Origin of the sequence: Limimaricola sp. (assembly GCF_016125575.1) — a bacterium.
Lineage (GTDB): Bacteria > Pseudomonadota > Alphaproteobacteria > Rhodobacterales > Rhodobacteraceae > WGLM01.
The window spans coordinates 727,642-782,873 of sequence record NZ_WGLM01000005.1 but is presented as its reverse complement, the minus strand read 5'-3'; the positions used below and the strand labels follow the sequence as shown (position 1 = coordinate 782,873).

55 protein-coding genes (2 of these 55 only partly in view) are annotated in these 55,232 nt (G+C 66.5%); 27 read left to right on the top strand and 28 right to left on the bottom strand.

Going from position 1 to position 55,232, the window contains the following annotated elements; all coding sequences use genetic code 11:
• Positions 1-691, top strand: the 3' portion of a protein-coding gene (locus GC146_RS15335; protein WP_291840772.1) for an outer membrane protein assembly factor BamD. 164 nt of this gene lie to the left of the window's left edge; 691 of the gene's 855 nt are visible here — the last part of the coding sequence; the start codon falls outside the window, past its left edge; its stop codon occupies positions 689-691.
• A gap of 146 nt (positions 692-837) precedes the next feature.
• Positions 838-2,490, top strand: coding sequence for a DNA repair protein RecN (recN, locus tag GC146_RS15330; protein WP_291840557.1), 1,653 nt, complete (start codon positions 838-840; stop codon positions 2,488-2,490).
• 102 nt (positions 2,491-2,592) lie between these two features.
• On the opposite strand, the gene GC146_RS15325 is transcribed toward recN, so the two are convergent.
• Both GC146_RS15325 and GC146_RS15320 read right to left on the bottom strand, forming a co-directional pair.
• On the bottom strand, positions 2,593-3,972 hold the full coding sequence (locus tag GC146_RS15325) for an FAD-linked oxidase C-terminal domain-containing protein (RefSeq protein ID WP_291840555.1): 1,380 nt from the start codon (positions 3,970-3,972) through the stop codon (positions 2,593-2,595).
• Between the two features lie 4 nt (positions 3,973-3,976).
• Positions 3,977-4,555, bottom strand: a complete 579-nt coding sequence (locus GC146_RS15320; RefSeq protein ID WP_291840552.1) for a hypothetical protein — start codon at positions 4,553-4,555, stop codon at positions 3,977-3,979.
• Between the two features lie 153 nt (positions 4,556-4,708).
• Between GC146_RS15320 and GC146_RS15315 the strand changes: the two genes are divergently transcribed.
• Entirely contained in the window at positions 4,709-6,466 is a 1,758-nt protein-coding gene (locus GC146_RS15315) for a chloride channel protein (protein WP_291840549.1), read from the top strand.
• A gap of 3 nt (positions 6,467-6,469) precedes the next feature.
• Here GC146_RS15315 and GC146_RS15310 read toward each other — a convergent pair whose 3' ends face one another.
• The 4 genes from GC146_RS15310 to GC146_RS15295 form a co-directional block, all read right to left on the bottom strand.
• Positions 6,470-6,811 carry a DUF427 domain-containing protein gene (locus tag GC146_RS15310; protein WP_291840545.1) on the bottom strand — a complete coding sequence of 114 codons (342 nt, stop codon included), beginning with the start codon at positions 6,809-6,811 and terminating at the stop codon, positions 6,470-6,472.
• A gap of 105 nt (positions 6,812-6,916) precedes the next feature.
• Positions 6,917-8,710 carry an aminopeptidase P family protein gene (locus GC146_RS15305; protein WP_291840542.1) on the bottom strand — a complete coding sequence of 598 codons (1,794 nt, stop codon included), beginning with the start codon at positions 8,708-8,710 and terminating at the stop codon, positions 6,917-6,919.
• 69 nt (positions 8,711-8,779) lie between these two features.
• Positions 8,780-10,654 carry a cobaltochelatase subunit CobT gene (gene cobT / locus GC146_RS15300; RefSeq protein WP_291840539.1) on the bottom strand — a complete coding sequence of 625 codons (1,875 nt, stop codon included), beginning with the start codon at positions 10,652-10,654 and terminating at the stop codon, positions 8,780-8,782.
• On the bottom strand, positions 10,651-11,103 hold the full coding sequence (locus GC146_RS15295; RefSeq protein ID WP_291840536.1) for a VOC family protein: 453 nt from the start codon (positions 11,101-11,103) through the stop codon (positions 10,651-10,653). The genes cobT and GC146_RS15295 overlap by 4 nt, the downstream gene beginning before the upstream one ends.
• 155 nt (positions 11,104-11,258) lie before the next feature.
• Between GC146_RS15295 and GC146_RS15290 the strand changes: the two genes are divergently transcribed.
• Entirely contained in the window at positions 11,259-11,870 is a 612-nt protein-coding gene (locus GC146_RS15290) for an NAD(P)H-dependent oxidoreductase (protein ID WP_291840533.1), read from the top strand.
• A gap of 56 nt (positions 11,871-11,926) precedes the next feature.
• Here GC146_RS15290 and GC146_RS15285 read toward each other — a convergent pair whose 3' ends face one another.
• Complete coding sequence (locus GC146_RS15285; protein WP_291840530.1) at positions 11,927-12,859, bottom strand: serine/threonine dehydratase; 933 nt, start codon at positions 12,857-12,859, stop codon at positions 11,927-11,929.
• Entirely contained in the window at positions 12,856-13,842 is a 987-nt protein-coding gene (cobS, locus tag GC146_RS15280; RefSeq protein WP_291840528.1) for a cobaltochelatase subunit CobS, read from the bottom strand. Before cobS ends, GC146_RS15285 begins: the two co-directional genes overlap by 4 nt.
• A 192-nt stretch (positions 13,843-14,034) precedes the next feature.
• Here cobS and GC146_RS15275 point away from each other — a divergent pair, with 192 nt between their 5' ends.
• From GC146_RS15275 to GC146_RS15255, 5 genes are all read left to right on the top strand, one after another.
• Positions 14,035-14,577 carry a sigma-70 family RNA polymerase sigma factor gene (locus GC146_RS15275; RefSeq protein WP_291840769.1) on the top strand — a complete coding sequence of 181 codons (543 nt, stop codon included), beginning with the start codon at positions 14,035-14,037 and terminating at the stop codon, positions 14,575-14,577.
• Positions 14,574-15,284, top strand: coding sequence for an anti-sigma factor (locus GC146_RS15270; RefSeq protein WP_291840525.1), 711 nt, complete (start codon positions 14,574-14,576; stop codon positions 15,282-15,284). The genes GC146_RS15275 and GC146_RS15270 overlap by 4 nt, the downstream gene beginning before the upstream one ends.
• Positions 15,285-15,386: 102 nt before the next feature.
• Positions 15,387-15,947 (top strand): fasciclin domain-containing protein, encoded by a 561-nt coding sequence (locus GC146_RS15265; RefSeq protein WP_291840523.1) that lies wholly within the window; start codon positions 15,387-15,389, stop codon positions 15,945-15,947.
• Positions 15,948-16,053: 106 nt separating this feature from the next.
• Entirely contained in the window at positions 16,054-16,512 is a 459-nt protein-coding gene (msrB, locus tag GC146_RS15260; protein ID WP_291840521.1) for a peptide-methionine (R)-S-oxide reductase MsrB, read from the top strand.
• 104 nt (positions 16,513-16,616) lie between these two features.
• Positions 16,617-17,144, top strand: coding sequence for a hypothetical protein (locus GC146_RS15255; RefSeq protein ID WP_291840519.1), 528 nt, complete (start codon positions 16,617-16,619; stop codon positions 17,142-17,144).
• Here GC146_RS15255 and GC146_RS15250 read toward each other — a convergent pair.
• Entirely contained in the window at positions 17,119-17,754 is a 636-nt protein-coding gene (locus tag GC146_RS15250; protein ID WP_291840518.1) for a J domain-containing protein, read from the bottom strand. The genes GC146_RS15255 and GC146_RS15250 overlap by 26 nt on opposite strands.
• Positions 17,755-17,831: 77 nt before the next feature.
• On the opposite strand from GC146_RS15250, the gene GC146_RS15245 reads away from it, so the two are divergent.
• The gene (locus GC146_RS15245) at positions 17,832-18,086 is read left to right on the top strand and encodes a BolA family protein (RefSeq protein WP_291840515.1); all 255 of its coding nucleotides are present in this window, start codon (positions 17,832-17,834) and stop codon (positions 18,084-18,086) included.
• A gap of 4 nt (positions 18,087-18,090) precedes the next feature.
• On the opposite strand, the gene GC146_RS15240 is transcribed toward GC146_RS15245, so the two are convergent.
• Together GC146_RS15240 and gatB are read right to left on the bottom strand one after the other, a co-directional pair.
• Positions 18,091-18,513 (bottom strand): DUF4177 domain-containing protein, encoded by a 423-nt coding sequence (locus GC146_RS15240; protein ID WP_291840512.1) that lies wholly within the window; start codon positions 18,511-18,513, stop codon positions 18,091-18,093.
• An 87-nt stretch (positions 18,514-18,600) separates the two neighbouring features.
• Positions 18,601-20,112, bottom strand: coding sequence for an Asp-tRNA(Asn)/Glu-tRNA(Gln) amidotransferase subunit GatB (gene gatB / locus GC146_RS15235; RefSeq protein WP_291840509.1), 1,512 nt, complete (start codon positions 20,110-20,112; stop codon positions 18,601-18,603).
• A gap of 382 nt (positions 20,113-20,494) precedes the next feature.
• On the opposite strand from gatB, the gene GC146_RS15230 reads away from it, so the two are divergent.
• Positions 20,495-21,385 (top strand): transglycosylase SLT domain-containing protein, encoded by an 891-nt coding sequence (locus GC146_RS15230; protein ID WP_291840507.1) that lies wholly within the window; start codon positions 20,495-20,497, stop codon positions 21,383-21,385.
• A 3-nt stretch (positions 21,386-21,388) separates the two neighbouring features.
• Here the strand turns inward: GC146_RS15230 and GC146_RS15225 are convergent, their stop codons facing one another.
• The gene (locus tag GC146_RS15225) at positions 21,389-22,246 is read right to left on the bottom strand and encodes a 1-acyl-sn-glycerol-3-phosphate acyltransferase (protein WP_291840505.1); all 858 of its coding nucleotides are present in this window, start codon (positions 22,244-22,246) and stop codon (positions 21,389-21,391) included.
• Between the two features lie 36 nt (positions 22,247-22,282).
• Positions 22,283-24,829 carry an aminopeptidase N gene (gene pepN / locus GC146_RS15220; protein WP_291840502.1) on the bottom strand — a complete coding sequence of 849 codons (2,547 nt, stop codon included), beginning with the start codon at positions 24,827-24,829 and terminating at the stop codon, positions 22,283-22,285.
• Positions 24,830-24,929: 100 nt separating this feature from the next.
• Between pepN and GC146_RS15215 the strand changes: the two genes are divergently transcribed.
• Complete coding sequence (locus GC146_RS15215) at positions 24,930-25,073, top strand: DUF2256 domain-containing protein (protein WP_291840499.1); 144 nt, start codon at positions 24,930-24,932, stop codon at positions 25,071-25,073.
• Here the strand turns inward: GC146_RS15215 and GC146_RS15210 are convergent, their stop codons facing one another.
• The 3 genes from GC146_RS15210 to GC146_RS15200 are packed head-to-tail and all read right to left on the bottom strand — an operon-like array spanning position 25,074 to position 26,340.
• Complete coding sequence (locus GC146_RS15210; RefSeq protein WP_291840497.1) at positions 25,074-25,535, bottom strand: SRPBCC domain-containing protein; 462 nt, start codon at positions 25,533-25,535, stop codon at positions 25,074-25,076.
• Positions 25,535-26,002 carry an SRPBCC family protein gene (locus tag GC146_RS15205; RefSeq protein WP_291840495.1) on the bottom strand — a complete coding sequence of 156 codons (468 nt, stop codon included), beginning with the start codon at positions 26,000-26,002 and terminating at the stop codon, positions 25,535-25,537. The genes GC146_RS15210 and GC146_RS15205 overlap by 1 nt, the downstream gene beginning before the upstream one ends.
• Positions 25,999-26,340, bottom strand: coding sequence for a metalloregulator ArsR/SmtB family transcription factor (locus GC146_RS15200; protein ID WP_291840493.1), 342 nt, complete (start codon positions 26,338-26,340; stop codon positions 25,999-26,001). Before GC146_RS15200 ends, GC146_RS15205 begins: the two co-directional genes overlap by 4 nt.
• 133 nt (positions 26,341-26,473) lie before the next feature.
• Here GC146_RS15200 and GC146_RS15195 point away from each other — a divergent pair, with 133 nt between their 5' ends.
• The 5 genes from GC146_RS15195 to GC146_RS15175 all read left to right on the top strand — a co-directional run bounded on the left by GC146_RS15195 (position 26,474) and on the right by GC146_RS15175 (position 31,617).
• On the top strand, positions 26,474-28,624 hold the full coding sequence (locus GC146_RS15195; RefSeq protein ID WP_291840490.1) for a malate synthase G: 2,151 nt from the start codon (positions 26,474-26,476) through the stop codon (positions 28,622-28,624).
• Positions 28,625-28,807: 183 nt separating this feature from the next.
• The gene (locus GC146_RS15190; protein ID WP_291840488.1) at positions 28,808-29,581 is read left to right on the top strand and encodes a gamma-glutamyl-gamma-aminobutyrate hydrolase family protein; all 774 of its coding nucleotides are present in this window, start codon (positions 28,808-28,810) and stop codon (positions 29,579-29,581) included.
• 81 nt (positions 29,582-29,662) lie between these two features.
• Positions 29,663-30,205, top strand: a complete 543-nt coding sequence (locus GC146_RS15185) for a flavodoxin domain-containing protein (protein ID WP_291840485.1) — start codon at positions 29,663-29,665, stop codon at positions 30,203-30,205.
• A gap of 69 nt (positions 30,206-30,274) precedes the next feature.
• Positions 30,275-30,898 carry a TMEM175 family protein gene (locus GC146_RS15180; protein ID WP_291840482.1) on the top strand — a complete coding sequence of 208 codons (624 nt, stop codon included), beginning with the start codon at positions 30,275-30,277 and terminating at the stop codon, positions 30,896-30,898.
• The gene (locus GC146_RS15175) at positions 30,895-31,617 is read left to right on the top strand and encodes a CPBP family intramembrane glutamic endopeptidase (protein ID WP_291840479.1); all 723 of its coding nucleotides are present in this window, start codon (positions 30,895-30,897) and stop codon (positions 31,615-31,617) included. Before GC146_RS15180 ends, GC146_RS15175 begins: the two co-directional genes overlap by 4 nt.
• Here GC146_RS15175 and GC146_RS15170 read toward each other — a convergent pair.
• From GC146_RS15170 to GC146_RS15150, 5 genes are all read right to left on the bottom strand, one after another.
• On the bottom strand, positions 31,583-34,564 hold the full coding sequence (locus GC146_RS15170) for a Hint domain-containing protein (protein WP_291840476.1): 2,982 nt from the start codon (positions 34,562-34,564) through the stop codon (positions 31,583-31,585). The genes GC146_RS15175 and GC146_RS15170 overlap by 35 nt on opposite strands.
• A 227-nt stretch (positions 34,565-34,791) precedes the next feature.
• Positions 34,792-35,625, bottom strand: coding sequence for a tryptophan 2,3-dioxygenase (gene kynA, locus GC146_RS15165; protein WP_291840474.1), 834 nt, complete (start codon positions 35,623-35,625; stop codon positions 34,792-34,794).
• Positions 35,622-36,113 (bottom strand): GNAT family N-acetyltransferase, encoded by a 492-nt coding sequence (locus GC146_RS15160; RefSeq protein WP_291840472.1) that lies wholly within the window; start codon positions 36,111-36,113, stop codon positions 35,622-35,624. The genes kynA and GC146_RS15160 overlap by 4 nt, the downstream gene beginning before the upstream one ends.
• Entirely contained in the window at positions 36,110-37,318 is a 1,209-nt protein-coding gene (gene kynU / locus GC146_RS15155) for a kynureninase (RefSeq protein WP_291840471.1), read from the bottom strand. The genes GC146_RS15160 and kynU overlap by 4 nt, the downstream gene beginning before the upstream one ends.
• A 37-nt stretch (positions 37,319-37,355) precedes the next feature.
• Positions 37,356-38,117: an SDR family NAD(P)-dependent oxidoreductase gene (locus GC146_RS15150; protein ID WP_291840469.1), complete on the bottom strand. Its 762-nt coding sequence runs from the start codon at positions 38,115-38,117 to the stop codon at positions 37,356-37,358.
• Between the two features lie 202 nt (positions 38,118-38,319).
• Here GC146_RS15150 and GC146_RS15145 point away from each other — a divergent pair, with 202 nt between their 5' ends.
• From GC146_RS15145 to GC146_RS15105, 9 genes are all read left to right on the top strand, one after another.
• Positions 38,320-38,772 (top strand): isoprenylcysteine carboxylmethyltransferase family protein, encoded by a 453-nt coding sequence (locus GC146_RS15145; protein ID WP_291840467.1) that lies wholly within the window; start codon positions 38,320-38,322, stop codon positions 38,770-38,772.
• 82 nt (positions 38,773-38,854) lie between these two features.
• A complete protein-coding gene (locus GC146_RS15140) occupies positions 38,855-40,426 on the top strand; it encodes a Re/Si-specific NAD(P)(+) transhydrogenase subunit alpha (protein ID WP_291840464.1) in 1,572 nt (523 codons plus the stop codon).
• A 13-nt stretch (positions 40,427-40,439) separates the two neighbouring features.
• Complete coding sequence (locus GC146_RS15135) at positions 40,440-41,873, top strand: NAD(P)(+) transhydrogenase (Re/Si-specific) subunit beta (protein WP_291840461.1); 1,434 nt, start codon at positions 40,440-40,442, stop codon at positions 41,871-41,873.
• Positions 41,874-42,133: 260 nt separating this feature from the next.
• Positions 42,134-43,303: a type III PLP-dependent enzyme gene (locus GC146_RS15130; RefSeq protein WP_291840458.1), complete on the top strand. Its 1,170-nt coding sequence runs from the start codon at positions 42,134-42,136 to the stop codon at positions 43,301-43,303.
• A gap of 104 nt (positions 43,304-43,407) precedes the next feature.
• Positions 43,408-44,688, top strand: coding sequence for a DUF3422 domain-containing protein (locus GC146_RS15125; RefSeq protein WP_291840455.1), 1,281 nt, complete (start codon positions 43,408-43,410; stop codon positions 44,686-44,688).
• Between the two features lie 41 nt (positions 44,689-44,729).
• The gene (locus GC146_RS15120) at positions 44,730-46,079 is read left to right on the top strand and encodes an FAD-binding oxidoreductase (RefSeq protein ID WP_291840453.1); all 1,350 of its coding nucleotides are present in this window, start codon (positions 44,730-44,732) and stop codon (positions 46,077-46,079) included.
• A gap of 95 nt (positions 46,080-46,174) precedes the next feature.
• On the top strand, positions 46,175-46,459 hold the full coding sequence (locus GC146_RS15115; protein ID WP_291840450.1) for a hypothetical protein: 285 nt from the start codon (positions 46,175-46,177) through the stop codon (positions 46,457-46,459).
• Between the two features lie 87 nt (positions 46,460-46,546).
• Positions 46,547-47,710, top strand: a complete 1,164-nt coding sequence (locus GC146_RS15110) for a M20 aminoacylase family protein (RefSeq protein ID WP_291840447.1) — start codon at positions 46,547-46,549, stop codon at positions 47,708-47,710.
• Positions 47,711-47,758: 48 nt separating this feature from the next.
• Positions 47,759-49,207 (top strand): aldehyde dehydrogenase, encoded by a 1,449-nt coding sequence (locus GC146_RS15105; RefSeq protein ID WP_291840444.1) that lies wholly within the window; start codon positions 47,759-47,761, stop codon positions 49,205-49,207.
• A gap of 15 nt (positions 49,208-49,222) precedes the next feature.
• Here the strand turns inward: GC146_RS15105 and GC146_RS15100 are convergent, their stop codons facing one another.
• Together GC146_RS15100 and moaA are read right to left on the bottom strand one after the other, a co-directional pair.
• Positions 49,223-49,513, bottom strand: a complete 291-nt coding sequence (locus GC146_RS15100; protein ID WP_291840441.1) for a DUF2934 domain-containing protein — start codon at positions 49,511-49,513, stop codon at positions 49,223-49,225.
• A 57-nt stretch (positions 49,514-49,570) separates the two neighbouring features.
• Entirely contained in the window at positions 49,571-50,581 is a 1,011-nt protein-coding gene (gene moaA / locus GC146_RS15095) for a GTP 3',8-cyclase MoaA (protein WP_291840439.1), read from the bottom strand.
• A 147-nt stretch (positions 50,582-50,728) separates the two neighbouring features.
• Between moaA and GC146_RS15090 the strand changes: the two genes are divergently transcribed.
• On the top strand, positions 50,729-51,082 hold the full coding sequence (locus GC146_RS15090; protein ID WP_291840436.1) for a D-galactarate dehydratase: 354 nt from the start codon (positions 50,729-50,731) through the stop codon (positions 51,080-51,082).
• A gap of 9 nt (positions 51,083-51,091) precedes the next feature.
• Here GC146_RS15090 and aroQ read toward each other — a convergent pair whose 3' ends face one another.
• The 5 genes in view from aroQ to glmU are tightly spaced (at most 53 nt apart) and all read right to left on the bottom strand, a layout consistent with a single transcriptional unit that may run on beyond the window.
• Positions 51,092-51,541, bottom strand: coding sequence for a type II 3-dehydroquinate dehydratase (aroQ, locus tag GC146_RS15085; RefSeq protein ID WP_291840433.1), 450 nt, complete (start codon positions 51,539-51,541; stop codon positions 51,092-51,094).
• 53 nt (positions 51,542-51,594) lie between these two features.
• Positions 51,595-52,287: a DNA alkylation repair protein gene (locus GC146_RS15080; RefSeq protein ID WP_291840430.1), complete on the bottom strand. Its 693-nt coding sequence runs from the start codon at positions 52,285-52,287 to the stop codon at positions 51,595-51,597.
• On the bottom strand, positions 52,284-52,826 hold the full coding sequence (locus GC146_RS15075; RefSeq protein ID WP_291840427.1) for a pyridoxamine 5'-phosphate oxidase family protein: 543 nt from the start codon (positions 52,824-52,826) through the stop codon (positions 52,284-52,286). The genes GC146_RS15080 and GC146_RS15075 overlap by 4 nt, the downstream gene beginning before the upstream one ends.
• Before the next feature lie 12 nt (positions 52,827-52,838).
• Positions 52,839-54,659 (bottom strand): glutamine--fructose-6-phosphate transaminase (isomerizing), encoded by a 1,821-nt coding sequence (gene glmS / locus GC146_RS15070; protein WP_291840424.1) that lies wholly within the window; start codon positions 54,657-54,659, stop codon positions 52,839-52,841.
• Positions 54,660-54,661: 2 nt separating this feature from the next.
• Positions 54,662-55,232: the end of a bifunctional UDP-N-acetylglucosamine diphosphorylase/glucosamine-1-phosphate N-acetyltransferase GlmU gene (glmU, locus tag GC146_RS15065; RefSeq protein WP_291840421.1), read on the bottom strand. The gene runs 773 nt beyond the window's last position; the window shows 571 of its 1,344 coding nt (coding positions 774-1,344); its start codon lies beyond the right edge, outside the window — the gene reads right to left on this strand; it ends in the stop codon at positions 54,662-54,664.

Genomic DNA, 55,232 nt, shown 5'->3' with positions numbered 1-55,232 from the left:
GCACGGCAAGGCCAAGGATGCGGCGTTCTACTTCTCTGAAATCGAACGGCTTTATCCTTATTCCTCTTGGGCCGAGCGCGGTCTGATCATGGAGGCGTTCGCCTATCACAAGGCGGCCGATTACGATAACACGCGCGCCGCCGCGCAGCGCTATCTCGACAACTATCCCACCGGCAAGGACGCGGCCTATGCGCAGTATCTGCTGGCGCTGAGCTATTACGACCAGATTGACGAGGTTGGTCGTGACCAGGCGTTGACGAGGGACGCACTCAAGGCCTTCACCAAACTGATCGAGACTTACCCCGACAGCGAATATGCCCGCGCTGCCACATTGAAGTTCGATCTTGCGATGGACCATCTCGCCGCCAAGGAGATGGAGGTGGGCCGCTATTACCTCAAGCGCAGCATCTATGGCGCTGCCGCCGCGCGGTTCCGCATTGTGGTGGAACAGTTCCCGACCACGAGCCAGACGCCCGAGGCGCTTTACCGGTTGGTCGAGGCGTATATGGCGCTTGGCTTGACCGACGAGGCACAGACCGCGGGCGCGATTCTGGGCCACAATTTCCAATCGACCTCTTGGTATGACGATGCCTATGCGCTGCTGACTGGCCACGGGTTGCAGGCGCGGTCGCTTGGCAATAACTGGCTTTCGGCAATCTACCGTCAAACCGTGCGTGGGGCCTGGCTCTAGCGCAGATATTGTGATGGGGGGCGTGCGGGCCACCAAGGCTCGTGTCTGGCGTCACCTCTTGCCGTAATTGATGCTGGATTGCCCGCCTCGGGAATGCGATAACCGGCGCGCTCCTCCAGCGGGCAAGGACAGGGTGCAACGGACCGATGCTGCGCGGCCTCGACATTTCCGACATGCTGATCATCGACCGGCTGACGCTGACCTTCCAGCCGGGCCTGAACGTGCTGACGGGCGAGACCGGCGCGGGCAAGTCGATCCTGCTTGATGCGCTTGGTTTTGTCCTTGGCTGGCGCGGTCGGGCCGATCTGGTGCGCGCGGGCGCCGCGCAGGGTGAGGTCACAGCGGTCTTCGATCTGCCCTCCGGCCACCCGGCGCGTGCCGTGCTCGACGAGGCCGGGCTGGTGGCCGAGGACGAGTTGATCCTGCGCCGCGTCAACACTGCCGACGGGCGCAAGACCAGCTTTGTCAACGATCGCCGCGTCTCGGGCGAAGTGGTGCGCGCGCTGTCCGATACGCTGGTGGAATTGCATGGCCAGAATGACGACCGCGGTCTCTTGAACCCGCGCGGGCACCGCCAGTTGCTTGATGCCTTTGCCGGGACCGCTCCGTTGATCGAGGCGACGCGCGCGGCGTGGCGGGCACTGGCCGCGGCACGCAAGGATCTGACAGCAGCCGAGGCCGCGCTCGATGCGCTGCGCAGCGAGGAAGACTACCTGCGCCATGCCGTGGCCGAGCTGGACCGACTGGCCCCCGAACCGGGCGAGGAGGCGCGCCTCGATTCCGAGCGCCGGCTGATGCAGGCGGCTGAGAAGATCGGCACTGACATCGCCCGCGCCGCCGAGGCACTGGGCGAAGGCGCCGGGGCCGAGCGGATGTTGCTGGATGCCAGTCGCTGGCTGGAAGGCGCGGCCGCGCAGGCCGAAGGGCGGCTTGACGCGCCGCTTTCTGCGATCGAGCGGGCGCTGATCGAACTGGCCGAGGCCCAGACGGGCGTCGCGGACTGCCTCGACGCCCTGCGCTTTGATCCTGCCGCATTGGAAGAGACTGAAGAGCGGCTTTTCGCCATTCGTGCACTGGCACGAAAGCACGGCATCGCCCCGGACGATTTGGGCGGCTTTGCCGACGAGTTGCGTGCGCGTCTTGCGGCGCTGGATGGCGGCGCCCGCGATATCAAGGCGCTGCGTGACGCGGTCGTTGCCGCTGAAACTGCCTTTGATGCAGCGGCCAAGGCCCTCTCGGCGGCCCGCGCCAAGGCGGCCCGAGCGCTGGATACCGCGATGGCCGCAGAGCTGGCGCCACTGAAGATGGAGCGCGCGGTCTTTACCACCCAAGTCGCGCCGGGCGATGCCGGGCCCGAAGGGGCCGATGCCGTCACCTTCACTGTCGCCACCAATCCCGGCGCGCCGCCCGGCCCGCTCGACAAGATCGCTTCAGGCGGCGAACTCAGCCGGTTCCTGCTCGCGCTCAAGGTCTGCCTGACGCAGGGCGCCGAAGGGCTGACGCTGATCTTCGACGAGATCGACCGCGGCGTGGGCGGGGCCACCGCCGATGCCGTGGGCCGCAGGCTCGCCGCACTGGCCGCGTCGGGGCAGGTCCTTGTCGTCACCCATTCGCCGCAGGTCGCGGCGCGGGGCGGGCATCACTGGCGGGTCGAGAAACGCCAGGACCACACGGTCACTACCTCCACAGTCGTCCCGCTCGATCCGCCCGCGCGGGTGGACGAGATCGCGCGGATGCTCTCGGGCGACACCATCACCGACGCCGCCCGCGAAGCCGCCCGTGCGCTGATGCGCGCCTGACCCCTTCTTCTGGCCCAAAATACTCTCGGGGGGAGGTGGCCCGGCACGGGCCGCCCGGGGGGCAGACAGCCCCCAGCCACCGCCGCCGCGTGGGCCGGGCGCTCAGCCCTGCCGGACCACCTTGCCGGGGTTGAAGAGGTTGTCGGGGTCAAGTGCGGCCTTGATCTGCCCCATCACGTCCCAGCCCGCGCCATGCTCGGCGGCCATGTGGTCCAGCTTGCCCATCCCCACGCCGTGTTCCCCCGTCACCGTGCCGCCCAGCCGCAGCGCACGCTCGGCCATCCGGCCTGCCAGCGCCTTGGCCGCCTCGCGCTCGGCCGAGCTCTCCGGGTCGATCAGCAGCACCGCGTGGAAATTGCCGTCGCCGACATGGCCCAGGATCGGGCCGGGGATCGGTCCCGCGGCGATGTCGGCCTGGGTTTCGGCCACCGCCTCGGCCAGCCGCGACAGGGGCACGCAGACATCGGTGACGATGGCCTGCGCGCCGGGGCGCGAGCCGACGATCGCCCAGTAGGCTTCGTGCCGCATCTTCCACAGCTTCGCCCGGTCTTCGGCCCGCGCCGACCAGCGAAAGCCCTGCGCGCCATGCTCGGCCATGATCGCGCCGGCCATCTCGGCCTGTTCAGCCACGCCCGCCTCGGTCCCGTGAAACTCCAGCAGGAGGTGGGGCAGGGGCGGGAAATCCGCGCCGGAACGGGCATTGACGGCCATCGCGGTCGCGGCGTCGACGAACTCGATCCGCGCCATCGGCACGCCCATCTGGATCGTCTCGATCACCGCGGCCACCGCGCCGTCGATACTTTCGAAGGCGCAGACCGCGGCCGAGACCGCGGGCGGCTGGCCGCGCAGGCGCAGCGTCAGCTCCGTGATCAGCCCCAGCGTGCCTTCCGAGCCGACGAAGAGCCCGGTCAGGTCGTAGCCCGCCGATGATTTACGCGCGCGGCTGCCGGTGCGGATGACGCGCCCGTCGGCCAGCACCACCTCCAGTCCCATCACCGCGTCGCGCATCGTGCCGTAGCGCACCGCCGTGGTGCCGCTGGCCCGCGTCGCGGCCATGCCGCCGATGCTGGCATTGGCGCCGGGATCGACCGGGAAAAACAGGCCCGTCGCCCGCAACTCGGTATTGAGCGCCTCGCGCGTGATGCCCGGCTGCACCTGCGCGTCCATGTCCTCGGCGTTGACCGCCAGAACCCGGTCCATCCGGGTGAAGTCGACGCAGACACCGCCCCGCACGGCCAGCGCGTGCCCTTCCAGCGAGGTGCCGGCGCCCCAGCCCACCACGGGGCAGCGCGCCGCGGCGCAGGCCCGCACCAGTGCAGCGACCTCGGCGGTCGTCTCTGGCCAGATCACCGCCTCGGGCGGGGTCAGCGGGAAATGCGTCTCGGACCGGCCATGCGCCTCTCGCGGGGCCGCCGCGGCCGAAAATCGGGGGCCGAACATGGCCGAAAGTTCCGCGGCAAGCTCGGGTGTCAGGCTGCCCATGGTGTCAGTTCCCGCAAAGATAGGCGTAGGCCCGCGTGCCCTGTCCTGGCGGCACCAGTTCAAGATGGTCGATGCCGGCGGCATAGGCGACGATACCCACCTTGACGAGACCATAACCCACCGTGCTCAGCCAGATGTCATGGCCTGAGATCGAGTAGAGCGTGGTGATCTCCTGCCGCTTGTCGCCAGAGCCGATATCGACCTGTCCGTCCTGAAACGCGATGGGATTGGCGCAGTCGGGAAACACATAGCCAGGCGTGATCCGTTCCGGTTGCTTGCGCAGCGTCCAGCGCCCCAGAAGAAACGCCGGCGCCTTGGTCTGGAAATGTTCGTAGCCTTCCAGCAGGCGCAGTTTGTCGAGGTAGCTTGCAAACCCCTCGCGCTTGCGCACGTCGTCAAGGTAGCGGGCCGGGTCATCCTGGCGCAGCTTCTCGAAATAAAGCCGCGCCTCGTGGTTCTGCGCCGCGAGAAACCCCAGATAGACCACCGTCAATGCCACGGCGATGGCCGCCCCGCGCATCAGCCGCTTCAGCGCGATGCGACGGCGCGCGGCGTGGTGACGGGCTGAGGGCAGGAACGGCATCAGCGGTCCTTTTCGCGAAGCGATCAATTACATCAATGCAATAGGTGTTTGCATCGTGCTTTGCAAAAGGTTACGCCCAAGGCAACCGTCGCGTTGCGTATTTCGACGGAAGACGATTGAAACGCGGCGCGGCCCTGACCGACCGGACGAGCGATGAAAGCGATCAGCCGCACCGAGAACCGACAGGTGTCTCTTGTCTATCTGTCGGTGCTGTCCGTTGCGATTGGTGTCGTCGCTGGCCTTGGTGCGATCATCCTGCGCTTCCTGATCGGTCTGGTGCACAACGCGCTTTTCCTCGGGCAGGTCTCGATCTTCTACGACGCCAACCAGCCGACTGCGCCCAGCCCGTTTGGTCCTTTGGTCATTCTGGCACCGGTGATCGGTGGTCTGGTCGTGCTCTACCTCGTGCGCCGCTTTGCGCCCGAGGCCAAGGGCCACGGTGTGCCCGAAGTGATGGACGCAATCTATTATGGTGGCGGGCGCATTCGCCCCGCCGTGGTGATCATCAAGTCGCTGGCCTCCGCGCTGTCGATCGGTTCGGGCGCTTCGGTGGGGCGCGAGGGACCGATCATCCAGATCGGCAGTGGCATGGGATCGGTGCTGGGCCAGATGTTCCACCTGCGCCGCTGGCAGGTCATTACGCTGGTGGGCGCGGGCGCGGGGGCGGGGATCGCCGCCACGTTCAACACGCCGCTGGGCGCGGTGCTTTTCGCGATCGAGTTGATGTTGCCCGAGTTCTCGGCGCGCACGCTGCTGCCCGTTGTGCTGGCGACCGGCACGGCGACCTACGTGGGCCGCCTTGCCTTCGGGATCGAGCCTGCGTTCCTCGTCGGCGCCTACGAGCGGCCGGAAACCTTTGTGCCGCTCTCGCTCGACATGCTGCCGCTCTACATCATCTTCGGGTTGCTGGCGGGCGTCGGGGCGGCGGTTTTCGTGCGCGCGCTCTACGGGCTTGAGGACGTCTTCGACAACTGGAAGCTCAATCCCTACCTCAAGAACATCGCCGCGATGACCTCGCTCGGCGTAATGATGTACCTGCTGATGCTGACGACCGGGTCCTACCATACGGCGGGCGTGGGATATGACACGATCCAGGCGGTGCTGACCGGGCAGATCACCGCGCCGGGCTTTCTGCTTCTGCTTTTCGTGCTGAAGCTGGCCGCGACCACGCTCAGCCTTGCAGGTGGGGCCTCTGGCGGGGTGTTCTCGCCCTCGCTCTTTCTGGGTGCGACGCTTGGCGCGGCCTTCGGCGCGGTGTTGAATCTGGCTTTCCCCTATCTCGGGTTCAGCCCGATCACCTTTGCACTTGTCGGCATGGCGGCGATGGTCGGCGGCTCCACCGGCGCGACGATGACCTCGATCATGATGATCTTCGAGATGACGGGCGATTACTCCATCACCGTGGCCGCCATCGTCACCGTGGTCGTGGCGGTGGGCGTACGCACGGTGCTGTCGCCCGGGGACATCTATACGTCCAAGCTGATCCGCCGTGGTCACCCGATTCCGCGTGATCGTCGGTCTCACATGTTCCCGATCCGCGCGGTGGCCGAGGTGATGCACCCCGTCGCCGCCCGGCTGGAGGCCGACGCGTTGGCCGCGCCGGAACCCGTGCAAATCCGCCATGCCGGGCCGCGGCGCTTTGCCGTCGTCGTCAAGTCCGGTCGCCTGCACGGCGTTGTCGAGGTTGATCCCGAGGATACCGCCCGCAGCATTGGCCGGTTGATTCCCGGACCCTTCGCGGTGGTGCGCGAACGCAGTCTTTTGCAGACCGCGATGACCCACATGTCCAACCGCCACCGCTCCGTCGCCGTCGTCCTGCCCGAGGGCAAGTCGCTCCGTCCCGATCACATCATCGGCGTTCTGACCGAGGATGCGCTGGCCGCAACCGTCCTGAAAGATTTCAGCGAATAGGCCTCAGACCTGCTCGACCGTGACCTTGCTGGTATAGAAGGCAAGGTGGCCGGCGATCGCCTCCATCCCGGCCTTGGGCGTCTCATAGCTCCACGCCGCGTCGCGGATCGGCCCGCTTTTCGCGACGATCGTGTAATAGCTCGCCTGGCCCTTGTAGGGGCAGGTCGAGGTGGTATCGGACAAATCGAGGAACGCCATCGCGATGTCGTCGCGCGGGAAATAGATGACCGGCGGGTAATCGCCTTCGGTCAGTTCCAGTGCGCCGGAGCTTTCGCCAATTACCGCGCCGCCGGCCCGCACCACCCAGGTGCCAGTCGCGGGGGCGATCTTGATATGGTCGGTCATGACAGGTCCTTTCGGCATCGGGTGACACTTGTGCAGCATCGGGCGCACAAGCCTTGATCGCGGTCTGCGACAACGTGGTGACGGTCGACGGTCCCGCCAGGAAGTCTACAGCGGCGCGCAGGCGGCGATCAGCCAATCCTTCGCGGCACCGTCAACCAGCGGGCCGATCGCAGCCAGTGTAGCCGCGTGATAGGCGTCTATCCAGTCCCGTTCGGCACGCGCCAGCACGGCCTTGTCGATCAGGCGCCGGTCCAGCGGCACGAATGTCAGCGTCTCGAAATCCAGCATCTTGCGATCGTCGCCGCCGGGCAGGGCCGGGGCGTCGCGCACGACCAGCAGGTTCTCGATGCGGATGCCGAAGGCCCCGGCGCGGTAATAGCCCGGCTCGTTCGACAACATCATGCCCGCCTGCAGCGCCACATCCGAAGTCCGGCTGATCCGCTGCGGGCCTTCGTGAACCGAAAGATATGCGCCGATGCCGTGGCCGGTGCCGTGATCGTAATCCAATCCTGCCGTCCAGAGCGGGAACCGCGCCAGCGCGTCAAGATGCTGGCCACCCACGCCGCGCGGAAACCTTGCCCGGCTGACCGCGATCATCCCCTGCAAAACGCGGGTATAGCAGGCGATGTGGTCGGGCGCGGCATCGCCGACGATGACGGTGCGGGTGATGTCGGTCGTCCCGTCAAGGTACTGGCCGCCGGAATCGACAAGCAGCAGCTCACCGGGCTTCACCGGCCGGTCGGTGGCGGTGCTGACGCGGTAATGCACGATGGCGCCATGCGGACCCGCGCCGCAAATGGTTTCAAAGCTGATGTCCTGCAGCGCATTGGTGGCCCTGCGAAACCGTTCCAGTTCGGTCACGACCGCGATCTCTGTCAGCCCGCCTTTCGGCGCCTCGGCATCAAGCCAGGCGAGGAAGCGGACCATCGCTGCGCCGTCGCGCAGATGCGCCGCGCGGGCGCCGGCGATCTCGGTGGGGTTCTTCAGCGCTTTGGGCATAACGCAGGGATCTTCGCCCTTCACCAGCCTATCGCCCAGAATACCGGACAGGATCTGCGGCGCGCTCTTGGGGTCAACTCGGACCGGGCCCTCCAGCGCTGCCACGGCCTTTAGAAACCCGTCTTGACCGTGCAGCGTCACCTCGGGGCCGAGGTGAGCGGCCAGCCCCGCGGCCTTTTCCGGCGGCGCGAAAAGGGCGCAGCGCCCGTCATCGTGCAGGATGGCAAAGCTCTGCGGCACAGGGTTGTGCGGCAGGTCATGGCCACGGATGTTCAAGAGCCATGCGATGGAATCGGGCAGGGTCAACACTGCGGCGCGATGTCCGGCCGCCTTCAGATCCTCTGCCAGTCGCGCGCGCTTTGCGGTGGCCGTCTCGCCCGCCAGTTCCAGCGGATAGGCGGTGAAAGGCGCGGTGCCGGATGTCGGCCTGTCGGTCCAAAGCGGGTCGACAAGGTTCCCGACCTCGCGCAGGTTGATGCCTGCCGGCGTCAGCACTTTCGCCAGCGCCGCTACCTCGTCCAGCGTGTGCAGCCACGGGTCGATCCCCACCACCGCGCCCTTTTGCAGCCGCGCTGCCAGCCAGTCAGCCAGCTTTACCTCGGGCCAATCGACCGGGGTGAAGACACCGGGCGCGACCTGATCCTTCACTTGCAACCGGTAGCGCCCATCAACGAAAACACCCGCTTCCGACGCGGTGACCGCGCAGAACCCGGCAGAACCGGTAAAGCCCGTGAGCCAGGCCAGCCGCGCATCGCAAGGCGCAACGTATTCGCCCTGGTAGGCATCGGCGCGCGGCACGATGAAGGCATCAAGCCCTTCCGCCGCCATCGCCGCCCGCAGCGCCGCCAGCCGCGCCGGGCCCTGTCCCGGATCGGACGTCACCTCGAATGTCTGGAACATTGCCGGCCCCTTCATCTTGCCTGAAATACTCCCGCCGGAGGCCTTCGGATTTCCGCGGAAATCCGAAATCTAGCCTGCCTTGCGCATCCCCAGCACCCGGGCCCGCTTTCGCGGATCGGCCTCGAAGAGGCCCGCCAGTTGCTCGGTCATGGCGCCTGCCAGTTGGTCGACATCGGTGATCGTGACCGCCCTGTCATAGTAGCGGGTCACGTCATGGCCGATGCCGATGGCCAGAAGCTCCACCGCGCGCCGCCGCTCGACCATCGCGATCACGTCGCGCAGGTGCTTTTCAAGGTAGTTGGCCGGATTGACCGACAGCGTGCTGTCATCGACCGGCGCGCCATCGGAGATCACCATCAGGATCTTGCGTTGCTCGCGCCGCGCCAGCATGCGCCGGTGCGCCCATTCCAGCGCCTCGCCGTCGATGTTTTCCTTCAGCAACCCTTCCTTCATCATCAGGCCAAGGTTGGTGCGGGTGCGCCGCCAAGGGGCGTCGCCACTCTTGTAGATGATGTGGCGCAGGTCATTGAGGCGGCCGGGCTGCTGCGGGCGGCCCTCGGCCAGCCATTTTTCGCGGCTCATCCCGCCTTTCCATGCGCGCGTGGTAAAGCCGAGGATCTCGACCTTGACCGCGCAACGCTCCAGCGTACGGGCCAGCACGTCGGCACAGATCGCGGCGATGGAAATTGGCCGTCCGCGCATCGAGCCCGAGTTGTCCAGCAGCAGCGTCACGCAGGTATCGCGAAACTCGGTATCCTTTTCCACCTTGAACGACAGCGGCGTGGTGGGGTTGGCCACGACGCGCGCCAGCCGGCCCGCGTCAAGGATGCCTTCCTCGCGGTCAAACTCCCAGCTGCGGTTCTGTTGCGCCTGCAGCCGTCGCTGCAGCTTGTTGGCAAGCCGCCCGACCGCACCTTTGAGTGGCTCAAGTTGCTGGTCGAGATAAGCGCGCAACCGCTCCAGTTCTGCCGGCTCGGCCAGATCCTCGGCACCGATCTCTTCGTCGAAATCGGTGCGAAAGGCGGTGTAATTCGGATCGGCATCCGAGAAGGGGGCCGGCGGCGGCATCTCCATCGGCGCCTCGCCCTCGGGCATCTCGGTTTCTTCCGAAAGCTCGGCATCGGTCTGCTCGTCCATCGAGACCTGGGCCTGGCTTTCGTCCTGTTGGGCATCCTGGCTTTGCTCGGGGCTCGCTTCGGCCTCGTCGCTTTCGCTGTCCTCTTCGCCCTCGCTTTCCTGCTCGTCGGGCTCTTCGCTGCCGTCGTCGGCGGCGTCCTCTTCATCCTCGTCCGAATCCGGATCGTCGCCCAGCTGGTCGCCATAGCCGAGGTCGGAAATGATGCCACGGGCAAAGCGGGCGAAGGATTTCTGATCGCCAAGGGCTGCTTCCAGCCCTTCCAGCCGTCCACCCGCCTGCGCCTCGATGAAACCGCGCCAAAGCTCCATCACGTTATCGGCCCCCTGCGGCAAGGGCCGCCCGGTGGCGAGGTGACGGATCAGATAGCCCGCGGCGACCGCCAGTGGTGCGTCCGAAGCCTTGGTGATCTGGTCATAGCCCTTGCGCCGCGCCTCGCCGCCGATCTTGGCGTCGATATTGCCCGCGGTGCCGGGCATGTAGCGCGCGCCGACCGCCTCGATCCGGGCCGTCTCCATCGCGTCGTACAGGTCGCGCGCCATCTGCCCCTGCGGCATATAGCGCGCCTCGATGGCCGCGTCGTGGAAGCGGTGGCGCAGTGCGAAGGCATCCGCCGTGCCGCGCGCCAGCAGCACCTCGTCGCGGCTCATCCGGCGGCTGACCTGGGGCAGGCGCACGGAATCGGCGGTCTGGCCCGGTGGGTCGACCGAGTAGCTGACCGTCAGTTCGGGATCGTCGGCCATCACCTTGGTGGCTTCGGCCAACGCCTTCTTGAACGGATCGGCGGGGTTGTCGGAGGGTTTGCTCATGCCTGCCATTCCGCATTCTGCACCACGACGCGATAGCCGTCGGGATCTTGATAGGTCCGCCCGGCGCGGTCCCAGTAGGGGTTTGCCGAGGCAACTGGGCGGTGGCCCAATGCCTCGATCCGGTCGACCGCGGCCTGCCAGTCGGCCCGGCGCGGGTGGTAGAAGACCAGCAGCGCATCGTCATGCGGCGGCCCCGAAGGCGCGGGATGGGCCGCTGCCGCCGTGAATTCAAGATGCCACGGCAGGCCGGGATGGCCCAGCATCACGCCGTCGAACCCGTCATGGTCGGCAAAGCCGCCCAGCACAGTCATGCCAAGCGCGTCGCGGTAAAAAGCGACCACCGCGCCAAGCCGCGCGGTGGGGCGCGCAAAGCGCATCTGCGCCGGCGCGGCCGCCCGCGGCAGGGAGGTGGCGGCTGGCGTGGCAGGGGTTTGGACACTCGTCGTCATGCCCGAGATAAAGCACCGCCAGCGCCCCCCGGCAAGGGCCCCTGTCTCTGCGCACAGGCGCACAACCCTTGCGCCCGGGTGCCCATTGCCGCGTGAGCGCACAGACTCCATTTTAAGTACCAACGAACCCGCCATCCCCAATACCGGAGATTACCATGACCAAGACACCGAAAATCGCCCTCATCATCGGCTCGACCCGCAAGACCCGATTCGCTGATCAGCCCGCGCAATGGATGCTCAAGCAGGCCCAGGCCCGCACCGATATCGAGGTCGAACTGGTCGACCTTCGCGATTTCGACCTGCCGCTTTTTGACGAGATGGCCTCGAACGCCTGGGTGCCCAGCGCCGACCCCCGCGCGGTGGCCTGGCAGAACAAGATGGCCGAGTTCGACGGCTACATCTTTGTCGTGGCCGAGTATAACCACTCGATCACCGGCGCGCTGAAGAACGCGCTCGACCAAGCTTACAAGGAATGGGTGCGCAAGCCGATGGGCGCGATCGCCTATGGCTCGATGGGCGGTGCCCGGGCGCTGGAACACCTGCGCGCCATCGCTGTTGAACTGCAGATGGTCCCGGTGCGCAGCGCGGTCCATATCGGCGGCGTCGACATGTTCAAGGTTCACCCGATGGGCGGTGGCAACGGCGACATCACGCAGATCGAGGCCAATCTGACCGGTCCGGCCAAGTCGCTGCTGGATGACGTGGCATGGTGGGCCCGCGCCACGATGGCCGCCCGCGACGCGGACGCGCAATCCGAAGCCGCCTGATTTCGGCCGACAGGCTGACACGAAGGGCAGGGGGCCATGCGCCCGCTGCCCTTTTTCTATGCGAGGAACCAATCCGGCGCAGCGTTGCCACCACAGACCACGACGCCCACCTTCTCGTCCGGCGCGGGGGTGTAGGCACCAGAGGTGAGCGCGGCCAGCGCCGTAACGCCGCCGGGTTCGGCAACGACACGCGCCGCCGCCCAGAGGCGCCGCTGCGCCTCGATCACGTCGGCATCGCTGACAACTACGTTTTCTGCGACATGCGCACGGATGATTTCCATCGGCAGCACGCCGATGGACGAGGCGCCCAGCCCGCTGGCCGACAGGCCGGTGGCGCGGAAATTGGCCGGCAGCGTGCCCTTCAGCGTCAGGTCGAGGCAGGCCGTGCCCTCGGTCTCGACCGCGACAACCTTGGTGCGCCCGCCATACCATGCCGCGACGCCGCCGATCAGGCCGCCGCCGCCCACCGCGACAAGCACGGTATCGAGGTCGGGCGCGTCCTCTTCGAATTCCATCGCCGCGGTGCCCTGCCCGGTGATGGTGCCGGGCGCGTCATAGGGGTGAACCGCCAGCGCGCCGGTCTCCTCGGCGAAGGCGGCATAGGCGCGCACCGCGTCATCCACGGTGCCCGGCGCGATGATGACGGTCGCGCCGAAGCCTTCCATCCGGGCGATCTTGACCTTGTCGGCAATCTGGCCGGGGACAAAGACGGTGGCCTTCGCGCCCAGCTGCGTGGCCGCATAGGCGACCGCCGCACCGTGATTGCCGCCCGAAATGGCGACGACCCCCGCGGCGGGCAGGGTGACGCCGGTGAGGCTGGTGAAGGCGCCACGCACCTTGAAACTGCCGGTGACCTGCAGATGTTCAAGTTTCAGGGTCAGGCCGCCATCCACCCCTAGCGCGCCGGTTTCCAGCCGCAGGACGGGCGTGCGGCGGATATGCGGCGCGATGCGCGCCTGGGCGGTGGCGATCTCGACCCGGCCGATCACTTCATCGCCATGCTGGCGGCGCTTTCGGGCAGTTCCTCGTCAAAGCAGCGCTGGTAGAACTCGGCCACCGTCTGCCGCTCCAGCTCGTCGCACTTGTTGAGGAACGACAGGCGGAACGCATAGCCGACCGAGCGGAAGATCTCGGCGTTCTGCGCCCAGGTGATGACGGTGCGCGGGCTCATGACGGTGGACAGGTCGCCGTTCATGAAGGCGGTGCGCGTCAGGTCGGCGACGGTCACCATCTGGGAAATCGTCTTGCGGCCCTTGTCGGTGTTGTAATGCGGCACCTTTGCCAGCACGATCGCGCTTTCCGCGTCATGGCTGAGATAGTTCAGCGTGGCGACGAGGGACCAGCGGTCCATCTGCGCCTGGTTGATCTGCTGGGTGCCGTGGTAAAGGCCCGTCGTGTCGCCAAGGCCCACGGTGTTGGCAGTGGCAAACAGGCGGAAATAGGGGTTGGGCGTGATGATCTCGTTCTGATCCATCAGCGTCAGCTTGCCGTCATGCTCCAGCACGCGCTGGATCACGAACATAACGTCGGCGCGGCCGGCGTCGTATTCGTCGAACACGATGGCGACGGGGTTGCGCAGCGCCCAGGGCAGGATGCCTTCATGGAACTCGGTCACCTGCTTGCCGTCGCGCAGCTTGATCGCGTCCTTGCCGATCAGGTCGATCCGGCTGATGTGACTGTCGAGGTTGACCCGAACGGTGGGCCAGTTCAGCCGCGCGCCGACCTGTTCGATATGGGTGGATTTCCCGGTGCCGTGATAGCCCTGGATCATCACCCGGCGGTTATAGCCAAAGCCCGCGAGGATGGCCAAGGTCGTGTCCGGGTCGAACTTGTAGGTCGGGTCGATGTCGGGGACCCGGTCCGTCCGCTCGGCAAAGCCCTTGATCTTCATGTCGCTGTCGATGCCGAAGACATCGCGGACCGAAATCTCTTCGGTCGGTTTCGCGTTCGTGGAGGGGGTGCCGTCGGCCATCGGATCTGCCTTTGTCTTCGCATGTGACTTGACGCGCGGATGCCGTCGGGCGCGCGCGCTTGGGGATGCAACATATCGCGTGGCGCTGCAAGGGGAAGGGCTTGCGAACCGGTCACGCTTGCCGGCTTGGGTGTTGCGTTTGGCCGGGAATCGTCCATCGTAAGTGCAAACAGGATGGGTGAATCCGGGCAAATGACGACAACGGCCGATATCGAAGCGATGATTGCACGCATGGCGCTGGGAGACCGCGCTGCGTTTTCTTCGCTTTATGCCGCCACTTCGGCGAAACTTTTTGGACTCTGCCTGCGTGTCTTGAACAATCGGGCCGAAGCCGAGGACGCCTTGCAGGAAGTTTTCGTCAAGATATGGCGCAATGCTTCCCGCTATCAGGTTAACGGTCTCAGCCCGATGACGTGGTTGATCACGGTGACGCGGAATCACTGTATCGACCGGGTGCGTGCCCGAAAGGCCGCAACGGGCGATATGGAGGAAGCCGCCGATCTAGCGGATGCCGCGCCGGGCCCCGAAGCCCAGGCCATCGCCGCCTCTGAAAAAGGGCGGATCGACGATTGCCTGTCGCAGCTGGAGCCCGACAGGGCCGATGCCGTGCGCCGCGCCTATCTGGAGGGGGATACATATGACGAGTTGGCCACCCGTTACCGGGTGCCGCTCAACACCATTCGGACTTGGCTTCGCCGCAGTCTGATCAAACTGAGAGAGTGTTTGTCGTCATGACGGACCCCACTGATCTTACAGGCCCGGAAGAGGCCGAGGCGCTGGCCGCGGAATACGCGCTGGGGCTGTTGACCCCGCCCGAGGCGAGGGCCTTTGAGGACCTGCTTGCCGTCGACCCGTCCTTTCGCGAGGCCTATGCCCGCTGGACCGAGGATTTCGCGAGCCTTGCCGAAACCGTGCCGGAGGTGGCGCCACCGCGCGACCTGCAGGCCCGGATCGAGGCCGATCTGTTCCCTGCGGCCGCACCGGCGCGGCAGGGCTGGCTGCAACGGCTGGGTCTGCTGCCTGCGATGGCAGCGGGATTGGCTGCGGCGGTTGCGGTCCTCGTCGTGCTGAACCTCAATATCCTTGGGCCGCAGGCGCCATCCTTTGTTCCCGGATACCGGGCCGAAGTGGCTGCCGCCGACCGAAGCCTGATTGTCGCTGCGGCCTTTGACCCTGCCAGCGGTGCCTTGCGCATTGATCGGCAGGCCGGTGCCGCGCCGAGCGGTCGGGTGCTGCAGCTTTGGGTCATTGCGGGCGATCAGCCGCCGCAATCGCTGGGCGTGCTGCCCGACACTGCCAAGACCGATATCACCGTGCCGCAGGCCCTGCAGGCCGCCGTCAAGGACGGCACGCTGGCCATCAGCGAAGAGCCGCCGGGCGGCTCTCCTACCGGGCTGCCCACCGGCGCCGTGCTGGCCACGGGCAAGGTCACGGCTCTGTGATGTGATTTTTTCGGGGGCGGTGAAACTCGCCCCCGCTTCCTCTCGTGGGTTCAAGTGATCGGGGCAATCAGCACCGGTTCGAAAACAAACCAGGAGAGACCCATGAAACTCAATCGTCTTCTTGCCGCGACCGCGCTTGTCGCCGCCACCGCCACCGCGTCCTTCGCCGATGACATGAGCAACCCGGCCGTCGGCGGCGCGCCGATGTATGCCAACAAGAACATCATCGAGAACGCGGTCAACTCGCCCATCAACACCACGCTTGTTGCCGCCGTGAAGGCCGCGGGCCTGGTGGACACGCTGCAGGGCCCGGGCCCCTTCACCGTCTTCGCGCCGACCGACGACGCCTTCGCCGCCTTGCCGGCCGGTACTGTCGACAACCTGCTGAAGCCGGAAAACAAGGACATGCTGGTCAAGGTGCTGACCTGCCACGTGCTGGGCGCCGATGCGATGTCCTCGGACGTTGCCGCGATGATCAAAGCCGATGGCGGCAGCCATGAAGTGACCACGCTTGGCGGCTGCAAGCTGACGCTCGCGATGGACGGCGACACGCTGACCGTGACCGACGAAAATGGTAACGTGGCCCACGTGACGATCGCCGACGTCAAGCAATCGAACGGCGTCATCCATGTCATCGACAAGGTGCTTCTGCCGAAGATGTAACCTCCCCGCGCGCCTGACGCGCGCATTCCAAGACGCGCCGCGCCCCCGTCAGTCGACCCGGGGCGCGGCGCACCCCCCGGCTGTTACCCATGAAAGGAGAACCGCCATGAACCGCAGAAACTTCATCATGACCGGGGCCATTGCGGCCCTGATGCCCGCCACGCTGCGGGCCGAGACCTTCGAGGTCACCCATACCGAGGCTGAATGGCGCAGCATCCTCGGCCCCGATGCCTTCGCCGTGATGCGTCAGCACAAGACCGAAGCCGCCCATTCCAGCCCGCTCGACAAGAACTATGCGCCCGGCGTCTATCTTTGCCGCGGTTGCGAGCTGCCCCTTTACTCTTCGGCGGCCAAGTTCGACAGCGGCACGGGATGGCCCAGCTTCACCCGTCCGTTGCCCGATGCCGTGGGAACGATGCCGGACGATACATGGTTTACCCGCCGGACAGAGGTGCATTGCCGCCGCTGTGGCGGCCATCTGGGCCATGTTTTTGATGACGGGCCGCAGCCCACCGGCAAGCGCTACTGCATGAACGGTATCGCGCTGGTGTTTAAGCCGGCCTGATGCGGCTGCGCGGGAAACAGTGTTTTTCCCGCGCGCAGGCCGACGGCCCGGCCAAGGACGTGCTAAGGCACATCCATAATGACACATCTTGCACCGATAACCCTATGAAACTGCGCTGGCTCTGGCAGGCCGACCGGACCGCGGGCGAACGCCGTGCAGCTTTGGCTTGCGCGGTGGTCGCAATCTCGTCCGCTTCGGTCGCGGTTTTGGTCCGCACCCGCCTTGCACCGGGCGGTGAGGGGCTGTTTTCCCTTTGGGGTGCCGCAAGTGGTGCCGTCGGGGGCTGGGTTGCCTTGCGGCTATCGGCCCACCGGCTGGGCCATCCCGGGCTGCCCGGAACGCTGAGGGCGCTGGGCGGAATCATCACGATCAGTTTCATCGCAGCGCTGATCGCCGGCACGATGATCCTGCCGGGCTACGGCACCATGTTCGGACCGTTTTCTCTGGCCATGACGCTGATCGGCTCGCCGATCGTGGCGGTGCTTTGGCTTTTGGGACTGTGGCTGTCGCACAAGCTGATCGCCACTTGGCGCCACGAGCAGGAAAGCGTTCACCGTGCTCGTGCGCTTGCGCCCGGCTGGCGTACCAGACGGCGCAGCGCGCTGATCAATTATCGCGAAAGTTCCGACTGATCTTGATCTGGTCCCAAGCCCAGACAACCTCGGCCAGCTGTTCTTCCTGGCTGCGGTCGCCGCCGTTCATGTCAGGGTGCAGCACCTTGATCAACGCCTTGTAGGCCTTGCGGATTTCGGTCTTGCTCCAGCTATCCTGCGCGTCAAGGATATCGATCGCCCGCCGCTCTGTCGGCGGCAGGCGGCGGCTGCCGGAGGCGGCCTTGCCGGGGTTGCGGGTTGCATTGTCGCCCAGCACCTGATGGGGATCGTCCACCCCCAGCCGTGCCCAGGCCCGCTGTTCCTCGGACCGCTTGCCAAATGGTTTGGTCGGGCGTTCCCAGACGCGGTCCTTGTCGACCTGGTCAAGGTATTCCTGATCGCTGGCGCCGTCGAAGAAGTTCCACTTCAGGTTATACTCGCGCACATGCTCGCGGCAGAACCAGAAGTAGTCGTCCAGCACGTCGGGCGACTTGGGCGCACGGTACTTGCCGTCTTCCTGACAACCGGGATGGTCGCAGACCCGCGTCGAGGTTTCCGACGCGCCCGACATGCCCCGCCGTCCGCGCGGGTTCTTCTTTTTCGAGGCCGACACTGAAATGTCGAAACCGAAGGGATCGTTCTTGGCCATGCGCCGTCTCGCCTTTCCGACTCGGACGCGTGAGTTTAGACGTTGCGGCGCAGGTTTGAAGGGGCCGGAGGAAAATAATGGGGCTTGCAGGGCAGATCGAGGCGCGGCTTTCCGCCGCCTTCCGGCCGACTCGGCTGCAGGTGATCAATGAAAGTGCGCATCATGCAGGCCATTCCGGCGATGACGGAACGGGCGAAAGCCACTGGCGCGTTGTGATCGCCGCACCCGCGTTGGCCCCGATGAGCAGGCTGGAGCGGCACCGCGCCGTCCATGCCGCGCTGGGCCCCGAGATTATCGGGCGGATCCATGCGCTGGCGATCGAGGCGAGTTGAGGCGTTACTGGGCGACGTAGCGGTCGTTGTTGCGCGCGTCGTCATCTTCGTCGTCGGACGCGGTATCGCTCTCGTCGTCATCAGTCTCGGCCGCGCGGAATTGCGCGATCAGCGGTGGCGGCGATGGCGGTGTCAACTCGATGGCGGGCGGCGCAAGCTGGGCCGCGTCATCTGGCGCGGTCACGGGTTGAGCGGGCAGGGCGCGGCGGAAGACCAGCATGTTGTGAAACACGGTTGTTCGCCCGGTCAGTCCGCTTCTTTCGTCGGCGGGCAGGGTGTCGGAGCGCTGGTATTCCCAGCCCTCTGCGCCCAGCGTGTTCATCGTTGCTTGCAGGGCCTGCGCAAAGCGCTCCTCGACAGTGCGGGCGCCCTTGGCCTTGACCCCACGCCGCGGCGCCGGGACAACCTTGTATTCATATGACGGCATGGCAGCCCCCGTTTTAACCCTCGCCTTATAGCAAGGGCGCGGCACAACTCCAAGCCACGGCTTGGGTTTTCGCCAGAGTGGGACGGCCTAAAGCCCCAGCTTCTTCGTGACCAGTTCGTTGACCATCGCCGGATTGGCCTTGCCGCCGGTGGCCTTCATCACCTGGCCCACGAACCAGCCGGCAAGCTTGGGGTTCTGCTGGGCCTTTTCCACCTGCGCGGGGTTGGCGGCGATGATCTCGTCCACCGCGGCCTCGATTGCGCCGGTATCGGTGACCTGCGTCATGCCGCGGGCATCGACGATCTCTTCCGGGTCGCCGCCCTCGGTATAGACGATTTCGAACAGGTCCTTGGCGATCTTGCCGCTGATCGCACCCGAGCTGATCAGGCCCACGATCTTGCCCAGCTGCTCGGGCGAGACGGGGCTGTCCTCGATGCTCCGATCATCCTTTTTCAGGCGCCCGAACAGTTCGTTGATGACCCAGTTCGCAGCCAGCTTGCCATCGCGGCCCTCTGCTACCTGCTCGAAATACTCGGCATTGGCCAGTTCGGCGGTCAGCACGCTGGCGTCGTAGTCCGACAGGCCGAAGCTGTCCATGAAGCGGGCCTTCTTGGCGTCGGGCAGTTCGGGCAGGTTGGCGGCGATGCCATCGACCCATGCCGCGTCGATTTCCAGCGGCAGCAGGTCGGGGTCGGGGAAGTAGCGGTAATCATGCGCCTCTTCCTTGGAGCGCATGCTGCGCGTCTCGTTGCGGTCGGGATCGTAAAGGCGGGTTTCCTGAACCACCTCCTTGCCGTCCTCCAGCAGCGCGATCTGGCGACGCGCCTCGAAATCGATGGCCATCTGGATGAAGCGCATCGAGTTCATGTTCTTGATCTCGCAGCGGGTGCCGAGGTGGCTGAAATCCTGCGTTTCCTGGTATTTCTCGTAATCGCCGGGGCGGCAGACGCTGACGTTGACGTCGGCGCGCAGGTTGCCGTTCTGCATGTTGCCGTCGCAGGTGCCGAGGTAGCGCAGGATCTGGCGCAGCTTGCCGACATAGGCCGCGGCCTCTTCCGGTCCGCGGATGTCGGGGCGGCTGACGATTTCCATCAGCGCGACGCCGGTGCGGTTGAGATCGACGAAGGACATCGCCGGGTCCATGTCGTGAATGCTCTTGCCGGCGTCCTGTTCAAGGTGGATGCGTTCGATCCGCACCCGGCGGGCAATGCCGGGGCCCATTTCGACGATCACTTCGCCCTCGCCCACGATGGGGTGGTAAAGCTGCGAAATCTGGTAGCCCTGCGGCAGGTCGGGGTAGAAATAATTCTTGCGGTCGAAGGCCGACCAGAGGTTGATCTGCGCCTTCAGGCCAAGGCCGGTGCGCACCGCCTGCGCGACGCAGCCCTCGTTGATCACCGGCAGCATCCCGGGCATCCCGGCATCGACGAAGGCGACGTTGGAATTGGGCTCGGCCCCGAAACGGGTCGAGGCACCGGAAAACAGCTTGGCGGCCGTGGCGACTTGCGCGTGCACCTCGAGGCCGATCACAAGTTCCCAGTCGCCGGTGGCCCCGGCGATCACCTTCGGTGTCGGGGGCGCAAAGGTCAGATCGAGCATGGCAATGTTCCTGTTGGTCTCGATGAGCGGATTGATCCTTCTCTAGGCGCTTGGCGCAGGCCGGGCAAGGGCGGCACGGCGCTAGGACCGCGGGCCGAAATCGGCGGAAATCCGCCGACGCCGTCAGGCGAGGCGGCCAAGGCTGGACGGACGGGCCACGCGCCCGCCACACTTCCGCCCAATTCCTCTGGGGGGAAACAAGGAGATGACGGCGACCGGCAAGTCGGGGCGAAGGCCCGCGGCGCGCGCTTTCGGGCGTGCGGAGTCTTGTTTGTCGGCGCCAGCCATCGCGCCACGATATCCCGGAGTTTTCAGGCTTTTCCGCCGCTTGGGCCAAAGGTTCGGGCCGTATTTTGGGCGCCGCGGCGCAGGCCGTAGGGGCGTGTTGGCCGGTGTCGTGGTTCTGGCGTTGAGCGGGGTCGCCTCCGCACAAGGCCCACAAGGCCTGCTGCACCCCGAGCCCCGGCCCGCCGCCATTGCCCGCGCCGTCAGCACCGCCTCGGGCGCAACGGGCAGCGTGGCTGACGCCGGTGCGTCCGGCCGCGCGATGGCGCAGATGCAGGCGGTGCCGGGCCCGTTGCGCGGGGTGCTGCGCCCGCAAATGCCCCCGACCTTGCGCCCGCAGATGCCTGCACCGCCCCCGCCGCCGGGTGAGCCTCATCCGATGGCGCGGCCTGCCTACCTGCCGCGCACCCAGTTTTCCTTGCACCCGGGGGGCGTTCTCTGGACCCGCGCGGCGATGTCTGCGGTTAGCGCGCAGGGGCGTGACCTGACCCGGCTGGAGCCGCGCGACATTGCCCATTGGTGCCCCGCCTACAGCCAGAACGGGCCGGAACGGCGCGCGGCCTTCTGGGTAGGCTTCATGTCTGCTTTGGCGCGGTATGAAAGCACGTGGCGGCCGACGGCGGTGGGTGGCGGCGGCCTGTGGTACGGCCTGTTGCAGATCCTGCCCGACACCGCGCGGCGCTATGGCTGCCGGGCGCGCAGCGGAAGCGCGCTGCTGACGCCTTGGGAAAACCTCAGCTGTGCGGCGCGGATCATGGCGGTGACGGTGCGCCGCGACCGTGCCATCGCGATCAATGACGGGCGCTGGCGGGGCGTCGCCGCCGACTGGGGCCCGATGCAGAACCCCCAGATGACATCGCAAATGGCCGCCTGGACCCGCGCGCAGCCCTTCTGCAAGCCCGAGCCGGGCCTGCCCAGCTCGATCCGGCCGGTGCCGCGGCCCACGCAAGGCGTCCTGGCGCAGGCGGCCGGGGCGATGCCGGGCTGAGGCTCAGGCCAGTTGCGGGCGGCGAGCGGCCGGGATCAGCCGCACCGTGCCCGTCGGATCCTCGGCCAGATCCAGCACCGCGCGGCGCAGCATGGCGATGGCGGCGTCCGGCCCCTGCGGCAGCGACGCGGCGGCGATAGGCGCGCCCACCGTCACGGCAAAGGGCTGAGCGGCCTTGTTCAGCGTCTCGTGGAAGAGGGTGATGTCGCGCAGCGTCGGGTGGATGCGGTCGAAGAGATAGAACAGCGCCGAGTTGCGCGCACGGATATGGACCGGGATGACCGGCAGGTCGAACCTGCGTGCCAGCGTCGCCGCCGAGGCCATCCACGGCCGCTCGTAGAGGCGCAGACCGCGGCGCTGCGCCAGCCGGCCCGAGGGGAAGATGACCCCAAGCCGCCCCTGCGCCACCGCACCTTGTACGAAGTGCAGCGTTTGCCGCGTCTTGGCGGGGCTGCGCAGGGCCGGGCGCCATTCGACCGGGGCAATCATCTCGGCCATCTGCGGCAGGACGCGCAGGATGTCGCGGTTGGCGAGGAAGTAGAGATCGGGGCGCCGCTCTGCCAGCGCGCCGTGCAGGATCACCCCGTCGGCGATGCCGGTCGGATGGTTGGCGACGACCAGCGCCGGCCCGTCGCCGGGCAGGTGGTGCAACCCGCTGACGGTGACGCGCCGCGCGATCAGCCGATGCACCTCGGCCATGATGCCCGGCGCGGGCAGGTCGGCCACGCGCGCGGCCAGCGCGACCGTGCGGTCATAATGCAGCACCCGGTCCAGCAGCGGGCGCGCGGCGCGGGCCATCGGCGTCGGGCGGAAAAGCCACGGCGCGCGTTCGGCGATCAGGGGGTCGATTCTGTCCTTCATTCCCCGATTCTGCCGCGCCAAAATGACAGCGCGATGTCAGCCCAGCATGCGCGCCACTATCTCGGCGGTGTCGCGTGACAGGCCGGGCGCGGCGGCGATGCGTTCCAGCGCCGCGCGCATCAGCGCCTGTCGCCCCGCGTCATAGCGGCGCCACGTCTCGAAGGCGGTGGTCATCCGCGCGGCGGTCTGCGGGTTGACGGGGTCAAGCCGGATCAGCCAGTCGGCAAGCAGGGCGTAGCCCGCGCCGTCCCTGGCGTGAAAGCCGGCCGGGTGGCCCGCCAGCGCGCCCATCACCGCACGGAAGCGGTTGGGGTTCTTCCAGTCGAACAGCGGGTGTTCCGTCAGCCTCCGGGCGGTGGCAACGGCCCGGTCCGGCGCGGCGCAAGACACCTGCAGCCCGAACCAGCGGTCCATCACCAGGCGTTCGTGCTGCCACTGGTCGTGCAGGGCGGTCAGTTCCGCCTCGCCCGCGCCGATGCTCAGCAGGCTGGCCAGCGCGGCCGATTGCTGGGTCAGGTTGTCGGCCGCGGCAAAGGCCGCGCGCGCCGCCTTTCCGCCATCGGTCCGGGTGATGAGCGCCAGCGCGGCATTGCCAAGGGCGCGCTTGCCCGCGTCCTCGGCCTCGGGGCGGTAGGGGCCGGGCACCGCCATGGCGGCATGGATGCGGGCCAGATCGGCGGCCAGATGGCGCGCCATCGCCTCGCGCAGGCCCTCGTGCGCGGCGTGGATCGCGTCGGGGTCGGGCGTGGTGCCGGCGGTGAAAAGGGCCTGGGCGGTGTCATCCTCGGAAGGCAGGGCCAGGACGCGGGCGCGGAAGGCGGGGTCCAGCGTATCGTCGCGCAGCACCGCGCCAAGGCCCGACAGGAAGGCCGGATCGGGCGCGGCGCCCTCCAGCATCGCGCGGATCACGCCGCGCGCCAGCATCCGCCCCGCCTCCCACCGCGCGAAGGGATCGGTGTCATGGGCCAGCAGGAAGGCCAGTTCGCCCGGCGTTTGCGCGCGCTCCACGATCACGGGGGCCGAGAAGTTGCGCAGGAGCGACATGACCGGGCGCGCGCCCAGCCCCTCGAAGCGGAAGGTCTGTTCGGTTTCGGTCAGTTCCAACACGGTGGTGGGTTGCACCTCGTCGCCGTTGGGGCCAAGCAGGCCCACCGCCACGGGGATGACGCGGGGCGCCTTTTCGGGCTGGCCGGGGGTGGGCGCGGTCTGCTGGCGCAGGGTCAGGCTGTAGGTGCCATCCGCCCAGTCTTCGGCGACATGCAGATGCGGCGTGCCGGCGTCGGAATACCAGCGGCGGAACTGCGACAGATCGCGCCCGCTGACCTCGGCAAAGACGGCCAGCCAGTCCTCGATCGTCACGGCCTGTCCGTCATGGCGGTCGAAGTAGAGGTCCATGCCGCGCCGCCAGGCTTCTTCGCCCACCAGAAGGCGCAGCATGCCGATGATCTCGGCGCCCTTTTCATAGACGGTGGCGGTATAAAAATTGTTGATCTCGACAAAGCTTTCGGGGCGCACCGGGTGGGCCAGCGGCCCCGCATCCTCGCGGAACTGGCGGGCGCGCAGGGTCGTCACGTCGTCGATGCGCTTGACGGCGTGGCTGCGCATGTCGCCGGTGAATTGCTGGTCGCGATAGACCGTCAGGCCCTCTTTCAGGCACAGCTGGAACCAGTCGCGGCAGGTGATGCGGTTGCCGGTCCAGTTGTGGAAATACTCGTGCGCGATGATCGCCTCGATGCGCTCAAAGCTCTGGTCGGTCGCGGTACCGGGATTGGCGAGAACGGCGGCGGAGTTGAAAATGTTCAATCCCTTGTTCTCCATTGCGCCCATATTGAAGTCATCAACGGCAACAATGTTGAAAATGTCTAAGTCGTACTCGCAGCCAAAGACCTTTTCGTCCCACGCCATCGACCGTTTCAGCGCCTCCATGCCGAAGGCGCACTTGTCCTCGTCGCCGGGGCGCACCCAGATGTTCAGCTCGACCTCGCGGCCCGAACGGGTGCGGAAGCTGCCCGGATGCGCCACTAGCTCGCCCGCCACCAGCGCGAACAGGTAGCTGGGTTTCGGCCAGGGATCGTGCCATTCGGCAAAGCCGGGCCCGGCCTCGCGCCGGTTGCCGTTCGACAGCAGCACCGGCAGGTCGCTTTCGATGCGGACGCTGAAGGGCGCCATCACGTCGGGCCGGTCGGGGTAATAGGTGATCTTGCGAAAGCCCTGCGCCTCGCACTGGGTGCAATACATGCCGCGCGACATGTAAAGCCCCTCCAGCGCGGTATTGGCGGCGGGGGCAATCTCGACCTCGGCTTCCCACTGGAAGGGCGCATCGGGCACGGCGCAGCTCAGCCCGGTTTCGGTGACAACCGGCTTTACCGGCGCGCCGTCGATCCTGGCCCAGAGCAGTTTCACATTCTCGCCGTCCAGCGCAAAGGCCCGGTCGGCGGTCGCGGGGTTGGGGCGGAAGGCGATGCGCGAGATCACCCGCGTGGCCTGCGGGGCCAGCCTGAAGGTCAGCTCGACCTTGTCCACCAGCCATGCGGGCGGGGTGTAGTCCTTGAGGTAGACGGTTTCAGGGGTGGCGTCTTTCATTGGGGGCCCTCGCTGGCTGTCTGCCCGCAAGACCTAGGCCGCCCGCGGCAGGGCCGCAAGCGGGCTGGACGGCGCGGCGCGCGCGCCTACCTGACGGCCCATGCCGAAGATGCGCAAGAAGTCCGAGCTTCCCACCAAGGTCTGCCCAAGATGCGGCAGGCCCTTCGCCTGGCGCAAGGCCTGGGCGAAGGACTGGGACAAGGTGCGCTACTGCTCGGACCGCTGCCGCCGGCAGAAGAGCTGATCATTCGCCCAGTGCGGCGGCGAGCTTGGCCAGCGTGGTCTGGCCCAGTTCGACCGCGTGGTAGCTTTCGGCCTCTTCCTTTTCCGCGACGGAGGGGAACACCATGACCTGCCGCAGGTCCGTGCCGCCGTCGCGCGGGGTCAGAGTGACCGTCACGTCCTTGGGCTCGCCCGAGTCGCCATTGCCGTCCATCAGGAAATGGATGCGGCTGTGCGGGGTCAGTTCAAGGTAGCGGTGCCGGTTGGGAAAGGTCATGCCGTGGCCGATCATATCGAAGATCCACTGGCCGCCCACGCGAATGTCGATCTCGTGGGTGACGCAGTGAAACCCCTCGGGGCCGAACCACCGCGGCAGCACCGCGGGATCGGTCCAGGCCGCCCAGACCCGTTCGGGCGGGGCGGCGAAGTGGCGCGACAGGACCAGCGTGCGGTCATCGGGCGCGGCTGCGGCGGTGCGGCCCATCACATCAGGCTCCCGCGGATATAGTCCTCAAGCTGTTGGGCGACGGTGCCCCAGCCCTGGGAAAAGCCCATCTTCTCATGGGTTTCGGCGCTTTCTCGGGTGCGGTGGCGGGCAATCGCGGTATAGTCGGTGCCCTCGGGGTGATCCTTCAGGAGCAGCGTCGCGGTAAAGCCGAGGCCGGGGTTTTCCACCGGCTGCCAGTCGGCGACCATCATGTCGGTAAAGACAAGCCGTTCGCCTTCGACCGCCTCAAGAACCGCGCCGTCATTGGGGTAATCGGTGCCGTCCACCCGCATCATCGTGAAGAACCGCCCGCCGGCGCGCGGCTCGATGATGGCCTCGGTCACCTCGTGCGGCCGGGGGACGAAGAATTGTTTGATATGGTCGGGATCGGTCCAGCACGCCCAGACCAGTGCGCGCGGCGCCTTCAGGATGCGGTGCAGGACAAGGGTGGTGTCGTCGGTCATCGGTCGTCTCCTTTGGTCAGGGTGGCAAGGTAGGCTTCGAGGCGGTCATGGCGCCCTTCCCACAGCAGGCGCTGCTCGGTCATCCAGTCCCGTGCGGGGGCCAGCGCGCCGGTGATCAGCGTGCAGGTGCGGACGCGGCCGGTCTTGGTCGTCTCGATCAGGCCGCCATCCTCAAGCTTGCGCAGATGCTGCAGGAACGAGGGCAGCGCCATGTCGAAGGGGCGGGCAAGGTCGGTGACGGTGGCGGGCCCGTGCGCCAGCCGGGCAAGGATCGCCCGGCGCGTCGGATCGGCCAGCGACTGGAACAGGGTATCGAGGTCTCCGCTTTGGTTAGCCATGTGCCTAAGTAACAGCGAGTCGGCCGGTCCCGCAAGCAAAAACTTAGGTGCAGGCCTAAGTTTTGGCGTGTTGCCGATCGGAAACTTCTGCACTAATCGACCGTGTGCAATGGTATTCCGGGGAGGGGACGCGATGCGCGAACGGGTCGAGCGGCAGGGGCTTCAGGTAGCGGCAGAGCTTGCGGATTTCATCGAGGGACGGGCGCTGCCGGGCACGGGTGTGGCGCCCGAGGCGTTCTGGACGGGCCTGTCGGCGCTGGTTCATGACCTTGGCCCGAAGAACCGCGCCCTGCTGGAAAAACGCGACGCGATTCAGGCGCAGATCGACGCCTGGCACATCGCGCGGCGCGGCCAGCCGCATGATCCCGACGCCTATGCCGCCTTCCTGCAGGAGATCGGCTACATCGTGCCCGAGGGGCCGGATTTCCAGATCGGGACCGAGAATTGCGATCCCGAGATCGCAACCGTGCCGGGGCCGCAACTGGTGGTGCCGATCACCAATGCACGCTTTGCGCTCAACGCCGCCAATGCCCGCTGGGGCAGCCTTTACGATTCGTTCTACGGCACTGATGCGATGGGCAGCCTGCCGCCCGCCGGCGGCTATGACCGCGGCCGCGGCGCGCGCGTGGTGGCCCGCTCGCGCGTGTTCCTCGACGAGACCTTCCCCATCGCGGGTACCAGCCATGCCGATGTCAGCCGCTACCACGTGCAGAACGGCGCGCTGCTGGCCGATGACCTGCCGCTGATGCAACCAGAAAAATTCGCGGGCTACCGGGGCAATCCCAAGGCGCCCGACGCGGTGCTGCTGGTCAATAACGGCCTGCATGTCGAACTGGTCTTCGACCGCGCCCACCCGATCGGCAGCCGCGATCGCGCGCTGCTGGCCGACGTGCGGCTGGAAAGCGCCATTTCGGCAATCATGGATTGCGAGGATTCGGTCGCCTGCGTGGACGCGCCCGACAAGGTGCTGGCCTATGGCAACTGGCTGGGCCTGATGCGGGGCGACCTCGAGGAAACCTTCGAGAAGGGCGGCCGGACGATGACGCGCCGGCTGTCGCCCGACCGGACCTATACAGCGCCGGACGGTTCGCCCTTCACGCTGAAGGGCCGCGCGCTGATGCTGGTGCGCAACGTTGGCCACCTGATGACCAATCCCGCGATCCTCGACCGGGACGGCAACGAGGCGTTCGAGGGGCTGATGGACGCCGCCATCACCACGCTGATCGCCATGCACGACCTGGCCCGCGGCGACGGCAACAGCCGCAAGGGATCTGTCTACGTCGTCAAGCCCAAGATGCACGGCCCCGAGGAAGTGGCCTTTGCCGTTGAAACCTTCGACCGCGTCGAGGATTTCCTTGGCCTGCCGCGCAACACCGTGAAGCTGGGCGTGATGGACGAAGAGCGGCGCACCTCCGTCAACCTCAAGGAATGCATCCGCGCCGCCAGGGACCGGGTCTGCTTCATCAACACGGGCTTTCTCGACCGGACGGGCGACGAGATTCACACCTCGATGGAGGCCGGCCCGTTCAGCCGCAAGGAGTTCATCAAGCGCAAGGGCTGGATCACCGCCTATGAGAACCAGAACGTCGATATCGGGCTGGAATGCGGGTTCTCGGGCCGCGCGCAGATCGGCAAGGGCATGTGGGCGATGCCCGACATGATGGCCGCGATGCTGGAACAGAAGATCGACCACCCGCGCGCCGGCGCCAACTGCGCCTGGGTGCCCAGCCCCACGGCCGCCACGCTGCACGCGCTGCATTACCACAAGGTAGATGTCTTTGCCGTGCAGGCGCGGCTGAAGGCCGGCGGGCGGCGCGCCTATGTCACGGCGCTGCTCGACATTCCGCTGGCCGCCTATCGCCGCTGGACCGACGCGCAGAAGATCGCCGAGGTCGAGAACAACGCTCAAGGCATCCTTGGCTATGTCGTGCGCTGGATCGAGCAGGGGGTGGGCTGTTCCAAGGTGCCCGACATCCACGACGTGGCGCTGATGGAAGACCGCGCGACCTGCCGCATCTCCAGCCAGGCGCTGGCCAACTGGCTGCACCACGGCGTCGTCAGCGAGGCGCAGGTGATGGAGGCGATGCGCAAGATGGCCGCGGTCGTGGACCGGCAGAACGCGGGCGACCCGGCCTATGTGCCGATGGCCCCCGATTTTGACGGGATCGCCTTTCAGGCGGCTTGCGACCTTGTGTTCAAGGGGCGCGAACAGCCCTCGGGCTATACCGAGCCGGTGCTGCACCGCCGGCGGCTGGAGCTGAAGGCGCGGCTACAGCTGCACTGAAGGGGCCAGAGCGACCAAGACTGCGACGAGGCGACCGGCATTTGCAGCACAAGTGCCGGTGCCTCGGGCCACGCGCCCAAGAATCCGGCATTCGATGCGCGTGAAGGCACCCTGTGCGGTGCCGCACCTTTCCTTGGCCGTCAAACCGCTCTAGGTTTAGCGAAAATCGGCTGGGAGAGCGGCATGTCCCGACCCGTCATTGGCATTGTCGGCAACAGTAATATCCTCAATGAACGTTATCCCGTCCATGCGGCCGGGCAGATCAATTGCGCGGCCATCGCCGAGGTGGCCGAGGGTCTGCCGCTGATCATTCCGGCAGATCCAGCGATGGTGCGGCTGGGCGACCTGCTGGAGGCCTGCGACGGGTTCCTGCTGACCGGCGGGCGGCCGAACGTTCACCCCGAGGAATACGGCGAGCCCGAGACCGAGGCGCACGGCGCTTTCGACCGCGCGCGCGATGCGGTGGCGCTGGGCCTCGTGCGGGCCTGCGTGGAGCGTGGCCAGCCCTTCTTCGGCATCTGCCGCGGGTTTCAGGAGGTCAACGTTGCCATGGGTGGCTCGCTTTACCCCGAGATCCGCGACCTGCCGGGGCGCGACAATCATCGGATGCCGCCCGATGGCACGCTGGAAGAGCAATTCGCGCTGCGCCACATGGTCAGTTTCACTGACGGCGGCGTTTTTCACCGGCTTCTGGGCGCGCGCGAGGTGATGACGAACACCTTGCACGGGCAGGGCATCAAGGAGCCGGGCGCGCGCATCGTCATCGACGGCCATGCGCCTGACGGTACGCCCGAGGCGATCTATGTCCGCGATGCACCCGGATTTGCGCTGTCGGTGCAATGGCATCCCGAATGGAACGCAGCGAACGATCCCGTCTCGCGCCCGCTGTTTCAGGCCTTCGTCGAGGCCGCGCGGGCCTGGGCAGCCGGCATGCGCGGCCTGCGCAAAAGCGCCTGACCCCCCCGGCTTGATCGCCGTCAAAGCGCGCCACGCGGCGGCGTGAGACGGTTTGCGCCGAAACCCAAGCGGGGGCGCGCCATGAAGAACATTGTCATCTATGCCACAACCGACGGGCAGACCCGCAAGATCGCCCGGTTCTGCGCCGATAGGCTGGCCGACCTCGGCGACACGGTCGAGCTGTTGCCCGCGGCGGAGACGGACGACCTCGACCTGACCCGATTCGACGCGGCGATCCTTGCCGGGTCGGTTCATGTGCAGGGGTTCCAGTCGGTGCTGGAGCAGGTCGCGCACAGGCTGGCACCGGGGCTGGCACGGCTGCGCACGCTGTTCCTGTCGGTGTCGCTCAGCGCGGCGGGTGACGATCCGGAAGATTGGGCGGGCTTGCGGGCCTGCGTCGCGGCCTTCGAGGAAAAGACCGGCTGGCATCCCGACCGGACCGAGCATGTCGCCGGCGCATTCCGCTTTACCCGCTACGATGTGCTGCGCGGCTGGGCGATGCGCTGGATCGCGGCGCAAAAGGGGCAGGCGATAGACCCCCATGCCGACCGCGAATATACCGACTGGGCGGCGCTGGCCCGGCTGATGCAGGACTGGCGCGATCCGCCGCGCCGGGTCGATTGACGCGGCCAATTCCGCCGGGCTACTTCTGATCGGCAAGAGGCGTCAGCATCTGCGATCTGGGGACAGGGCATGACCGGAGATTACCGGTTTTCGACCGAACGTCTGGTTTATTTCAGCGACGCCGTCGTCGCCATTACGATCACGCTTCTGGTGCTGGACATCCGGCTGCCCGAGGGCGTGGGTGACATGACTGATACGCAGCTCTGGGCCGCGTTGTTGGACCTTGGCCCGGCCTTTCGCGCCTACCTGATCAGCTTTGCCGTGATCGGGTCGTTCTGGATCAGCCATCACCGCAAGTTCGCCGCCATCGCTGCCGCCGATGGCCGGCTGATCGTGCTGAACCTGTTGTTCCTGCTGATGATCGGCGCGATGCCCTTCGCGACATCGCTGATCGCGGAAAATCCCGGCCCGCTGGCCACCGCGCTATACGCCGGGGCGCTGACCGCGGGGGCGCTGATGATCGCCGCGATCTGGGTCTATGCCCGCGCCGCCGGGCTGACCCGGGCGGACCTGCCGCCGCGGCGCTGGCGGGCCAGCCTTTTCGCCTCGCTGGCGGTGGCGGCAGTGTTCGCGCTGTCGGTGCCGGTGGCGCTGATCTGGCCCGACCCGGCCAAGCTGATGTGGATCCTTGCCATGCCGCCGGCGCTGCTGTCGCGCCTCGGCGGTGGACCGGTTTCGGGCGAGCCGGGATGAGCGCGCGGGGGCAGGCCGCAGCTGGGGCGGCGGCGATCGTCGCGGGCTGGGCGGGGTTGACGCTGGCGGTCTACTACGCCGTGGCGGCGATCATGCCGGGCTGGGATTACGCCCGTGTCTCCACCGTCACGCTTGTCGTGCTGGCGCTGGTGCTGGTGGTCTGGCTGGGCCGCGACGACGGCTGGCGGCGTTGCGGCTTTGCCGATGGCCTGCGCGCGAGCGATGCGGGGCTGGTCGGGTTGGCCGCGCTGATCGCGCTGGCGCCGCTGGCCGCGGGAGTGAGATGGCCCGGCGCGGCCGACCTTGCCGTGATGATCGTGGGCTACGCGCTGACGGGCTTTGTCGAAGAGGCGCTGTTCCGCGGCCTGCTGATCGAGCGGTTGAGGCCACGGGGCGCGCGCTTTGCCGTGGTGGTGTCGGCGGTGCTTTTCGGCCTGCTGCACCTCGTCAACATCGCGTTTCGCGGGCAGGTCGCGCCGATCCTTGCGCAGATGGTGGGCGTGGCTTGTTTCGGCATCGGCTACGGCGCGCTGCGGCTGCGGATCGGCACGATCTGGCCGCTGATCGTGCTGCACATGCTGACCGATCTCTGCCTGCACCTTGGCCGCTGGCCGGTGATCCCGGTGGCGGTGGTGCAGGACACGCTGCTGCTGATCCTTGGCCTGTGGCTGATGCGGGCCGGGGTCAGCCGCGGATCAGCCCCGCCTCGCGCGCCTTGAGCGCGCGCCGTGCCGTGGCGCCATAGCTTTCGGGCGCGCTGCGCAGGGCCGGGAACAGCGTGAACAATTCCTCGCGCGCGGCGTCACCGACTGCCGACAGGCCGATATGGCCGGGATGAAAGCTCTCGCTCGGGGCGCCCTCGGCATAGATGATCTCGTGCTCGTCGAACATGACGTGGATATAGGTCACGCTGCCGCCGGCCTCGACGGTGACGGAGGTGCCGTCGACGAGGTGCTTGGCCGCGACCAGCACCTCGGACGTGCCAAAAAGCAGTTCCGCGCGATAGCCGGTGAACAGCATCCGGTGCTGGGGCGAGACCAGCAGGTCCGTCTCCAGCCCCGACACTACACCGGGACGCAGGCGGATCGGCGCGAAACGGTCCAGCGCGGGCACGGTCCGCGCGCCGACCCAGCGCACCGGGCGCAGCCCGTGATCGCGCGTGACCACAAGGTCGCCCACCTTCAGCGTCTCGACCGGGCGCGCGCCTTGCGGCGTCGCGATCCGTGTGCCGGGCGTGAAGCAGATGATGTTCTCGATCTCGTGGAAGACGAGCGTATTGCCGTTGCCCAGATCGACGATGCCGGATTCGTGGTCGGGAGAGGTGTAGGTGATGTGCGAAGCGAATCCGTCGAGCGCGCCGAGTTTCAGCGTGTCGCCCCCGGTTTCCGTCGTCTCTCCACCCCAGACTTCGATCGTGGTGTTGCTGACGGCATCGGGGCCCTGCCAGAGGAAAGTATCGTCGCCGCTGCCGCCGAACGCCTGATCGCCGGTGCCCACGGTGATGCTGTCGTTGCCCGCGTCGCCCGACAACAGGTCGCCGCCTGCGCCGCCGTCGATGACATCGTTGCCGGTGCCACCGTACAAGGTGTCACTGCCACCCATGCCCATCAGCGTGTCGTTGCCGCCACCGCCGTAGAAGATGTTGGTATAGATGTCGCCCGTGGTGCCCTGGCCGTCATAACCGGTCAGCGTGTCGTCGTAGTTCGAGCCGATCAGACCGTCGATGCCGTTCAGCGTGTCGCCCTGCGCGTCGCCGCCCGAGGCGGTGCCCGCGCCAAGGTCGATATTCACAGCGGCGCCCGAGGTGCTGTAATCGGCATAGTCCATGCCTTGGCCGCCGTTGAGCACGTCAGCCCCGGCGCCGCCTTGCAGCGTGTCATTGCCGGTGCCGCCAAGCAGCGTGTCGTCGCCAGACCCGCCGATCAGGCTGTCGTCGCCCGCGCCGCCATCGACCGAAACGCCGGCCGTCGCAGCCGAACCGTCAAAGGTATCGGCCTGATTGGTGAGGTTGAAGCCTTCGATCTGGGAAAAGCTGCCGCTGGTTGCGGCGGTGGTCGAACCATAGGTGCCGGCTTCGTTCCCCGTCAGGGATACGTTGACGCCGCCGGTCGCGGTTGTCGAAAAGTCGATGACGTCGTTGTCGATGCCGGTCTCACCGCCGACGATGGTGTCGTTCTCGGCCGAGGCATCGACGACGAAAGTATCGTTGTCGGCCCCACCATAAAGCATGTTGTCGCCGGCATTGCCGGCGATCGTGTCCGCGCCAGCACCGCCGAAAAGCGTGTCGTTGCCTGTGCCGCCCGACAGGCTGTCATTGCCGTCGCCGCCGTAGAGCGTGTCGTTGTCAGCGCCGCCGTCAATCGTGTCGTTGCCGCCGTCGCCGTAGATCAGGTCGTTGCCAGCGCCGCCGTCAATGCTGTCATTGCCGTCGACGGCCGCCTGCGTGTTGAAGCTGACGTCGGTAACGTAAAGATACTGGTTGCCGGAACCGCCGTTGTCGTAATCGATCTGGATCGAGTGAACCGGGCCGTCGACATTGACCAGAACGGACCCGTTGGCATCGTTGGGGTTGTCGCCGCCGGGCCCGGCGGTCACGGTGCCGCCGCTGACGCTGTCGTTGCCCGAGGCCACCATGGTGACCGCGTTGGGAATCAGGTTGCCCGCGGCGTCGTAGGCGCGGACGGTGACGATGTCCTGAAAAGTGCCGGTGTCGATATCGTTGAGGCGGAACGACACGCCCGAGACGGTACTGGCAAGGCCGGAATCGGCAGTTGGATCGAAGGTCAGCGTGCTGGTCGAGGTATTGCCACCGCCATAGCCCTGAATCCACAGGCCCGAATTGGTCGCGGTCGGCTCGCCCGGGCCGACATATTCGGTGGTGTTCGTGATATAGGCGGCCGTCCCGTTGCCATCGTCCTGATAGCTGTAGGTGACGTTCATTCCGCCGGTGTTCTGGGTGAAACCGCTGGTCACGTTGGTCCAGTTGCCCTCAAGGCTCCACTGGAGGGTTTCCGTTCCTGTCGTCGGTGCGGTAGCGTTGTCGCCGTGGATCACGTCGTCGCCGGCACCCCCGTCGATCACGTCGTTGCCGCCGCCACCGATCAGCGTGTCAGCACCACCGCCACCGTAAAGCGTGTCATTGCCTGCATCGCCATAAAGCGTGTCACTGCCCGCACCGCCGTCGAGCGTGTCGTCGCCGGCGCCGCCGTAAAGCAGGTCGGCCCCGTCGCCGCCCGACAGGCTGTCGGCGCCATCGCCGCCATAGAGGATGTCGCTTCCCGCGCCGCCTAGCAGCGTATCGGTTCCAGCGCCGCCATCGAGCGTGTCATCGCCGGTGCCGCCATCGAGGATATCGTTGCCGGTGCCTCCGAAAAGCGTGTCGTTGCCGTCCTCGCCGTAGAGGGTATCGTTGCCGGCATCGCCCGACAGCCAGTCGTTGCCGACGCCGCCATAGAGCGTGTCGTTGTCGTCGCCGCCGTAAAGGACGTCGTTGTCCATGCCGCCGAACAGCACGTCGTTGCCGGCAAAGCCGTAAAGCGTGTCGTTGCCCGTGCCCCGCGCGGGGTCGGTGTTGTTGCCGCCATAGATGTAGTTGTCGAGGTAGTTGCCGAAGAGCGTGTCGTCCTTCGCTCCACCTGTGATGGTGACTGACGGCCCCTTCGCCATTGCCCCTGCCTCGACTGTCTTGCGGACCCGTGGGCCGCGTTACACCGTGCAGGGCCTTCAAATATCGCCGTGCACATTCCACCTGCGCATGGGGATAGTCCTCAGGAGGGGCGGCAATTTGATGCAAGTTGGATGGATTGGGGCATTTCCCGGCCAAATGCGGCAGGGCGCCGTGGTTTGTGGCGAAACTGCAGCCACCGCCGCGGCGGCGACACAATTGGCCGCGCTCAGAGCGTGGTGCGCAGGTGCCAGAGTTCAGGGAAAAGTTCGACCTCGAGCATCCGGCGCAAATAGCTGACGCCGCCAGTGCCGCCGGTGCCGCGCTTGAACCCGATCACGCGCTCTACCGTGGTGACGTGGTTGAAGCGCCAACGGCGGAAATAGTCTTCGAAATCAACGAGTTTTTCGGCCAGTTCGTAAAGCTCCCAATGCGTGGTCGGGTCCTTGTAGACCACGCTCCACGCCGCCATCACGCCGTGATCAGCGGCATAGGGCTGGGACACGTCACGGTCCAGCACCGCCTGCGGCACGGGCACGGCGCGCGCCAGCAGCCGCAGCGCCGCGTCGTAAAGCGAAGGTTGCGCAAGTTCGGCGCGCAGGGCGGCCGTCAGGTCCGCGCGGTGGGCGTGTGGCTTCAGCATCGCCGCATTGCGGTTGCCCAGCATGTATTCGCACATCCGGTACTGGTGCGACTGAAAGCCCGAGGATTGCCCCAGCGCCGCGCGAAACGTGGTGTAATCGCTGGGTGTCATCGTGCGCAGCACGTCCCAGGCATTGTTGAGTTGCTCGAAGATCCGCGCCACCCGCGCCAACATCTTGAAAGCGGGGCGCAGGTCGCCCGCCAGCAGCAGGCGCCGTGCCGCAGCCATCTCGTGAATGGCCAGCCGCATCCACAACTCCGAGGTCTGGTGCTGGACGATGAACAGCATCTCGTCATGCGCGTCCGACAGCGGGTGCTGTGCCGTCAGGATCGCGTCCAGTCGCAGGTAATCGGTATAGGACATGCGCCCGTCGAACGACATCTGGGCGCCGTGTTTCTCGGGATCGGGCAGGTCTGTCATGGCAGGTCCAGTTTAAGCGGATAGTCTATCGGTTCTGCATCGGTCGTGGGGATCGGGTGGCCCTCCAGCGGTGGTGGGGCAGGGTCATCAACCCAACCGCGGCGGCGCAGGAAGCGGTGGAACATGCGGCTGGCCCAGACGGTGAGGTGTGTCATGCCCTCGGCCCGCGCATGGGCGAGCGTCATCTCGTAAAGCCGGGCGGCAAGGCCGCTACCTCGCCGCTCTGGGAGGACGAAAGCCATGTTGAGATAGCCCGACTCCTCGAGCATGAAGAACCCGGTGATCTGGCCGTCCTCGTCTGCCACCAGCGTATGATGGCGCAGGAGCCATGGCGCGTAACCCTCTGGAATCTCTGCTGAAGGGGCCCAGTCATGCAGCTGCTCGGCAGTATAATGCCCTGCCGCGCCTTCGTGGACCGCGCGCTGGAAAACCTGCCATACGGCGGGGGCATCGTCGGCCCGCACCGGCCGGATGGTGGCAGCGGTCATGTCACGCGCGACCGGCGGCGGTATTCGGGCCGGTCCCACAGCTTTTGCGCCATCACCTCGGCGATGATGGCTACCGCGGCGTCCACGTCGCCCTCGTCGATGTAAAGCGGCGTGAAACCGAAGCGCATGATGTCGGGCGCGCGGAAATCGCCGATGACGCCGCGCGCGATCAGCGCCTGCATCGCCGCGTAGCCGTCGGCGAAGCGGAACGAGACCTGGCTGCCGCGTTGGCCCGCGTCGCGCGGGCTGGCCAGCGTCAGCATCGGGCAGGCGGCCTCGATGCCCGCGATGAAGCGGTCGGTGAGGGCGATGGAGGCCGCCCGGATCTCGGCCATCGTCGTCATGTCCCAGATGTCGAGCGCGCATTCCAGCGCCGCCAGCGCCAGAACCGGGGGCGTGCCCACGCGCATCCGCTCGATCCCCGCGCCGGGGCGATAGGACGGATCGAAGGCAAAGGGCGCCTCGTGCCCCAGCCAGCCCGAGAGGGCGGGCGCGGCGGTTTCGGCATGGCGGGGGGCCACGTAGATGAAAGCTGGCGAGCCGGGGCCGCCGTTGAGATACTTGTAGGTGCAGCCCACCGCGAAATCGGCATTGCTGCCCGACAGGTCGACCGGGACCGCGCCCGCCGAATGGGCGAGGTCCCAGACTGTCAGCGCGCCCACCTGATGCGCCTTGGAGATCAAGTGCGGCATGTCGTGCATCCGCCCGGTGCGGTAATCGACCTCGGTGATCATCATCACCGCGACCTCTTCCGTCAGTGCCTCTTCCACCTCTTCGGGGGCGACGACGCGCAACTCGTAGCCCTTGTCGAGAAACCCGATCAGCCCTTCGGCCATGTAGAGGTCGGAGGGGAAGTTGCCGTTGTCCGACAGGATCACTCGCCGCTCGGGCACCATCTTCAGCGCAGCGGCAAGGGCCTGGTAGACCTTGATCGACAGCGTGTCGCCCAGCACCACGTGGCCGGGTTCCGCCCCGATCAGACGACCGATGCGGTCGGCCATGCTGACGGGCTGGGCCATCCAGCCCGCCCCGTCGCGCCCGCCCCGGTTCCAGCCGGTGATCAGCATCTCGCCCCATTCGTCCTGCATCGCCTGTGTCATGCGCGCGGGGGCCGCCTTGGGCAGCGGGCCAAGGCTGTTGCCGTCAAGGTAGATCACCCCTTCGGGCATATGGAAGAGTGCCTTGGTCCGGGCAAAATCGGTCATATGGTCTTGGTCCTTCGTCTGGGGGCTGCGGGCGGGATCAGGAGACCTGACCCCCGGCGATCTGGATGGTCTGGCCGTTCACACTGCGAGCCGCCTCGGAGCAAAGCCATAGCGCGGCACCGGCGATCTCGTCCACTTCGAGCAGGCGGCGGTGACGGTTGGCCTTGGCCAGAAGCTGCGTCGCCTCCTCGGGGGTGCGGCCGGTATGGGCGGCGATGGCGGCGGCGTTGCGGGTGACGATGGGCGTATCGACATAGCCGGGGCAAAGCGCGTTGAAGGTGACGGGGCCGCCCATGTATTCCTCCGACAGCGCGCGGATCAGGCCTATTACGCCGTGCTTGGACGCGGAATACTGCACCGCGCCCTGCAGGCCCCGCACGCCCGCGATGGAGGAGACGGCAATCATCCGGCCCCAGCCGTCCTTGGGCAGGGTCGCGAGCGCGGCCTGCAGCGTCAGGAACACGCCATCAAGATTCGTCTCCATCGTGCGGCGCCAGTCGGCCAGCGTGAGCTTGGCGAAAGGCTTGCCCTCGGCGATGCCGGCATTGGCGATGCAGATGGCGATGGGTCCGCGCGCGGCGGCGGCGGCGGCGATGCCCCTGCGCACGGCGGCCTCGTCGGTCACGTCCATTTCCAGGGGATGCAGGCGCGGCCCTTCGGCGGCCACGGCGGCCAGCGCCGCGCCGTTGCGGCCGGTGATCGTCACCTCGGCTCCGGCCTTGGCCAGCGCCAGCGCGATGGCCCGCCCGATGCCGGTCCCGCCACCGGTGACCAGCGCGTGACGTCCCTGATGTTCCATCGCTGTCCTCCCCTGCGCCGCGCCAGCCTAGACCGGGGCGCGGGCGGGGTCGAGAGGGGGCGCCGCGCGCGGTGCGGCGGCGGCGGAAAGGGGGGCGCTGCCCCCCTCTGCCTGCGGCATTCACCCCCCGGGATATTTGCAAGGCAAAGGCACCGGCACGGCGGCGCTTGACCGGGGCCGGGCGGCAGGGCAGGAGAAGGCAATGAGGACCTGGATCGACATCCCGCCTGCCTGGCTGATTGCCGCGCTTGCCCTTGCCTGGGGCATCGGGCGGGCCGATCCGTGGGGGCTGTCCTTCGGCGGGGCCTGGGCCGATTTCGCGGCGGGGCTGTGCATCGGCGGCGGGCTGATCCTGATGCTGCTGGCCGTGATCGAGATGCGCAAGTGGCGCACCACGGTCATCCCTCATCGCGAGGCGGCGCACCTGGTGACCTCGGGCATCTTCAAGCGCACGCGCAACCCGATCTACCTTGGCGATGCGCTGGTGCTCTTGGGGGCGATCCTGCGCTTCGACGCGCCGCTTGCCCTGCCGCTGGTGCCGGTCTTCGTCTGGTGGATCGAACGGCATTTCATCATCGCCGAGGAACGCCGCCTGCGCGGCCAGTTCAAGGCTGAGTTCGCAAGGTATTGCACCAAGACGCGCCGCTGGCTTTGAGCCGGGCGCGCACGCGCCTTGTCGAATGCGGGCGCGCTCTATAACAAGAGCGATGATCTGCGGACGAGGGGGGACCAGGGCCTTGAAGATCGGTGCACCGAAGGAAATTCACGAGGGCGAGGCCCGCGTGGCGATGACGCCGGCCTCGGCGCGGGAGTTGCAGAAGCTGGGGCATACCTGCCTGGTCGAAAGCGGCGCGGGTCTTGCCGCGGGCTTTGCCGACGCGCTTTATGCCGAGGCCGGGGTCGAGGTGGTCAAGACCGCCGCAGCGCTGTGGAAGGCCGCCGACGTGGTCGTCAAGGTGCGCCCGCCCGAGGGGCCCGAGCCCAAGCGCCTGCGCAAGGATCAGCTGCTGATCTCGTTCTTCTATCCCGCGCAGAACAAGGACCTGCTGGAGCAGGTCAAGGATACCGGGGCCAATGTCATTGCCATGGACATGGTGCCGCGAATCAGCCGCGCGCAGAAGATGGATGCGCTGTCGTCGATGGCCAATATCGCGGGCTATCGCGCGGTGATCGAGGCGGGCAACAACTTTGGCCGGTTCTTCACCGGACAAGTGACGGCCGCGGGCAAGGTGCCCCCCGCGAAGGTACTGGTCGTGGGTGCGGGCGTGGCGGGCCTTGCCGCGATCGGCACGGCCACTTCGCTGGGCGCAGTGGTCTATGCCTTCGACGTGCGGCCCGAAGTGGCAGAGCAGATCGAATCGATGGGTGCGAATTTCGTCTTCCTCGAATTCGAGGAGGCGCAGGATGGTGCCGCGACCGGTGGCTACGCCGCGCCCTCGTCGCCGGAGTTCCGCGAGAAGCAACTGGCGAAGTTTCGCGAACTGGCGCCCGACATGGACATCGTCATCACCACCGCCCTGATCCCAGGCCGCGATGCGCCCAAGCTGTGGTTGAAGGACATGGTCGAGGCGATGAAACCCGGCTCGGTCGTCGTCGACCTTGCCGCCGAGCGGGGGGGCAACTGCGACCTGACGGCGCCCGACCAGAAGATCGTCAGCGACAACGGCGTGACGGTGATCGGCTATACCGATTACCCCAGCCGGATGGCCGCGCAGGCCAGCACGCTTTACGGCAACAACATTCGCCACATGATCTCGGACCTGACGCCGGGCAAGGACGGCGCCATCGTCCACAACATGGAGGACGACGTGATCCGCGGCGCTACCGTGGCCTTCGAGGGCGCTGTCACCTTCCCGCCGCCGCCGCCAAAGGTGCAGGCGATTGCCGCGGCACCGAAGAAGCCCGCCGCCAAGGAACTGACGCCGGCCGAGAAGCGTGCGCAGGAAGTGGCGCTGTTTCGTAAGCAGACCCGCAACCAGGTGGGCCTGCTGACGGTGGGCGGCGTTCTGCTGCTGGCACTGGGCCTTGTCGCGCCTGCCGCCTTCATGCAGCACTTCATCGTCTTTGTGCTGTCGGTCTTCATTGGCTTCCAGGTGATCTGGAATGTCAGCCATTCGCTGCATACGCCGCTGATGGCGGTGACCAACGCGATCTCGTCGATCATCATCCTTGGCGCGCTGTTGCAGATCGGCTCCGGCTCGTTCCTCGTGATCTTGTTGGCGGCACTTTCGATCTTCATGGCCGGGATCAACATCTTCGGCGGCTTCCTTGTCACCCGGCGCATGCTCGCCATGTTCCAGAAATCCTGAGGGGGCCGCGTCGATGGAATACGGTTTCACTACGGCCGCCTACGTTGTTGCGGCGGTACTTTTCATCCTCTCGCTGGGCGGGCTTTCCGGGCAGGAAAGTGCCAAGCGCGCGGTCTGGTACGGCATCGTCGGCATGGCGCTGGCGGTGGCGGCCACGCTGATCGGGCCGGGCGCTGGCCTCTGGCCGCTGTCGATCGTCCTGATCGCGGGTGGCGGCATCATCGGCTACTACATCGCGATGCGGGTGCAGATGACAGAGATGCCGCAACTTGTTGCGGCGATGCATTCGCTGGTGGGTCTTGCTGCCGTCTTCGTGGGCTACAACGCCTATATCACCGCCGCACATATTGCGGGGATGCCGCAAGAGACGCGCGACGCCCTGACAGGTTTTGCCGCCATCGTCGCGCACAAGACCCCGACAGAGCTTTCAATCCTGCGGGTCGAGCTGTTCCTCGGCGTCTTTATCGGCGCGGTGACCTTCACCGGCTCGGTCATCGCCTTCGGCAAGCTGGCGGGCAAGGTGACCTCGAAGGCGCAAAAGCTGCCGGGCGGTCACATGCTCAACGCAGGCGCCGCGGCGTTGTCAGTGATCCTGCTGATCCTGTTCATGAACGGGGCAGGGGCCTGGGCGCTGATCCTGATGACGCTGGCCGCACTTTTCATCGGCTATCACCTGATCATGGGGATCGGCGGCGCGGACATGCCCGTCGTCGTCTCGATGCTGAACAGCTATTCGGGCTGGGCGGCGGCGGCGATCGGCTTCAGCCTTGGCAACGACCTGTTGATCGTGACCGGCGCGCTAGTGGGCTCGTCGGGTGCGATCCTGTCCTACATCATGTGCAAAGCGATGAACCGGTCCTTCGTCAGCGTGATCCTTGGCGGCTTCGGCAACACCACGGGCCCCGCGATGGCCATCGAGGGCGAGATGATCGCCATCGACGCCGATGGCGTGGCGGCCGCGCTGAACGAGGCCGACAGCATCATCATCGTGCCGGGCTACGGCATGGCGGTGGCGCAGGCGCAGCAATCGGTCGCGGAACTGACGCGCAAGCTGCGCGCGGCAGGCAAAGAGGTGCGGTTTGGCATCCACCCCGTCGCGGGTCGTCTGCCGGGGCACATGAACGTGCTTCTGGCCGAGGCCAAGGTGCCCTACGACATCGTGCTGGAAATGGACGAGATCAACGAGGATTTCCCCTCGACAGATGTCGCCATCGTCATCGGTTCGAACGACATCGTGAACCCGGCCGCGCAGGACGATCCCAACAGCCCCATCGCCGGGATGCCGGTGCTGGAGGTCTGGAAGGCCAAGCAGGTCTTCGTCAGTAAACGCGGGCAGGGCACGGGCTATTCCGGCATCGAGAATCCGCTGTTCTTCAAGGACAACACGCGGATGTTCTACGGCGACGCGAAGAAGTCGATCGACGAACTTCTGCCCAAGATCGCCTGACGCGCCGGTCCCCATGTCGCGGCGGGGGGCACCCTTGCCGCGACATGTGCGAGTCAACCCGGTGCTCGGAAAAATAATTATGCCGGGTGCAGAAAATTTCCTTGCAATGAAGGGCCACAGGTCCAATTAAGCGCGCATAGACGCCAACGCACGCGCCTCTGGCCGCAAGCAGTCCAACGCAGAACGTGTTTACGTAGCGACGGTAACGTCTCCCTTGGAACTGAGCGGCCATACATGGCCGGGTCTTTTGGAGATGTCCGATGACTGCACAAATCGCCGACGCGCAAGCGTCGCGTCATGCCCCCTCGTCCCGCCTGACCAGCTTTGTCGAGAAGACCGAATTCGACAGGCCAACGCTGGTTCTCGATGTCGATCGTGTTGAAGAGCAGTTCGGCGCGCTCAAGGCCGGACTGGGCCGGGCCGACATCCACTATGCCGTCAAGGCAAACCCCGCCCGCCCGATCATCGAGCGTCTGGTGCGGTTGGGCAGCCATTTCGATGCTGCCAGCCGTGGCGAGATCGAGACCTGCCTGAGCCTTGGCGCGGACCCCGAGACCATTTCCTTCGGCAACACGATCAAGCGGCCGTCGGATATTGCTTTTGCCTGGAATGCCGGGATCACGCTGTTTGCCGCCGATGCCGATGAAGAGCTGGAGAAGATCGCCGAGCATGCCCCCGGCGCGCAGGTCTACATCCGCCTGATCGTCGAGGTCAGCCAGGCCGACTGGCCGCTGACGCGCAAGTTCGGCTGCGACAAGGACACCGCTGTTCGCTTGCTTGATTACGCCAAGGAACTGGGCCTCGACCCGGTCGGCTTTTCCTTCCACGTCGGCTCGCAGACCCGCAAGGCCGAGATGTGGGCCCCCGCGCTGGATGCGCTGGCGGTGACGTGGAACGCGGCGAAAGAGGCGGGCCACGCGCTGACGCTGCTTAACATCGGCGGCGGTTTTCCGGCCTTCTATGGCGAAGCGATCGAGGCGCCGACCGAATACGCGCGCCACGTCATCGAACTGGTGACGGAACGTTTTGGCGATGTGCCCCGCATCATGGCCGAGCCGGGCCGTGGCATGGTGGCCGAGGCGGGCGTGATCGTGGCCGAGGTGATGCTGGTCAGCCGCAAATCCGACCGCGACGTGCACCGCTGGGTCTACCTCTCCATCGGCCGCTTTTCGGGTCTGGCCGAGACCGAGGGCGAGGCGATCCGCTACCAGTTCGAGACGCCGCGCGACGGAGACCCGACCGGTCCCTGCATCGTTGCGGGCCCGTCCTGCGACAGCGCCGACGTGCTTTACGAAAAGCGCCCGATGCAGCTGCCGCTGACGTTGAAGTCGGGGGACCGCGTGGTGATCCGCAATACCGGCGCCTATACCTCGACCTACTCGTCGGTGAACTTCAACGGTTTCCCGCCGCTTGACGTGGTTTGCATCTGAACGGCCCTATCCCCGCGCGGCAGAGCATGTCGTGCGGGGTTTGCTGTTTACAGTGCCGCGCGCCTAGCTAGGTTGAAGGCGAACCCGCCCAGCAAGGTCCGCCGATGCCGCCGATCCCTGACCATCCCCTGCGCTACGCGATGGCCAACGAGCTGCATGCGCGCCCGTTCCCGAACCTGCGCGCACCCAGCCGGGCAGCCTATCTTGCGATGAAGCCCGCGCAGAACGCCGCCGGGCGCGACCGCGAGGCGGACCGGCTGCACCTGATATCCCTTCTGGACCGTTTTGGCGCGCCCCATCCCCAACCGGGGGCCACCCATTACTTTGGCGAGATAGGCCGGCATCGGCTGAAATGGGAAAGCCATACCGAGTTCGTGACATATACCATCCTTGGCGATGGCGTGGCCGAACGGCCCTTCGATGCCGCGACGTTCGGCGTCTTTCCCGATGACTGGCTGAGCGAGGCACCCGGAACCCGTGTCACCTCGGCGCTGATCCGGATCGAAGAGTTGACGGACGAGGCCTCGATCCTGCCCAAGGTCGAAGACTGGTTCGTGCCAGAAAGCGTGGCGGTCAGCCGGGTGATTGACGGACAGCTGGTGATTGCCGCAGATTTCCGCATCGACGTTACTGGCCACATGCGCTTTGCCGTCTTCGCCGACCCCGAAACCGGCGACAGGCGGATTGGCCGGGTCGTACAACGTCTGTGCGAGATCGAGACATACAAGGCGATGGCGATGCTCGGTCTTGCCCGGGCACGGGCGCTGTCGGAACAGATGGGTGTGATCGACGGCCAGTTGTCCGCGCTGATCGCGCATATGGCCGACGAGACCGCGCAGCCCGCCGAAACACTTCACGAATTGCTGGCCGTCTCGGCCCAGTTGGAAAACATCGTGGCACAGTCGCAATTCCGTTTCGGGGCCACGGGCGCCTACGAGACAATCGTCAATCAGCGCATCGACGTGCTGCGCGAAGAGCGCATTGCAGGACGGCAGACCTTTCGCGAATTCATGACCCGGCGGTTCGACCCGGCGATGCGCACCGTCAAGTCGACCGAGGCCCGGCTTCATGCGATGTCGGCCCGTGCGGCGCGCGCCGCCGACCTGTTGCGCACCCGCGTGGACGTGCAACGCTCGGCCCAGAATCAGGAATTGCTGACCAGCATGGACAAGCGCGCCGACCTTCAGTTGCAGCTGCAGAAAACGGTCGAGGGGCTGTCGGTCGTGGCGATCAGCTATTACGCGCTGAACCTTGTCACCTACCTTCTGCTGCCGCTGGCCGAGGCGCAGGAAGTGCCCAAGGAATGGGTCATGGCCGGGGCGACGCCCGTGGTCGTGCTGGCCGTCTGGCTGATGGTCCGCCGCATCCGCAGACATTTCCACTAGGGCGCCGTGACGATGCGACCCAGCCCGACAGGCCCCTGACCATGTATGCGCCTTTTCCCATTTCCGAGGCGACGCCGGTTGCTCATCCCGGCCCCTTGCCCGCCAGCGCCGACGCGGTGGTGATCGGTGGCGGCATTGCCGGGGTGATGACGGCCTGGAACCTCGCGCAGCGGGGCTTGCGTGCCGTGCTGGTCGAGAAGGGCCGCATCGCGGGCGAACAATCCTCGCGTAACTGGGGCTGGATCCGCCAGCAGGGCCGCGACCCTGCCGAGCTGCCGATCATGATCGAAGCCGCAGCCGAATGGCGCCGGATTGCGCCGACGCTCGACACCGATATCGGGCTGCGCCAGACAGGCGTGCTCTACCTTGCCGAGAAACAGGCGCAGATCGCGGCCTACGAGGATTGGCTGACACACGCCCGCGCGCATGACCTCGACACCCGGCTGCTTGGCGCGGCAGAGGTGACCGCGCTGTTGCCGGGTGCCACGAAACGTTGGCAAGGCGGGCTTTGGACTGCGTCGGACATGCGGGCCGAGCCGTGGCTGGCAGTGCCCGCGCTGGCGCGCGCGGCAGCCCGCGACGGTGTAGTGATCGTCGAGAATTGCGCGGCGCGGGGCATCGACGTGGCCGCGGGCCGGGTGGCCGGCGTGGTGACTGAACAGGGCCGCGTCGCGGCACCCGCCGTGGTTGTTGCAGGCGGGGCGTGGTCGTCGCTTCTGCTGCGGCGGCACGGCATCGCCATTCCGCAGCTTTCAGTGCGGGCCACTGCAGCGGCGACGGCCCCCTTGCCCGAGGTTTTTGCGGGCGGCGCGGTGGATGATGAGTTTGCCTTCCGCCGCCGTGCCGATGGCGGCTACACGCTGGCCCCGGCCGATTTCCACGAGATGTTCATCGGGCCGGATGCCTTTCGCGCGCTGCGCCGGTTCCTGCCGCAACTGGCCGCCGATCCCTTCGGCACCCGCTATTACCCGGCCGCGCCGCGGGACTATCCCGATGCGTGGGGGACGCCGCGGCGATGGTCGGAGGATACGGTCAGTCCGTTCGAGCGGATGCGCGTGCTCAATCCCGCGCCCAATGCGCGCAAGCTGCGCGAACTGGCGGCGCGGTTTCAGGAGCTTTATCCAGCGCTGGGGCCGGTGGCCCTGCGCACCGGATGGGCGGGAATGATTGATACATTGCCCGACGTGGTGCCGGTCCTTGACCGGGCCGAGGCGCTGCCCGGCCTTGTTATCGCAACGGGGCTTTCGGGGCACGGCTTTGGCATTGGGCCGGGTGTTGGGCGCGTGGCCGCGGCATTGGTTGCGGGCGACGATCCGGGGCACGATCTGCACCGATTCCGGCTTTCGCGGTTTTCCGACGGGTCACGGCTGGAGCTTGGACCTACCCTATAAGCGGCCCTCTGTGGCCCAATTGACGACATATTGTCTGGCTAGGCTCTGCTGGACGATTGAACTACCCCGACCAGGATTGGTCAACGGAGCCAAGGTTGACGAGATACTCTATCAAGACCGGTGCCTTGCGGCGGCCCAGACGTTTCCTGCGCCGCTTCATGTTGCGCGAGAGCGGTGCGGTGACGGTGGAGTGGGTGGTACTTTGTGCTGGCATCGTCGGCCTTGGGGTGGCCGTGCAGACGACGATCGCCGGGGGCGCCCAGATCGAGGCGCAGAAGCAGGCGCGCTGCATGAAGATCGTTGGCAACGTGACCAATAACGACAGGCTCGACTACCAGACACAACTGGCGCGCGCGGCCAAGCGCTGCGGCAGGCTTTAGCCTCCGGGTACTGGCGGGCCCGTCTTGTGCCTTGGGGGGATTTGCGCCAGCATGTGTGCAACCCTTCCCCACAGAGCACCCAGCGTCATGCCCGCCAAGAACCGTTTTGCCGAAATGCTGCCCGAGATCGCCGCGTGGCGGCAGGACATCCACGCCCATCCCGAGATCCTGTTCGAAACGCATCGCACCGCCGCTTTGGTGGCCGAGAAGCTGCGCGAATTCGGCTGCGACGAGGTGGTGACGGGCATTGGCCGCACCGGCGTGGTGGGCGTGATCCGGGGGCGCAGCACGACATCGGGCCGGGTGATCGGCCTGCGCGCCGACATGGATGCGCTGCCCATCACCGAGGCTACGGGGCTGCCCTATGCATCGACCGTGCCGGGCGCGATGCATGCCTGCGGCCATGACGGCCATACCGCGATGCTGCTGGGTGCTGCGAAATACCTTGCCGAGCAGCGCGCCTTCGATGGCACCGTCGTGGTGATCTTCCAGCCGGCCGAAGAGGGGGGCGGTGGCGGGCGCGAGATGTGCGCCGACGGGTTGATGGAGCGTTTCGGGGTCGACGAGGTCTATGGCATGCACAATTGGCCGGGCTTGCCGCTTGGCCGTTTTGCCATTCGTCCCGGCCCGTTCTTTGCCGGGACCGACCAGTTCGAGATTACGGTGACCGGCAAGGGCGGCCATGCCGCCAAGCCGCATGATGCGGTGGATTCCACGCTGGTCGGTGCGCAGATCGTGGTGGCCTTGCAATCTATTGTCAGCCGTAACGCCGATCCGGTGGAGCAGGTCGTTGTTTCCGTCACGTCGTTCCAGACATCCTCGACCGCGTTCAATGTGCTGCCCGCGCGGGTCACGCTGCGCGGCACGATCCGCACGCTGGACCCCGCAATGCGCAAGATGGCCGAAGAGCGGCTGATCGCGCTGGCAACAGGCACGGCGGGGGCCTTTGGCGCGCAGGCCGAGGTGAAAATGCTGCACGGTTATCCGCCGATGGTGAACCACGCCACGCAGACCGACTTTGCCGCAGAAGTGGCGCGCGATATTTCGGGAGCTTGCGACGATGCGCCACTGGTCATGGGGGGCGAGGATTTCGCCTACATGCTGGAAGAGCGGCCCGGTGCCTATATCCTCGTCGGCAATGGCGACAGCGCGCAAATCCACCACCCCGAATACAATTTCAACGACGAGGTGATCCCGGCCGGTTGCAGCTGGTTTGCGGGTATCGTCGAGGCGCGACTACCACCGGGTTAAGCCGAGCGGGCCAGTTTTCGGGGCAAAGGCCCCATGCAGGAGGACATGATGAGCGACACGCAGCTTCTGATCGGTGGCGAGATGGTACCCGCCGCCGAGGGCCATACCTTCACCCGCCACGACCCGGTGACCGGCAAGATCGCAACCCACGCCGCTGCTGCAGGTCCAGCCGATGTCGACCGTGCGGTGGCCGCGGCGGCGGCCGCCTTTCCGGCATGGTCGGAAACCGGGCCGGGCAAGCGCCGCGAGATCCTGATGAAGGCGGCCGACATCCTTGCCGCCCGCACCCCCGATTTCATCGAGGCCGGCATCGCCGAGACCGGGGCCACGGGCCCGTGGATCGGGTTCAACGTGATGTTCGCGGGCCAGATCCTGCGCGAGGCCGCGGCGATGACCACGCAGATCAAGGGCGAGGTCGTGCCTTCGGACAAGCCCGGCAACATCTCGATGGCGATGCGCCAGCCGGTTGGTGTGTTGGTGGGCATGGCTCCGTGGAACGCGCCGGTGATCCTCGGGATGCGCGCCATCGCCATGCCCATCGCCTGCGGCAATACCATCGTGCTGAAAGCGTCGGAGAAATGCCCGCGCCTGCACATGATGATCGGCGAATGCCTGACCGAGGCCGGGCTGCCGGCGGGCGTCCTCAACGTGCTGACTCATGCCGCAGAGGATGCGCCGGCGGTCGTCAAACGGCTGGTTGAACATCCGCAGGTCAAGCGGGTGAATTTTACCGGCTCCACCCGCGTGGGCCGGATCATTTCGGAACTGGCAGCCCCATTGTTGAAGCCGGTGCTGCTGGAACTGGGTGGTAAGGCGCCGTTGGTGGTGCTGGACGACGCCGATCTGGACGCCGCCGTCAATGCTGCGGCCTTCGGTGCGTTCATGAATCAGGGGCAAATCTGCATGTCGACGGAACGGATCATCGTCGATGCGGGCATTGCCGACGATTTCGCGGCCCTGTTCTCGGCAAAGGCGGCCGGTCTGCCCCATGGCGATCCGCGCGGGCCGGTCGTTCTGGGCTCGGTCGTGGACCGCGACACGATTGTGAAGGTTGACGCGCTGATCGCGGACGCGATCGAGAAGGGGGCATGGCTGGTGACGGGCGGCGCTGGTGAAGGCACGATCATGCCCGCGACCATCGTCGATGGTGTCACGCCCGAGATGCGGCTTTTTCGCGAGGAAAGCTTTGGTCCGGTCGTCTGCATTGTCCGCGCACGCGATGCCGATCACGCGGTGGAACTGGCCAACGATACCGAATACGGGCTGTCGGCCGCAGTGTTCGGGGCCGATATTCGCCGGGCGATGTCAGTGGCACGGCGGATCGACAGCGGCATCTGTCATATCAACGGCCCCACTGTGCATGACGAGGCGCAGATGCCTTTCGGTGGCACGAAAAGCTCGGGCCATGGCCGTTTTGGTGGCAGCGCGGGCATCGACGCCTTTACGGAGTTGCGCTGGATCACGATCGAGGATCCGAACCAGCACTACCCCTTCTAGGGCAAAGCCCAGGGCCTATTTCTCGGCGGCCTTGCGGCGGCGCGTTGCGGCAGGTTTGGCAGGCTCTTTCGCCGCTTTCGGGGCCGCTTTCGGCTTGGCTGTGGCCTTGGCGGCGCGGGGTTTGGCGGCCTTGGCCGGGCCGTCAAGTTTTACCGCCGTTTTGGGCTTGCTTGCAGCTTCGGCGCGGAACCGTGCCTCGGCGGCCAGCCAGTGATGGTAATCGCGGCCCTGGGGCCGGCCCTCGGCCTCCCATATCTGGTAGGCGGTCTCGCGGATCTTGTCTTCGTCGGACTTTCCGGGTGCCATGTTAAACTCCTTTCGGGCAACGTTGGGAGGTCAGTCTAGCGTATGAGGCAAACGGCGTCAGCCGCCCGTGTGGCTCATGTGGCGGCTGATCTGGCCGTCAACGCGTTGGCGGGAATAGTCGAAGTCGTGGCCTTTCGGTTTCAACCGGATCGCGGCACGGATCGCCTCGGTCAAAACGGCGTCGTCGGTGCTCGCGCGCAGGGGCGCACGCAGGTCGGAATGGCCCTCTTGCCCGAGGCAGGTATAGATCTCGCCGGTGCAGGTGACGCGCACGCGGTTGCAGCTTTCGCAGAAATTGTGCGAGAGCGGCGTGATGAAGCCGATCTTCTGCCCCGTCTCTTCGACGCGCACGTAACGCGCAGGCCCGCCCGAGCGTTCGGCGAGATCGGTCAGGGTGAAACGTTCGGCCAGTTGCGCGCGCAAGTCCTTGAGCGACCAGTACTGGTCCAGCCGGTCCTCGTTGCCGATGTCGCCCATCGGCATCACCTCGATGAACGTCAGGTCCATGTCGTGGGCGGCGGCGAAATCGACAAGGGGGAAAAGCTCGTCATCATTCACGCCTTTCAGCGCGACGACGTTGATCTTGACCCGCAGTCCTGCCGCCTGCGCGGCGTCGAGGCCACGTAGCACCTGGTCGAGGCGGCCACGGCGCGTGATCTTGGTGAACTTTCTCTCGTTCAGCGTGTCGAGCGAGACATTGACCCGCCGCACGCCGGCTGCCGCCAGTTCGCCCGCGTATTTCTCCAGCTGGCTGCCATTGGTGGTCAGCGTCAGCTCTTTCAGGGCACCGCTGTCGAGATGCCGTGTCATCGCGCGGAAGAAGGTCAGGATATCTCGCCGCACGAGCGGCTCGCCCCCGGTGATGCGCAGCTTTTCCACGCCGAGGCCGATAAAGGCCGTCGCCAGCCTGTCGAGCTCCTCCAGCGTCAGAAGTTCTGCCCTCGGCAAGAAGGTCATCGTTTCGGACATGCAGTAAACGCAGCGGAAATCGCAGCGGTCGGTCACCGACACCCGCAGGTAGCGGATTGCACGCTGGAACGGGTCGATGAGCGGGGCAGGTTGATCCATGAGCGGAACCTATGCTTGCGCCGGGGGCGCGACAAGGGCGGCGTTGCGCACGGCGGGGCCGGGGCCTAGTCTGGCGGTATGAAAGCCCTTGTTCCATTCCTCTGCCTTGCCCTTGCGGGATGCTCTTCACCTTTTGTTCAGCGCCTGATGGGCCACCCGCCGCCTGCGTCCGCCGCCCCTGTGGCACCCGACGCCAGCGCCCCGCCCGCCGCCGCGCCGGATGCCGCGGCCCCCGCGCCTGCCCCTGCGCCGGGCCAGACCCTTGGCACAACGCTGGCCACGCTTGGCGCGCCGGGCGAGCAGGGCCTGTGGGTCAAGACGCCGCTGGTTTCGGCCACCATGCAGGGCGACGTGCGCTGGCATGGCAAGACCATTGGTGTGCAATTGCGTCCTTCGGGGGGCGCTGCGGGATCGGGTAGCCAGATCAGTCTTGCCGCGATGCAGCTGCTGGGTGCGCCACTGACCGAGATCGTCGAACTGACGGTGATTGCCGGCGGGTGAGGATATGCCTCAACCAGTCAGAAGGCCGGCCATCCGCCGCAATGCCAAAAGGTAGCCTTCGGTCCCCAGTCCGGCGATCACGCCATCGGCGCGCAGACTGACATAGGAATGGTGGCGGAACGATTCCCGCTTGTGGATGTTCGAGATATGCACCTCGATCACCGGCCCCTCGAAGGTGTTGAGCGCATCGAGCACGGCGACCGACGTGTGGGTGAGGGCACCGGGATTTATGATGACGCCCTGTGACGTGCCGCGCGCGGCATGGATCCAGTCGATGATCTGGCCTTCCCAGTTTGACTGGTACGCGCTCAGGCCCAGCCCCAGCTCGGTCGCCAGCGTTGCACAGGCCATCTCGACATCGGCGAGGGTCTGGCTGCCATAAACCTCGGGCTGACGCTGTCCCAGCAAGTTGAGGTTGGGACCGTTCAGAAGGGTGACGTGAGGTGTGCTGGCGGTCATCGGCCTGTCCGTTCTTTGTGGTAGGCCAAGATGAGACGGGCGCGCGGGTGCGGTCAAGCCCGCTCGCGCGCCTTTGGCTGCAGGTGGCGCAGCGCCTCGCGCCGGGCGAAGGGCTTCATCGTGGCACCGTGGGCGGCAAGGAAGGCATGAACGCGGGCAGGGTCGGCATCGGAGAGCGAGCGCAGCCACCAGCCGATGGCCTTCTGGATGAACCAGTCGGGATCGGCGGCATAGCCCGCGGCCCAGCCCAGCACCCGCTCGCGCACTGCCATAGCATCGGGCGCGCTGTCCTTGGTCCAGGGCAGGGTGATGACAAGGGCGGCACGGCGGCTCCACATATGGGGCGCGCGGGTCCAGTGCTCGACCTCGTCCAGGCGCGACGGGTCGGCCAGCAGCCGCTTCATTCCGGCGATGCAGGCATGATCGGCGATCGCCCAGGCATCGAAATCGGGCACCCAAGAGGCAATCAGGCGCCAGACTGCGTCATCGGGCACGATCCGCTTGCGGTCGAGGAGCTTCGCCGCAGCGATTCGTGCCTCGTGGATGTTCGACCGCCAGAGGCCATCGGCCAGCGCCACCTGCGCGGACAGGTCCATATCGCGCCGCCAGTCGCGCACCAGGGCGGTCAGCACCGGCACGCGCAGGCCAAGATAGGGGCGCGGGGCCTTGTGATAGGCGGCCATGCCCGCCGCGCGTTCCGGGTCGGCCGCCGCGCGCAACTGGTCCAGCGCGGCGGCTGGGGTCATTGCGGCAGGCCGGTCGGCTTGCCGTCGACGCTGGTCAGGTTCTTCTCGGTCCAGTAGGCGCGAATGCCGTCCTCGCCCTTTTTCTCGGCCCAGGTGTCCAGCGTGTCACGGTCGGCCACGAAATCCATGAAAGGCACGGCGTAGCCGCAGGAGGTCTGCACGAGGTCGACCGTCATGTCATAGACCTGCCGCGCGCCGGGATGGGCGGGGAAGAGAGCGTTAAGATCGGCAAACCCGTCTTCATCGCGATGCAGCACCCGCGCGGTGCCATAGGCACGCAGGATCAGCGGCCGGGTGGTGAAGGAACACCACATCACCGTCATTCGCGGGCTTTCCAGCAGATGCGCGGCGGTCTCGTTGCCACTGCCGGTCAGGTTGCGCCAGACAAGGCGGTTCGGCCCGGTGACACGCAGCGCATCGCCACCCTTTGGCGACAGGTTCACCCGGCCGTCCGGCGCAGCGGAGGCCACGAAGAAGATGTGCTGTTCGGCAATGAAGCGGGTGTGATCATCGCTGAAAGCGTCGAATCGCTTTGCCATTTCAGGCGCTCCTCACTCTACGGTCACCGACTTGGCCAGGTTGCGCGGCTGGTCCACGTCGGTGCCTTTTGCGACGGCGGTATGATAGGCCAGAAGCTGCGCTGGCACAGCATAAAGGATGGGCGCAAGGAAGGGCGAGACGGTTGGCATCACGATGCTGGCCCATGTGCCTGCGCCGGCGGCCTTCTGCCCGGCACTGTCGGTAATCAGCAGCACCTTTCCGTCGCGCGCCATCACTTCGTGCATGTTGCTGACCGTCTTGTCGAAAAGCGGATCGGCCGGTGCAAGAACGATCACGGGCACATGCGCGTCGATCAGCGCAATAGGCCCGTGCTTGAGTTCGCCTGATGCATAAGCTTCAGCATGGATATAGCTGATTTCCTTTAGTTTAAGCGCGCCTTCCAGTGCCAGCGGATACATCGCACCACGGCCCAGAAACAGGATGTCGCGCGCCTCTGCAAGGCTGCGGGCGATCTCGGCAACCTGGGCCTCGATGGTCAGCGCGTGGTTCATCAGGCCCGGCAGGGCGCGCAACGCCGCGACATGCGCTGTCATGCCGTCGCGATCAAGCCGGGCGCGGTCCCGCGCGGCCTTGAGCGCGAGCAGCGCCAAGACGATCAATTGGCAGGTAAACGCCTTGGTCGAGGCGACCCCGATTTCTGGCCCGGCAAGGATGGGCAGGGCCAGATCGCTTTCCCGTGCGATCGAACTTTGGGCGACGTTGACGATCGAAACGATCTTTTCTGCCTTGCCCAGGCAGAAGCGCAGCGCGGCCAGCGTGTCGGCGGTTTCGCCCGACTGGCTGACGAATAGCGCCACCGTGCCCGGCCCGATGGGCGGTTCGCGGTAGCGAAACTCGGATGCCACGTCGATGTCGACCGGCAGGCCCGCAACCTGTTCAAACCAGTATTTCGCCACTGCACAGGCGTAGAACGCCGTGCCGCAAGCCACCAGCGTCAGCCGTTGAACGGAGGCAAAATCAATCCCTTCGTCGGGCAACTTCACGTTGTCTTCGGCGTCAAGATAGTGCGCCAGCGCGGCCGTGATCACCGATGGTTGCTCGGCAATTTCCTTGGCCATGAAATGCTTGTAGCCGCCCTTGTCGACGCGGGCGGCATCCAGATGGATGGTGTTGACGGGGCGGTCGACGACTTGGCCCTCGGCATCCCGGATTTCGACGGACTGGCGGGTGATGATCGCCCAGTCGCCCTCGTCAAGATAGGTGATGCGGTCGGTCATCGGCGCCAGCGCGATGGCGTCAGACCCCACGAACATTTCACCCTCGCCATAGCCGATGGCCAGCGGGCTTCCCTTGCGCGCGGCAATCATCAGATCGGCTTCGCCAGCGAAGAGAAAGCACAGCGCATAGGCGCCTTCCAACCGTGTCAGCGTTTGCTTCACCGCTTCGGCTGGTGTCAGCCCTTGGTCGCGGTAATATTGGGCGAGCAGGGCCACCGTCTCGGTATCGGTTTCGGTCTCGGACGCGATTCCCTGTTCAGCCAGAAAGGCCCGCAGTTCGCGGAAATTCTCGATAATGCCGTTATGAACAACCGCTACGCCGCCAGCACTGTGGGGGTGGGCATTTCTGACCGAGGGGGCGCCATGGGTGGCCCAGCGGGTATGGCCGATGCCCGATTTGCCGGCCAGCGGGTGATGCACCAGTTCGTCCGACAGGTTCACCAGCTTGCCCACCGCGCGGCGCCGGTCCAGCCGGGTGCCGTCGATTGTGGCGATCCCCGCGCTGTCATAGCCGCGATATTCCAGCCGCTTGAGCGCTTCGACCAGCAGGGGTGCGGCCTCGTGCTGTCCCAGAACGCCGACGATACCACACATGCCTAGTGACCCTTCGCTTTCAGCGCCTTCAGGCGCTTCATGAATTTCTCGGCCAGCCCCGGTTTCGTCACCTGCCTTGCACGGGCGATGGCCATCGCGCCGGCCGGCACGTCCTCGGTGATGACGGCGCCGGTCGCGGTCATCGCGCGGTCGCCCACGGTGACGGGCGCGACCAGCATCGTGTCCGAGCCGATGAAGGCATCCGCGCCGATCGTGGTGCGATGCTTGAAGACGCCGTCATAGTTGCAGGTGATCGTGCCCGCGCCCACGTTCGTGCGCGCGCCCACATCGGCATCGCCTATATAGGACAGGTGGTTGACCTTGGCCCCCTCGGCCAGTTGCGCGTTTTTGATCTCGACGAAGTTGCCGACATGCACGTTCTCGGCCAGCTCGGCGCCGGGACGCAGACGCGCGAAAGGGCCGACAGTTGCGCCCGCGCTGACATGGCACCCTTCGAGGTGGCTGAAGGCGCGCAGGATGGCGCCAGATTCCACCGTTACGCCGGGGCCGAAGATGACGTTGGGCTCGATCACCGCATCGCGGCCGATCACCGTGTCATGGGCGAAGAACACC

What these genes read in the sequence shown, in the direction of transcription:
- GC146_RS15185 (WP_291840485.1), top strand. Translation starts at nt 29,663, where the DNA reads ATGAAGAACATTGTCATCTATGCCACAACCGACGGGCAGACCCGCAAG.
- GC146_RS15170 (WP_291840476.1), bottom strand. Translation starts at nt 34,564, where the DNA reads ATGGCGAAGGGGCCGTCAGTCACCATCACAGGTGGAGCGAAGGACGAC.
- GC146_RS15205 (WP_291840495.1), bottom strand. Translation starts at nt 26,002, where the DNA reads ATGACCGACGACACCACCCTTGTCCTGCACCGCATCCTGAAGGCGCCG.
- GC146_RS15135 (WP_291840461.1), top strand. Translation starts at nt 40,440, where the DNA reads ATGGAATACGGTTTCACTACGGCCGCCTACGTTGTTGCGGCGGTACTT.
- GC146_RS15310 (WP_291840545.1), bottom strand. Translation starts at nt 6,811, where the DNA reads ATGACCGACCATATCAAGATCGCCCCCGCGACTGGCACCTGGGTGGTG.
- GC146_RS15275 (WP_291840769.1), top strand. Translation starts at nt 14,035, where the DNA reads ATGACGACAACGGCCGATATCGAAGCGATGATTGCACGCATGGCGCTG.
- GC146_RS15255 (WP_291840519.1), top strand. Translation starts at nt 16,617, where the DNA reads ATGAAACTGCGCTGGCTCTGGCAGGCCGACCGGACCGCGGGCGAACGC.
- GC146_RS15240 (WP_291840512.1), bottom strand. Translation starts at nt 18,513, where the DNA reads ATGCCGTCATATGAATACAAGGTTGTCCCGGCGCCGCGGCGTGGGGTC.
- GC146_RS15325 (WP_291840555.1), bottom strand. Translation starts at nt 3,972, where the DNA reads ATGGGCAGCCTGACACCCGAGCTTGCCGCGGAACTTTCGGCCATGTTC.
- GC146_RS15075 (WP_291840427.1), bottom strand. Translation starts at nt 52,826, where the DNA reads ATGGCAAAGCGATTCGACGCTTTCAGCGATGATCACACCCGCTTCATT.
- GC146_RS15225 (WP_291840505.1), bottom strand. Translation starts at nt 22,246, where the DNA reads ATGAAGGACAGAATCGACCCCCTGATCGCCGAACGCGCGCCGTGGCTT.
- GC146_RS15150 (WP_291840469.1), bottom strand. Translation starts at nt 38,117, where the DNA reads ATGGAACATCAGGGACGTCACGCGCTGGTCACCGGTGGCGGGACCGGC.
- GC146_RS15120 (WP_291840453.1), top strand. Translation starts at nt 44,730, where the DNA reads ATGTATGCGCCTTTTCCCATTTCCGAGGCGACGCCGGTTGCTCATCCC.
- glmS (WP_291840424.1), bottom strand. Translation starts at nt 54,659, where the DNA reads ATGTGTGGTATCGTCGGCGTTCTGGGACAGCACGAGGCCGCACCCCTG.
- GC146_RS15175 (WP_291840479.1), top strand. Translation starts at nt 30,895, where the DNA reads ATGAGCGCGCGGGGGCAGGCCGCAGCTGGGGCGGCGGCGATCGTCGCG.
- pepN (WP_291840502.1), bottom strand. Translation starts at nt 24,829, where the DNA reads ATGAAAGACGCCACCCCTGAAACCGTCTACCTCAAGGACTACACCCCG.
- msrB (WP_291840521.1), top strand. Translation starts at nt 16,054, where the DNA reads ATGAACCGCAGAAACTTCATCATGACCGGGGCCATTGCGGCCCTGATG.
- kynU (WP_291840471.1), bottom strand. Translation starts at nt 37,318, where the DNA reads ATGACCGATTTTGCCCGGACCAAGGCACTCTTCCATATGCCCGAAGGG.
- cobS (WP_291840528.1), bottom strand. Translation starts at nt 13,842, where the DNA reads ATGGCCGACGGCACCCCCTCCACGAACGCGAAACCGACCGAAGAGATT.
- GC146_RS15125 (WP_291840455.1), top strand. Translation starts at nt 43,408, where the DNA reads ATGCCGCCGATCCCTGACCATCCCCTGCGCTACGCGATGGCCAACGAG.
- GC146_RS15290 (WP_291840533.1), top strand. Translation starts at nt 11,259, where the DNA reads ATGACCAAGACACCGAAAATCGCCCTCATCATCGGCTCGACCCGCAAG.
- GC146_RS15090 (WP_291840436.1), top strand. Translation starts at nt 50,729, where the DNA reads ATGGGCCACCCGCCGCCTGCGTCCGCCGCCCCTGTGGCACCCGACGCC.
- GC146_RS15190 (WP_291840488.1), top strand. Translation starts at nt 28,808, where the DNA reads ATGTCCCGACCCGTCATTGGCATTGTCGGCAACAGTAATATCCTCAAT.
- GC146_RS15160 (WP_291840472.1), bottom strand. Translation starts at nt 36,113, where the DNA reads ATGACCGCTGCCACCATCCGGCCGGTGCGGGCCGACGATGCCCCCGCC.
- GC146_RS15080 (WP_291840430.1), bottom strand. Translation starts at nt 52,287, where the DNA reads ATGACCCCAGCCGCCGCGCTGGACCAGTTGCGCGCGGCGGCCGACCCG.
- GC146_RS15180 (WP_291840482.1), top strand. Translation starts at nt 30,275, where the DNA reads ATGACCGGAGATTACCGGTTTTCGACCGAACGTCTGGTTTATTTCAGC.
- GC146_RS15295 (WP_291840536.1), bottom strand. Translation starts at nt 11,103, where the DNA reads ATGACGACGAGTGTCCAAACCCCTGCCACGCCAGCCGCCACCTCCCTG.
- GC146_RS15245 (WP_291840515.1), top strand. Translation starts at nt 17,832, where the DNA reads ATGGGGCTTGCAGGGCAGATCGAGGCGCGGCTTTCCGCCGCCTTCCGG.
- GC146_RS15270 (WP_291840525.1), top strand. Translation starts at nt 14,574, where the DNA reads ATGACGGACCCCACTGATCTTACAGGCCCGGAAGAGGCCGAGGCGCTG.
- moaA (WP_291840439.1), bottom strand. Translation starts at nt 50,581, where the DNA reads ATGGATCAACCTGCCCCGCTCATCGACCCGTTCCAGCGTGCAATCCGC.
- GC146_RS15265 (WP_291840523.1), top strand. Translation starts at nt 15,387, where the DNA reads ATGAAACTCAATCGTCTTCTTGCCGCGACCGCGCTTGTCGCCGCCACC.
- GC146_RS15100 (WP_291840441.1), bottom strand. Translation starts at nt 49,513, where the DNA reads ATGGCACCCGGAAAGTCCGACGAAGACAAGATCCGCGAGACCGCCTAC.
- gatB (WP_291840509.1), bottom strand. Translation starts at nt 20,112, where the DNA reads ATGCTCGATCTGACCTTTGCGCCCCCGACACCGAAGGTGATCGCCGGG.
- GC146_RS15320 (WP_291840552.1), bottom strand. Translation starts at nt 4,555, where the DNA reads ATGCCGTTCCTGCCCTCAGCCCGTCACCACGCCGCGCGCCGTCGCATC.
- GC146_RS15145 (WP_291840467.1), top strand. Translation starts at nt 38,320, where the DNA reads ATGAGGACCTGGATCGACATCCCGCCTGCCTGGCTGATTGCCGCGCTT.
- GC146_RS15315 (WP_291840549.1), top strand. Translation starts at nt 4,709, where the DNA reads ATGAAAGCGATCAGCCGCACCGAGAACCGACAGGTGTCTCTTGTCTAT.
- aroQ (WP_291840433.1), bottom strand. Translation starts at nt 51,541, where the DNA reads ATGACCGCCAGCACACCTCACGTCACCCTTCTGAACGGTCCCAACCTC.
- cobT (WP_291840539.1), bottom strand. Translation starts at nt 10,654, where the DNA reads ATGAGCAAACCCTCCGACAACCCCGCCGATCCGTTCAAGAAGGCGTTG.
- GC146_RS15215 (WP_291840499.1), top strand. Translation starts at nt 24,930, where the DNA reads ATGCCGAAGATGCGCAAGAAGTCCGAGCTTCCCACCAAGGTCTGCCCA.
- recN (WP_291840557.1), top strand. Translation starts at nt 838, where the DNA reads ATGCTGCGCGGCCTCGACATTTCCGACATGCTGATCATCGACCGGCTG.
- GC146_RS15105 (WP_291840444.1), top strand. Translation starts at nt 47,759, where the DNA reads ATGAGCGACACGCAGCTTCTGATCGGTGGCGAGATGGTACCCGCCGCC.
- GC146_RS15110 (WP_291840447.1), top strand. Translation starts at nt 46,547, where the DNA reads ATGCCCGCCAAGAACCGTTTTGCCGAAATGCTGCCCGAGATCGCCGCG.
- GC146_RS15130 (WP_291840458.1), top strand. Translation starts at nt 42,134, where the DNA reads ATGACTGCACAAATCGCCGACGCGCAAGCGTCGCGTCATGCCCCCTCG.
- GC146_RS15250 (WP_291840518.1), bottom strand. Translation starts at nt 17,754, where the DNA reads ATGGCCAAGAACGATCCCTTCGGTTTCGACATTTCAGTGTCGGCCTCG.
- kynA (WP_291840474.1), bottom strand. Translation starts at nt 35,625, where the DNA reads ATGACAGACCTGCCCGATCCCGAGAAACACGGCGCCCAGATGTCGTTC.
- GC146_RS15195 (WP_291840490.1), top strand. Translation starts at nt 26,474, where the DNA reads ATGCGCGAACGGGTCGAGCGGCAGGGGCTTCAGGTAGCGGCAGAGCTT.
- GC146_RS15210 (WP_291840497.1), bottom strand. Translation starts at nt 25,535, where the DNA reads ATGGGCCGCACCGCCGCAGCCGCGCCCGATGACCGCACGCTGGTCCTG.
- GC146_RS15200 (WP_291840493.1), bottom strand. Translation starts at nt 26,340, where the DNA reads ATGGCTAACCAAAGCGGAGACCTCGATACCCTGTTCCAGTCGCTGGCC.
- GC146_RS15305 (WP_291840542.1), bottom strand. Translation starts at nt 8,710, where the DNA reads ATGTTCCAGACATTCGAGGTGACGTCCGATCCGGGACAGGGCCCGGCG.